The organism is Saccharopolyspora erythraea NRRL 2338 (genome assembly GCF_000062885.1).
GTDB lineage: Bacteria > Actinomycetota > Actinomycetes > Mycobacteriales > Pseudonocardiaceae > Saccharopolyspora_D > Saccharopolyspora_D erythraea.
Genome location: NC_009142.1, coordinates 3496405 through 3554075, shown reverse-complemented (window position 1 = coordinate 3554075; position 57671 = coordinate 3496405). Strand labels below are relative to the sequence as shown.

Annotated in this window: 49 protein-coding genes and 2 pseudogenes (2 of these 51 only partly in view); 29 read left to right on the top strand and 22 right to left on the bottom strand. The window is 71.2% G+C overall.

What is annotated here, in order from left to right:
* The 4 genes in view from SACE_RS15575 to SACE_RS15560 are tightly spaced (each overlapping or abutting the next) and all read right to left on the bottom strand, a layout consistent with a single transcriptional unit that may run on beyond the window.
* Window positions 1–1113: the 5' portion of a protoporphyrinogen/coproporphyrinogen oxidase gene (locus SACE_RS15575; RefSeq protein ID WP_009945604.1), read on the bottom strand. Its footprint begins 237 nt before the window's first position; only the first 1113 of its 1350 coding nucleotides appear in the window; its start codon is at window positions 1111–1113; its stop codon lies off the left edge, out of view.
* Window positions 1110–2084, bottom strand: coding sequence for a UbiA family prenyltransferase (locus SACE_RS15570; protein WP_009945605.1), 975 nt, complete (start codon window positions 2082–2084; stop codon window positions 1110–1112). Before SACE_RS15570 ends, SACE_RS15575 begins: the two co-directional genes overlap by 4 nt.
* Window positions 2081–3430, bottom strand: coding sequence for a DegT/DnrJ/EryC1/StrS family aminotransferase (locus tag SACE_RS15565; RefSeq protein ID WP_009945606.1), 1350 nt, complete (start codon window positions 3428–3430; stop codon window positions 2081–2083). Before SACE_RS15565 ends, SACE_RS15570 begins: the two co-directional genes overlap by 4 nt.
* Window positions 3427–4593, bottom strand: a complete 1167-nt coding sequence (locus tag SACE_RS15560) for a DegT/DnrJ/EryC1/StrS family aminotransferase (RefSeq protein ID WP_011873961.1) — start codon at window positions 4591–4593, stop codon at window positions 3427–3429. The genes SACE_RS15565 and SACE_RS15560 overlap by 4 nt, the downstream gene beginning before the upstream one ends.
* A 373-nt stretch (window positions 4594–4966) precedes the next feature.
* Between SACE_RS15560 and SACE_RS15555 the strand changes: the two genes are divergently transcribed.
* The 7 genes from SACE_RS15555 to SACE_RS15525 all read left to right on the top strand — a co-directional run bounded on the left by SACE_RS15555 (window position 4967) and on the right by SACE_RS15525 (window position 12069).
* Window positions 4967–5974 (top strand): Gfo/Idh/MocA family oxidoreductase, encoded by a 1008-nt coding sequence (locus SACE_RS15555; protein ID WP_009945609.1) that lies wholly within the window; start codon window positions 4967–4969, stop codon window positions 5972–5974.
* Entirely contained in the window at window positions 5971–6858 is an 888-nt protein-coding gene (locus SACE_RS15550) for a sugar phosphate isomerase/epimerase family protein (RefSeq protein WP_009945610.1), read from the top strand. Before SACE_RS15555 ends, SACE_RS15550 begins: the two co-directional genes overlap by 4 nt.
* The gene (locus SACE_RS15545; RefSeq protein WP_009945612.1) at window positions 6858–8156 is read left to right on the top strand and encodes a M20/M25/M40 family metallo-hydrolase; all 1299 of its coding nucleotides are present in this window, start codon (window positions 6858–6860) and stop codon (window positions 8154–8156) included. Before SACE_RS15550 ends, SACE_RS15545 begins: the two co-directional genes overlap by 1 nt.
* Complete coding sequence (locus SACE_RS15540; protein WP_009945613.1) at window positions 8153–9280, top strand: Ldh family oxidoreductase; 1128 nt, start codon at window positions 8153–8155, stop codon at window positions 9278–9280. Before SACE_RS15545 ends, SACE_RS15540 begins: the two co-directional genes overlap by 4 nt.
* Entirely contained in the window at window positions 9277–10215 is a 939-nt protein-coding gene (locus SACE_RS15535) for a Gfo/Idh/MocA family protein (RefSeq protein WP_009945615.1), read from the top strand. Before SACE_RS15540 ends, SACE_RS15535 begins: the two co-directional genes overlap by 4 nt.
* Window positions 10212–10631: a DUF6917 domain-containing protein gene (locus SACE_RS15530; protein ID WP_009945616.1), complete on the top strand. Its 420-nt coding sequence runs from the start codon at window positions 10212–10214 to the stop codon at window positions 10629–10631. The genes SACE_RS15535 and SACE_RS15530 overlap by 4 nt, the downstream gene beginning before the upstream one ends.
* 172 nt (window positions 10632–10803) lie before the next feature.
* The gene (locus tag SACE_RS15525) at window positions 10804–12069 is read left to right on the top strand and encodes an MFS transporter (RefSeq protein ID WP_009945617.1); all 1266 of its coding nucleotides are present in this window, start codon (window positions 10804–10806) and stop codon (window positions 12067–12069) included.
* Window positions 12070–12501: 432 nt separating this feature from the next.
* On the opposite strand, the gene SACE_RS15520 is transcribed toward SACE_RS15525, so the two are convergent.
* The 4 genes from SACE_RS15520 to SACE_RS15505 all read right to left on the bottom strand — a co-directional run bounded on the left by SACE_RS15520 (window position 12502) and on the right by SACE_RS15505 (window position 16667).
* Window positions 12502–13035, bottom strand: coding sequence for an EF-hand domain-containing protein (locus SACE_RS15520; RefSeq protein ID WP_009945618.1), 534 nt, complete (start codon window positions 13033–13035; stop codon window positions 12502–12504).
* Window positions 13036–13255: 220 nt separating this feature from the next.
* Window positions 13256–14518, bottom strand: coding sequence for a nucleotide sugar dehydrogenase (locus tag SACE_RS15515; RefSeq protein WP_009945619.1), 1263 nt, complete (start codon window positions 14516–14518; stop codon window positions 13256–13258).
* A gap of 104 nt (window positions 14519–14622) precedes the next feature.
* Window positions 14623–14928: a hypothetical protein gene (locus tag SACE_RS15510; protein WP_011873960.1), complete on the bottom strand. Its 306-nt coding sequence runs from the start codon at window positions 14926–14928 to the stop codon at window positions 14623–14625.
* Window positions 14929–15020: 92 nt separating this feature from the next.
* Window positions 15021–16667 carry a COG1361 family protein gene (locus SACE_RS15505; RefSeq protein WP_009945621.1) on the bottom strand — a complete coding sequence of 549 codons (1647 nt, stop codon included), beginning with the start codon at window positions 16665–16667 and terminating at the stop codon, window positions 15021–15023.
* 363 nt (window positions 16668–17030) lie between these two features.
* Here SACE_RS15505 and SACE_RS15500 point away from each other — a divergent pair, with 363 nt between their 5' ends.
* The 3 genes from SACE_RS15500 (at window position 17031) to hutC (ending at window position 19437) form a co-directional block, all read left to right on the top strand.
* Window positions 17031–17801: a bestrophin-like domain gene (locus SACE_RS15500; RefSeq protein WP_009945622.1), complete on the top strand. Its 771-nt coding sequence runs from the start codon at window positions 17031–17033 to the stop codon at window positions 17799–17801.
* Between the two features lie 279 nt (window positions 17802–18080).
* Entirely contained in the window at window positions 18081–18425 is a 345-nt protein-coding gene (locus SACE_RS15495) for an NUDIX domain-containing protein (protein WP_009945623.1), read from the top strand.
* Window positions 18426–18681: 256 nt separating this feature from the next.
* Window positions 18682–19437 carry a histidine utilization repressor gene (gene hutC, locus SACE_RS15490; RefSeq protein ID WP_231850014.1) on the top strand — a complete coding sequence of 252 codons (756 nt, stop codon included), beginning with the start codon at window positions 18682–18684 and terminating at the stop codon, window positions 19435–19437.
* Between the two features lie 111 nt (window positions 19438–19548).
* Here the strand turns inward: hutC and SACE_RS40155 are convergent.
* Window positions 19549–19648 (bottom strand): annotated as a pseudogene (locus tag SACE_RS40155) (IS5/IS1182 family transposase); the annotation flags it as partial.
* 280 nt (window positions 19649–19928) lie between these two features.
* Between SACE_RS40155 and SACE_RS15485 the strand changes: the two are divergent.
* From SACE_RS15485 to SACE_RS15465, 5 genes are all read left to right on the top strand, one after another.
* Complete coding sequence (locus SACE_RS15485) at window positions 19929–21314, top strand: amino acid permease (RefSeq protein ID WP_009945626.1); 1386 nt, start codon at window positions 19929–19931, stop codon at window positions 21312–21314.
* Between the two features lie 58 nt (window positions 21315–21372).
* Window positions 21373–22596 carry an isocitrate/isopropylmalate family dehydrogenase gene (locus tag SACE_RS15480; protein WP_009945628.1) on the top strand — a complete coding sequence of 408 codons (1224 nt, stop codon included), beginning with the start codon at window positions 21373–21375 and terminating at the stop codon, window positions 22594–22596.
* Window positions 22551–23363, top strand: a complete 813-nt coding sequence (locus SACE_RS15475) for an SAM-dependent methyltransferase (protein ID WP_009945629.1) — start codon at window positions 22551–22553, stop codon at window positions 23361–23363. Before SACE_RS15480 ends, SACE_RS15475 begins: the two co-directional genes overlap by 46 nt.
* Window positions 23364–23658: 295 nt before the next feature.
* Window positions 23659–24417: an ABC transporter ATP-binding protein gene (locus SACE_RS15470; protein ID WP_173401349.1), complete on the top strand. Its 759-nt coding sequence runs from the start codon at window positions 23659–23661 to the stop codon at window positions 24415–24417.
* Between the two features lie 6 nt (window positions 24418–24423).
* On the top strand, window positions 24424–26901 hold the full coding sequence (locus SACE_RS15465; RefSeq protein ID WP_009945631.1) for an ABC transporter permease: 2478 nt from the start codon (window positions 24424–24426) through the stop codon (window positions 26899–26901).
* Window positions 26902–26938: 37 nt separating this feature from the next.
* Here the strand turns inward: SACE_RS15465 and SACE_RS15460 are convergent, their stop codons facing one another.
* Complete coding sequence (locus SACE_RS15460; protein WP_011873957.1) at window positions 26939–28360, bottom strand: serine/threonine-protein kinase; 1422 nt, start codon at window positions 28358–28360, stop codon at window positions 26939–26941.
* A 653-nt stretch (window positions 28361–29013) separates the two neighbouring features.
* Between SACE_RS15460 and SACE_RS15455 the strand changes: the two genes are divergently transcribed.
* The 3 genes from SACE_RS15455 to SACE_RS15445 all read left to right on the top strand — a co-directional run bounded on the left by SACE_RS15455 (window position 29014) and on the right by SACE_RS15445 (window position 34005).
* Window positions 29014–29370, top strand: a complete 357-nt coding sequence (locus SACE_RS15455; protein WP_009945634.1) for a hypothetical protein — start codon at window positions 29014–29016, stop codon at window positions 29368–29370.
* Between the two features lie 146 nt (window positions 29371–29516).
* The gene (locus SACE_RS15450; RefSeq protein ID WP_009945635.1) at window positions 29517–30710 is read left to right on the top strand and encodes a cytochrome P450; all 1194 of its coding nucleotides are present in this window, start codon (window positions 29517–29519) and stop codon (window positions 30708–30710) included.
* 1018 nt (window positions 30711–31728) lie between these two features.
* Window positions 31729–34005, top strand: coding sequence for a family 2 encapsulin nanocompartment cargo protein terpene cyclase (locus SACE_RS15445; RefSeq protein WP_009945636.1), 2277 nt, complete (start codon window positions 31729–31731; stop codon window positions 34003–34005).
* A gap of 9 nt (window positions 34006–34014) precedes the next feature.
* Here SACE_RS15445 and SACE_RS15440 read toward each other — a convergent pair whose 3' ends face one another.
* Together SACE_RS15440 and SACE_RS15435 are read right to left on the bottom strand one after the other, a co-directional pair.
* Window positions 34015–35193, bottom strand: a complete 1179-nt coding sequence (locus SACE_RS15440) for an MATE family efflux transporter (protein WP_009945638.1) — start codon at window positions 35191–35193, stop codon at window positions 34015–34017.
* Window positions 35194–35252: 59 nt separating this feature from the next.
* A complete protein-coding gene (locus tag SACE_RS15435) occupies window positions 35253–36746 on the bottom strand; it encodes a tyrosine-protein kinase domain-containing protein (protein ID WP_009945639.1) in 1494 nt (497 codons plus the stop codon).
* Between the two features lie 38 nt (window positions 36747–36784).
* Between SACE_RS15435 and SACE_RS37660 the strand changes: the two genes are divergently transcribed.
* From SACE_RS37660 to SACE_RS40150, 6 genes and pseudogenes are all read left to right on the top strand, one after another.
* Window positions 36785–37045, top strand: coding sequence for a hypothetical protein (locus SACE_RS37660; RefSeq protein WP_143538152.1), 261 nt, complete (start codon window positions 36785–36787; stop codon window positions 37043–37045).
* The gene (locus SACE_RS15430) at window positions 37042–37809 is read left to right on the top strand and encodes a CDP-alcohol phosphatidyltransferase family protein (RefSeq protein WP_009945640.1); all 768 of its coding nucleotides are present in this window, start codon (window positions 37042–37044) and stop codon (window positions 37807–37809) included. Before SACE_RS37660 ends, SACE_RS15430 begins: the two co-directional genes overlap by 4 nt.
* A complete protein-coding gene (locus tag SACE_RS15425; RefSeq protein WP_009945641.1) occupies window positions 37806–38264 on the top strand; it encodes an FAD synthase family protein in 459 nt (152 codons plus the stop codon). The genes SACE_RS15430 and SACE_RS15425 overlap by 4 nt, the downstream gene beginning before the upstream one ends.
* Window positions 38261–39994, top strand: coding sequence for a right-handed parallel beta-helix repeat-containing protein (locus SACE_RS15420; protein WP_231850013.1), 1734 nt, complete (start codon window positions 38261–38263; stop codon window positions 39992–39994). Before SACE_RS15425 ends, SACE_RS15420 begins: the two co-directional genes overlap by 4 nt.
* 248 nt (window positions 39995–40242) lie before the next feature.
* A pseudogene (locus SACE_RS38325) lies at window positions 40243–40420 on the top strand (transposase); the annotation flags it as partial.
* A gap of 56 nt (window positions 40421–40476) precedes the next feature.
* Window positions 40477–40884 carry a helix-turn-helix domain-containing protein gene (locus SACE_RS40150; RefSeq protein ID WP_098505311.1) on the top strand — a complete coding sequence of 136 codons (408 nt, stop codon included), beginning with the start codon at window positions 40477–40479 and terminating at the stop codon, window positions 40882–40884.
* Between the two features lie 37 nt (window positions 40885–40921).
* On the opposite strand, the gene SACE_RS15415 is transcribed toward SACE_RS40150, so the two are convergent.
* Both SACE_RS15415 and SACE_RS15410 read right to left on the bottom strand, forming a co-directional pair.
* Window positions 40922–42586: a PQQ-binding-like beta-propeller repeat protein gene (locus SACE_RS15415; protein WP_009949057.1), complete on the bottom strand. Its 1665-nt coding sequence runs from the start codon at window positions 42584–42586 to the stop codon at window positions 40922–40924.
* Window positions 42583–43773, bottom strand: a complete 1191-nt coding sequence (locus SACE_RS15410) for a DUF1972 domain-containing protein (RefSeq protein ID WP_009949058.1) — start codon at window positions 43771–43773, stop codon at window positions 42583–42585. The genes SACE_RS15415 and SACE_RS15410 overlap by 4 nt, the downstream gene beginning before the upstream one ends.
* 214 nt (window positions 43774–43987) lie before the next feature.
* Between SACE_RS15410 and SACE_RS15405 the strand changes: the two genes are divergently transcribed.
* Together SACE_RS15405 and SACE_RS15400 are read left to right on the top strand one after the other, a co-directional pair.
* Entirely contained in the window at window positions 43988–45298 is a 1311-nt protein-coding gene (locus tag SACE_RS15405) for an O-antigen ligase family protein (RefSeq protein ID WP_009949060.1), read from the top strand.
* Complete coding sequence (locus SACE_RS15400) at window positions 45295–46425, top strand: glycosyltransferase family 4 protein (RefSeq protein ID WP_009949061.1); 1131 nt, start codon at window positions 45295–45297, stop codon at window positions 46423–46425. The genes SACE_RS15405 and SACE_RS15400 overlap by 4 nt, the downstream gene beginning before the upstream one ends.
* Window positions 46426–46554: 129 nt before the next feature.
* On the opposite strand, the gene SACE_RS15395 is transcribed toward SACE_RS15400, so the two are convergent.
* Both SACE_RS15395 and SACE_RS15390 read right to left on the bottom strand, forming a co-directional pair.
* The gene (locus tag SACE_RS15395) at window positions 46555–48069 is read right to left on the bottom strand and encodes a sugar transferase (RefSeq protein ID WP_009949062.1); all 1515 of its coding nucleotides are present in this window, start codon (window positions 48067–48069) and stop codon (window positions 46555–46557) included.
* A 242-nt stretch (window positions 48070–48311) separates the two neighbouring features.
* Window positions 48312–48602: a YrhK family protein gene (locus SACE_RS15390; RefSeq protein WP_173401311.1), complete on the bottom strand. Its 291-nt coding sequence runs from the start codon at window positions 48600–48602 to the stop codon at window positions 48312–48314.
* 179 nt (window positions 48603–48781) lie between these two features.
* On the opposite strand from SACE_RS15390, the gene SACE_RS15385 reads away from it, so the two are divergent.
* Both SACE_RS15385 and SACE_RS15380 read left to right on the top strand, forming a co-directional pair.
* Window positions 48782–49606, top strand: coding sequence for an SDR family NAD(P)-dependent oxidoreductase (locus SACE_RS15385; protein ID WP_009949064.1), 825 nt, complete (start codon window positions 48782–48784; stop codon window positions 49604–49606).
* 321 nt (window positions 49607–49927) lie between these two features.
* The gene (locus tag SACE_RS15380) at window positions 49928–52594 is read left to right on the top strand and encodes a glycosyl hydrolase family 65 domain-containing protein (protein ID WP_009949065.1); all 2667 of its coding nucleotides are present in this window, start codon (window positions 49928–49930) and stop codon (window positions 52592–52594) included.
* An 82-nt stretch (window positions 52595–52676) separates the two neighbouring features.
* Here the strand turns inward: SACE_RS15380 and SACE_RS15375 are convergent, their stop codons facing one another.
* The 5 genes from SACE_RS15375 to SACE_RS15355 form a co-directional block, all read right to left on the bottom strand.
* Window positions 52677–53462 carry a class I SAM-dependent methyltransferase gene (locus SACE_RS15375; RefSeq protein ID WP_009949066.1) on the bottom strand — a complete coding sequence of 262 codons (786 nt, stop codon included), beginning with the start codon at window positions 53460–53462 and terminating at the stop codon, window positions 52677–52679.
* Entirely contained in the window at window positions 53459–54655 is a 1197-nt protein-coding gene (locus tag SACE_RS15370) for an MAB_1171c family putative transporter (RefSeq protein WP_009949067.1), read from the bottom strand. Before SACE_RS15370 ends, SACE_RS15375 begins: the two co-directional genes overlap by 4 nt.
* Window positions 54652–55146 (bottom strand): hypothetical protein, encoded by a 495-nt coding sequence (locus SACE_RS15365; protein WP_009949068.1) that lies wholly within the window; start codon window positions 55144–55146, stop codon window positions 54652–54654. Before SACE_RS15365 ends, SACE_RS15370 begins: the two co-directional genes overlap by 4 nt.
* A gap of 77 nt (window positions 55147–55223) precedes the next feature.
* Window positions 55224–55694 carry a hypothetical protein gene (locus tag SACE_RS15360; RefSeq protein ID WP_009949070.1) on the bottom strand — a complete coding sequence of 157 codons (471 nt, stop codon included), beginning with the start codon at window positions 55692–55694 and terminating at the stop codon, window positions 55224–55226.
* A 480-nt stretch (window positions 55695–56174) separates the two neighbouring features.
* Complete coding sequence (locus SACE_RS15355; protein WP_011873948.1) at window positions 56175–56645, bottom strand: VOC family protein; 471 nt, start codon at window positions 56643–56645, stop codon at window positions 56175–56177.
* Window positions 56646–56840: 195 nt separating this feature from the next.
* Between SACE_RS15355 and SACE_RS38320 the strand changes: the two genes are divergently transcribed.
* Complete coding sequence (locus SACE_RS38320) at window positions 56841–57005, top strand: hypothetical protein (protein ID WP_009949072.1); 165 nt, start codon at window positions 56841–56843, stop codon at window positions 57003–57005.
* 100 nt (window positions 57006–57105) lie between these two features.
* Here SACE_RS38320 and SACE_RS15350 read toward each other — a convergent pair whose 3' ends face one another.
* Window positions 57106–57671, bottom strand: partial view of a LysE family translocator gene (locus SACE_RS15350; RefSeq protein WP_029621910.1) — the 3' portion only. 46 nt of this gene lie beyond the right edge of the window; the window shows 566 of its 612 coding nt (coding positions 47–612); its start codon lies beyond the right edge, outside the window — the gene reads right to left on this strand; its stop codon occupies window positions 57106–57108.

Below are 57671 nucleotides of genomic sequence, written 5' to 3'. Positions count from 1 at the left end.
CGACCCGAACCCGGGCAGGTAGCGCGGAACGGCGGCGGTGAGCCGCGCGACGACCTCCTGCTCCGGTGCCTCCAGCAGCGACGGGATGGTCCTGGCATTGGCCATCAGGCTGAGCAGTCCCCGGCCCGCCGGCGCCCGGCCGGGGTGCTTGGCGTGGTCGACGATGATGCCGGAGAGCACGTCGTCCTCGGCCTCCGGTGTCAGCAGCACGTACAGCGGCCTGCTCGACTCCGGTGTGAGCGGGCGGTCGAGCAGGCAGCTCACCTTCAGCGCCGGGGTGAACGTGCAGGCCCGCAGGAACGCCAGCTCGGCGGCAGGCGGGTTGGCGTGCAGCCGCGCCGCGATCGGCGCGGGTACGCACAGCAGCACCGTGCGCGCCGTCACCACCTCGCCGCCGACCGACAGGCGGGCGGAGTCGCGGTCGGCGACCACCTCGCCGACCATGCGCCCGACCACCACGTCGAGCTCGCGGGCCAGCCGCAGCGCGAGGGTGTCCATGCCGTCCCGGTAGGTGCGCCAGGACGCGGCGTCGCCGACCGCGACCAGCAGGCTCAGCATCGACGCCGCGGCCGAACGCGTGGTGTCCCAGCCGAAGAAGCTGCCCGCCACCGGCTGGAACAGGTAGTCGTGCAGGTCGGGGTGGTAGCGCCGGGCGAACGCGGCGACCGTGGCCTCGCCCGCGGGTGTGGCCTCGGGGTGGTCCGGGTCGAACTCGCGCCTGCGCCGCGACGCCCAGGCCAGGAACCGCGCCAGGTCCAGCCGGGCCCGCGGGGACAGCCCGGCACCGGTCAGCAGCGCGCGGCGTTCGGCGACACCGGGATGCGCGCGCCCGTCGCGCCACATGCCGATGGACTTGCCGATCAACGGGATGTCGTCGAGCGGCACACCCAGCCTGCGCAGCAGCTCCCACGTCGCGCGGTAGCCGTGCGGGGAGATCTGCTCGGCGCCCTGGTCGATCGTGTAGCCCTCGTAGCGGAAGCTCGCCATCCTGCCGCCGACGTGCGGCTCGGCCTCGTAGACCCGGACGGCGAGCCCGGCCCGCTGCAGTTCGTGCGCTGCGGTCAGCCCGGCGATGCCGGCACCGACCACGGCCACGTCCAGATCCGGCGTCATACCGCGATTCCCAGCCCGGCCAGCAGGTTGGCCACCACCAGCAGCACGACGGTCACGCGGTGCACGGCGAAGCCGAGCTTGCGAGCGCGCATGATGTCGCCCTTGCCGAAGCCGAGTTGGAACTGCCGGGCGCGCAGCGCGGCCGCGGGCAGCATCAGCACCGCGAACCACCACGGCGCGATCCCCGTCGCCGACGCCACCAGCGCGATCAGGTACTCGGCCGCCGACAGCGCACCGATGAAGACCGCGTTTCCCCTGGGTGAGACCAGCGACGCGACGGTGGGCCGTCCGACGCTGCGGTCGCCCTCGACGTCGTTGGTGTTGGAGTACACCCCGAACATCAGCGGCCCGAGCCCGAACAGCACCGACTGCACGAGCAGGAAACCGGAGAACGCACCGGTGGCGAGCCCGAGTGGCGACACCACGAGCGAGGCGCCCAGTGCGACCAGGAAGACCTCCTGGAACCCGTGGTAGCTCAGCTTGACGCCGTAGGAGTACTGCAGGGAGATGACGAACGTGGCCGCGATGGTGATGATCGTCCACATCGGACGATGGGGCGCCAGCGCGACCGCCGCCACCCACAGCACCCCGCCGACGGCGGCGGTGGTCCAGCCGAACCACAGTGCTTCACGCGGGGTCAGAGTGCCCGCGACCAACGGCTTGCGCAGCTTCTTGCGGGTCGGCGCGTCCGGCCCGTAGTTCCTGATGTCGCTGCCGTCCCGGTAACCGGTCAGATCGTCGAACGCCACCATCGCCACGATCGTGAAGACCGCGCCCAGCAGGTACACCAGCAGCATCACCGCGGTGCCCGCACCGAGCGCGCCGACCGGCAGGACCAGCGCCGAGAGCACCACCAGGAAGCTCAGGTAGTAGTCGTACACGTCGAGCTTGCCCAGCCGGGCGTAACTCCGGACCTTGCTCTCCGGTCGCACCGCCGTGTCCGGCCGTGCGACGTGGGTACCGCTCGTCATTTGCTGCTCGGTTCCTTCTGGTCTGCTCGTGTCCGGTCACCACCGGAGTCCTCGGCGACCGCCGGGTCGGTGGTGAAGTCCTGTTCTTGATGCGGTTCGGCGCCGTTGCCGTCCTCGTCGTCCCACGCGCTTCCGGCGCGGTGGCCGGGTTCGCGGTCGGAGACCAGCTCACCGGCCGGCGCGGGCCCGGAGGCGGTGAACCACGCGTGCGCCTCCGACCGCTCGCCCGCGAACTCGCACACCGCGTCGGCGATGCGCTCCACCTGCGCGTCGGTCAGGTGCGGGTAGACCGGTAGCGCCAGGATTCGGCGACTCGCCCGTTCCGCGTTCGGCCACCGCTGTCCCTCCGCGGTGTACCGGCTGAACGCGGGCTGCATCGGCAGCGGCGCCGGGTAGTACACGTGGGAGGCGATGCCCAGCGACGCGAGGTGTTCGCGCAGCTCGTCGCGGCGCTCGGCCTGCACCGAGTACACGTAGTAGCAACGCCCCTCGCGGCCGGGCGGAGGAGGCACCACGCCCGAGTCGGCCAGCGGGGCGAACCGTTCGGTGTAGTACTCGGCGATGCGGGCGCGGCGCTCCAACCGGGCGGCGAAGCCCGCGAGCCGGTAGGACTGGAAGGCGGCCTGGATCTCGTCGAACCTGCTGTTGTAGCCGACGAGGTGGTGCACGAAGCGCTGCCTGCCGTCCTGACCGTGGTTGCGCAGCATCCGCACCACGCGGGCGATCTCGTCGTCGCGGGTGACGACCGCGCCGCCCTCCCCCGGCATGCCGAAGGACTTGACCTGCACGAAGGAGAACACGCCCGCCTCGCCCCACAGCCCCGCAGGGACTCCGCGCAGCACGGCGCCCTGCGCGACGGCCGAGTCCTCGACCAGCCGCAGGCCGGCGCGGTCGGCCAGCTCGGCGAACCGCGGCATGTCGGCCATCACCGAGAACATGTGCGCGGGCATCACCGCCCTGGTGCGCGGTGAGATCCCCTCCTCCGCGCGGTCGGGGTCCAGCACCATCGTGTCGGGGTCGATGTCGGCGAAAACCGGCTCGGCGCCCACGCTCACCACCGACGACGCCAGCGGCGCGCAGCCGAACGCCGGGACGACCACCTCGTCGCCCGCACCGATGCCCATCGCCCGCAGCACGAGCGTGAGGGCCGTGGTGCCGCTGCCGCACGCGACGACGTCGGCAGCACCGAGCTGCGCGCGGAGCTGCTCCTCGAACGCCCTGGTCCGGTCGCCGAGGATGAAGCGCTGGTCGCGGGAGGTGCCGATCTCGCGGACCAGGTTGAGCAGCACCTTGCGGTCGCCCTCGAACAGGTCGGGCGGGAAGAACGGAATCTCGTCGGAATTCACGCGTTCCTCCCGGTGCAGAACTCGCCGATCGCTTCACACACCCGGTCGACCTGGTCCACGCCGAGGTCCGGGTAGAGCGGCAGCGCCACCGCGCGCGAACAGGCGGCCTCCGCGTGCGGGAAATCGCCCTCGGCATGGCCGAGCTCGGCGAAACAGGGTTGCAGGTGCAGCGGGACCGGGTAGTAGGTCTCGGTCCCTATTCCGCGCCACGTCAGGTGCTCGACCAGCTCGTCACGCCGTTCCACCTCGATCAGGTAGACGTAGAAAACGGTGTTCGAGCCCGGTCCGCGTTCGGCCGATTCGGGGATGCGCACAATTCCCGGCATGTCGCGCAACCGCTGCCGATATGCCTCGGCCAGCATCGCCCGGCGCGCGATGTCGCGGTCGAGGAATGTCATCTTGGCCAGCAGGACCGCGGCCTGGATGTCGTCCATCTTGCTGTTCATCCCCGGCAGCGCGGTCTCGGTGGAAATCCCGGGGAAATTGTCCAGCGTCCGGCCGAGCCGCCCGTGGTGGCGGAGTCCGGAGACCAGTTCGGCGACCTCGGGGTCGTCGGTGAGCACCGCGCCGGCGTCGCCGATCGCGCCGAGCGTCTTGCTCGGGAAGAACGACAGCACGCCGCCCGCGCCGTGCAGGCCCGCGTGCACCCCGCCCTGGCGCATGCCGATGCCCTCGGCGCTGTCCTCGACGACGGTCAGGTCGTGCGCGGCGGCGGCTTCGGCCAGTCCCGTCATGTCCGCCATCTGCCAGAACAGGTGCGAAGGCAGCACGAAACGGCTGTCCGGGCCTGCCCTCCTGTCGACCTCGGCGGGGTCCAGGGCGTAGGTGGCCGGATCGATGTCGGCGAACCGCGGTCTGCCTCCGGCGAGCACGACCGACGACGCGGTCGCCACGAACGAGAAGGCGGGCACCACCACCTCGTCGCCGGGCCGCAGCCCGCAGGCGCGCAGCAGGAGCACCAGCGCGTCGGTACCGCTGTTGACCCCGATGGCGTATCGAGCGCCGGTATATGCAGCCAGCGCTTCCTCGAATTCCGCGACCTGCGCGCCGTGCGAGAATTTCCCGTTGTCGAAAACCGCGCCGATCCGCTCCCGGATCAGCGCCCACGCGCTCTCGAACGACGCGGCCTGCGAGAAGAAGGGAACCGGTTCCAGTGCCCGCACAGCGGTGGCCGCCGATCCCGGGTCATCGACCTCCGCGTCCTCGGTGTCCGACCCAGCAGGGTCCTGCCCGCGAAACCAGCGGGACAATTCGACCACTCTCCACACCCAGTAGCTGATCTTCGCCGACGAAGCTAGCGGACGCGCGGTTCGGCTGAAAAGCAAAGTTCCCTCACAACGGAGTTTTTCACCCGTTGCGGTGAGGATCGGCCGTTGGTTCCGGAGTCGGTTGCGGCGCCTCGGAAAACACTCGCTATGGTGTCCGGCCGGACCGCCTCGCCGCGTCCGCGAACCGCGTTCCCGGCTTCCGCCACGACACGGCCGGGCGCACCTTTTCTCCTTCCACCCGAATCGACGCCGACGTCTACGGAGAACGATGCTGCAACCACTCGTGGTCGGACTCGGCCGCGCCGGGGTCGGCCTGCACCTGCGCGTGCTCGCCCGCGCCCGGTCGTGCGAGCAGGGGCTCATCGCCCCGGGCCCGGTACCCGCCTGGGATCCGCGCCAGGAAGCCGGGCAGCGCGTGCCGGGCCTGAGCGTGCGGGACTCCCTCGCCGCGGCGGTGGCCACCACCGATCCGGAGTCCACTGTGGCCCACGTCTGCACGCCTCCCGTCGCGCGGCTGGAGGTCATCAGGCAGCTGGGCGCGCTCGGGGTCCGCAAGCTCGTGGTGGAGAAACCGCTGGCGACCGGCCTGGACGAACTGCTGCGCATCGACCGGTTGCGGCGCGAGCTGGGGCTGGAAGTGGTGGTGGTCGCGCACTGGCTGGCCTCCGAGCTGACCCGCCGGCTGGCCGAGCTGGTGCGGGAGCAGCCGTTCGGAGCGCTGCGCGCGATCACCTTCACCCAGCACAAGCCCCGCTTCTCCCGTTCGTTGAGCACCAACGGGCACCCCACCGCCTTCGACGTGGAGGTGCCGCACTCGCTCGGCGTCGTGCTCTGCCTCGCCGGACCGGCCCGGCTGCTCTCGGCCGAGCGGACCGACATGCGGGTCGGCGACGACGTCGTGCTGCCCGGGATGGGCAGCGCACGTCTCGCCCTCGGGCACGAGTCCGGGGTCCTCAGCGAGATCTTCTCCGACCTCACCTCGCCGGTGCAGCAGCGCAGGGTGCGGCTGGAGTTCGAGCGCGGTTCGGCCACCGGGCACTACCCGCTGAGCGAGAACGACGACCACGCGCAGCTGACCGTCGACGGTCCGCGGCGCGCGCACCACGTGTTCCGGGACGACGCGCTGACCGCGTTCGTCGTCGCGACGTACCGGGCCTTCCAGTCCGGCGAACCCTCGGCCGAGGCCGGTTTCCAGCTCCACAGCGAGGCGATCCGGCTGATGTGCGAAGCCAAGGAGACCGCTCGCGGCTCGACCTCGGAGGAGATCTCGACGTGAAACCCCATCCGCACAACGCGTTCGCGCTCACCGGAATCGGCGACGAGGCCGACGTCGGTCTCGCGGGGCAGATATCGGCGCTGCGGCGCCTCGACTGGCGTGCGATCGAACTGCGCACAGTGGACGGTGTCGCGATGGCCGACCTGGACCCGCGCGGGTTCGAGGCGGTGCGCGACGCCGTGCGCGAGGCCGGGCTCGAAGTGGTGTGCCTGGCTTCGCGGATCGGCAACTGGGCCCGCCCGATCACGGGTTCCTTCCATCACGACCTGGCCGAGCTCGACGTGCTCACCGCGCAGTGCGCGGCGCTGGGAACCCGGTTCATCCGCATCATGTCCTACCCCGGCGGCGAACTCGACGAGCAGGACTGGGCGTACCGGGTCATCACCCGGATCCGGCGTCTGGCCGAACGCGCGGAACAGGCCGGTCTGGTGCTGCTGCACGAGAACTGCTCAGGCTGGGCCGGTACCGACGCCGACCGGATGTTGCGGTTGCTCGACGAGGTCGGCAGCCCGGCGCTGCGGCTGCTCTTCGACACGGGCAACGGAGTCGCCCACGGCTACGACGCCGTCACGATGCTCGGCCGCGTCCTGCCGCACGTCGCGCACGTCCACGTCAAGGACGCCGTGGCGACGCCGAACGGGGTCGGGTACACGCTGCCCGGCGAGGGCCACGCGGGCGTCGCCGAATGCCTGCGGATGCTCGGCGACGCAGGCTACACCGGGTGGCTCTCGCTGGAACCGCATCTGGCCACGAGGCCCCACGAAGGGCTGCGGGCCCACGGCGACTCCGCGGAGCTGTTCGTGCGTGCCGGGCAGCGGCTCCGGCAGCTCGTCCAGCAGACGACGACTTCCGCGGCGCAGTCGCGCGGTCCGGGGGTGGCGTAGTGGCGGGCCTGCTGGCCGAGTCCGACCGCAAGCTGCTGCTGAACCTGCTCTCGACGTGCACGGTCGGTCCGCTGGAGGCCGCCTCCGTCGCCGAGCAGACCCGGATGTGGCTGGCGCAGGACGAGTACGCCCGTGCGGCCGAGGCCATCGGCCTGCGCCGGGTGCGCCACGCGAGCCCTCCGCTCGCGGCGGTGACGCGTCCCGACGTGCCGCTGACCGTCCGCGACGCCGCGCGCGACCCGTCTTTCCTGTCCCAGCAGCCGAGCCTGGTGATGCGGCTCGGCGCGGCGCTGCCGGTGGAGCGAACGGTGATGTTCAACGTGCACCTGGACACCGTCTCCGGGATGGAACCCGTGTCGTTCAACGGTTCCCGCTTCACCGGGCGCGGCGCCATCGACGCGAAGGGGCCCGCCGTGGCTCTGCTCTCGGGCATCAGGGCCGCGATGGCGCGGGAAGTCGCTGTGGGCCGCGACATCGCGGTGCTGGTGCAGGTCGTGTCGGGAGAAGAGGGCGGCGCGATGGGCACCTTCGGCACCCGCCCGCTGGTCGAGTCCGGATTCGTGGGCCGGCTCAACGTCTTCTGCGAGCCGACCGGGCTGCGCTACCTGACCCGGTCCACGGCCGCGATGACCGCCTGCGTGCGCGTCGACGGGGAGGGCGCCATCGACGACCGGCCCGACACCGGGCACAACGCGACCGTCCTCCTCGGGTTCCTGGCACAGCACCTCGCCGCCGAGCTCGACTCCGGCACGCGGCCGGGACGGGTGTGCGTCGCCGGGCTGCACACCGGCGACATGCACAACCGCGTCTACGGCTCGGGACGGTTGCTGCTCAACCTGTCGTACGCGACGTCGTCCGAAGGCGCCGAGCTGGAACAGGCGGTCGCCGAGGCACTGCGGAGCGGCCTGCACTCCTTCGCGACGCGCTTCGCCGGCAGCAGGGAGTTCGGTCGCACCGCGGCCGACTGCGCGGCCATCACCACTCTGGAATGGCACAAGCGCGGCCTCCCGTGCCTGCGCGGCACCGAGCCGTGGGCCGCCGAGCTCCTCGAACGGTCCGGGCTGCGCCGATGGCCCGACGACGAACCCGCTTTCACCTGCGACGCCATCTGGATGGACGGCGTGCCCGGCACCGCCACCGCGGTGCTGGGGCCGGGATCCCTCGACCGCAACAACGCCCACGCCGAAGGCGAGTTCGCCGAGCTGGCCGAACTGGAGGAGTTCGCGTCGGCCGTCGCCGACGTGCTCATCGACTTCGTGAAGGACTGCAAGGACCAACCGAACGGAAACCGCCCATGACGCTGCACGAAGTGCCCGCGGCACGCCGGAACGGCGTGGTGCGGGTGGACTACGCCGACCTGCTCTCGTTCACCACCCGGCTGTTCGCCGAGAGGGGCGTCCCGGCCGACCGGGCGCACACGGCGGCGAGCGCGCTCTGCTACGGCGACCTCACCGGCCTGGAGGCGCACGGCCTGTTCAACCTGACCCGCCTGTACCTGCCGCTGTTCGACAGCGGCAGGGTGGACCCCGCCGCGCAACCGCGCGTGCTGACCGACCTCGGCGCGTGCGCGGTGGTCGACTCGCGCCGCGCGCTCGGGCTCTGGTCGGCGGCCGAAGCGATGGACTCGGCGGCCGACCGGGCCGCCCAGCACGGGATCGGGCTGGTCACGGTGCGCGACGCCACGCACTTCGGTTGCGCCGGTTTCCACACCGCGCGGGCGGCCGAACGCGGCGTGATCGGTGTGCTGGCGGGCAACTGCGGCGGTCAGCGCATCGCCCGGCCGCCGGGCGGGACGCCGGCCATGCTCGGCACCAACCCGCTCAGCGTCGCCGCCCCGGCGCTGCCCGGGCATCCGTTCGTGCTCGACATGAGCACGACGGTGGTGCCCACCGGGCGGGTCCGCACCGCCGCGGCACGTGGCGAGCCGGTCCCGCCGGGCTGGCTGGTGGACTCCTCCGGCGCGGCGGTGACCGATCCGGCCGCCTTCGACCGCGGCGAGGCGTACCTCAACTGGCTCGGCGGCGACCAGGACACCGGCGCGTACAAGGGTTTCGGCTTGGGTCTGGTGGTCGAGCTGCTCGGCGCGCTGCTGCCCGGCGCCGGACTCGGCCCGGCACCCGAGGCGCTCGACGGCGACGGGCGTCCGCACGGTCGCGACGACGACATCGGCTTCTCCGCCATCGCCATCGCACCGCGGCTGCTGCGCCCGGACCGCGACTTCGCCGGCGCCGCCAGGGCGCTGTTCGAGACGATCAACGCCTGCCCACCCGCACCCGGACACGCCGACGTGCGGTATCCGGGCTGGTGGGAGGCCGAGCGCGCGCAGAGCCGCCTGCGCGAGGGCGTGCCGGTTCCGGCCGGTCTGCACGCCGATCTCGTCCGGCTCGGGCTCGGTGCCGAACCGGCCGGTGAGCACCGATGACCGCCAGGCGCATCGCGGTCGTCGGCCTGGGCGTGATCTCCAGGTTCTACCTGGCCGCCATCGAGTCGTCCCGCGCGTGGGAGCTCGCGGCGGTGTGCGATGTCCGGGACGCCGCGCTCGATCCGCACCGCGGGACCGTCGCGTGCTACGCGGACCACCGCACGATGATGGCGCAGGCCCAGCTCGACGCGGTGGTGGTCACCGTGCCCAACGACGCGCACGGTGCGATCTGCCGGGACGCGCTGCTGGCCGGACTCGCGGTGTGCGTGGAGAAGCCGCTGACGCTCTCCGCCGCCGAAGGACGGGAGCTGGACGCGCTCGCGCGCATGCGCGAGGTCGCGCTCCTCACCGCCTTCCACCGCCGCTACAACCGCAACGTGCGGGCCCTGCTCGCCCGCCAACGCGCCACGGGGACGCCGATCCGGTCGATGACGGTGCGCTACCTCGAACTCATCGAGGAGCACATCGGGCAGGACACCTGGTACCTCGACGCCGCGCGCTGCGGCGGCGGCTGCGTTGCCGACAACGGTCCCAACGCGTTCGACCTCGTCCGCCTGTTCCTCGGCGACGCCGAGGTGGTCGAATCGGAGATCACCCGCGACGGGACCGGTACCGACCGGCAGGCGCGCATCGCGCTGCGCTCCGGCACCGGCGTCGATGCGGTGGTCGAACTCGACTGGTCGCACCCGGGGGAGACCAAGGACGTCGAACTCGTCCTGGACGACGGTTCGACGCTGCGCGCCGACATGCTGGAAGGCCACCCCGAGTTCAAGTCCTCGCTCTGGCACGAGTACGCGGGCATCCTCGACGACTTCACCGACGCCCTCGCGGCACCCCGCACCGGCGACGGCGGCCTCGCGGCACTGGAGCTGGTCGAAGCCGCATACCGCGCCGAACGGCCGAGCACCGCACTGACGGACCTGGAGGGATCATGAACCACGACGAGGACGGCGCGAAGCGCGCGGTACGCGGAACGCTCGTCAAGGTGCTGCTGCACCGGCGCGACGACCGCGGGATGTCGCTCGAACCGCACGCCAGCCGGTGCATGCGTCGCGGCGAGGTGCACGAGTTGGTCACGACCGACCACCGCGAGACCGCGCCCGGCGCCCGCATCGACCGGGTCGGCTTCCTCGGGTTCGCCGAGATCGCCTGCGCCGGGGTGATCGACCGCGGCGACCAGTTCTGGGTGGGCGACACCGTCGTCGGCACCGTGCTCGGCTTCGACGCGTGCCACTTCCCCAACCACTACAACATCCTGATCAGCACCACGTCACCGGTCACCGGGGCCGACCTGGACCTGCGCCCGGAACTCCCGATCGGCTTCGCCCCGGCACTGGTCCCCGCCGGCTGAAGCGAAGGGCGGACGCACCCGTGAGTCTTCTGTGGTTGCCATAGCGGCCCAAAAGACTCACGGGTTGTGCTTTGCTTTGGCTCGCGGGCCGGGGTGACTCCACCCTCCTCGCCGCTCGCTTCGGTGTCGCTGGTCGAATGCCACGTACGCGAGTCGGCGAGGGGGCGCGGGGATGGTGGGCAGGCGGTCGCTGGGGCGGCGGTTCGGGTGGCTCTGGGCGGCCTACGCGGTCAGCACGTTCGGCACGCGGTTCGCGTTCGACGCATTCCCCCTGATCGCGGTCCTGGTGCTGCACGCCGGGCCGGCGGAGGTGTCGGCGCTGGCGGCGGCGGGGATGGCGGTCGGCGCGGTGGTGGCGGTGCCGCTCGGCCCGTGGGTGGAGTTCCGCCGCAAGCGCCCGGTGATGATCGCGGCGGACCTGATCCGGTTCGCGGCGGTGATGAGCGTGCCCGCGGCCTTCGCGCTGGGCCTGCTCAGCTTCGCGCAGCTCCTGGTGGTGTCGGTCGCCGTCGCCGCGGCCGACATCGCTTTCCGGGCGGCGAGCGGAGCGTGCCTGAAAGCGCTCGTGCGGCGGGAGGACCTGCTCGTCGCGAACGGGAGGTTCGAGTCCACCGCCTGGACCGCGACCGCGCTCGGCCCACCGCTGGGCGGGGCCGCGATCGGGTTGTTCGGCCCGGTGACGACCGTGGTGGCCGATGCGGTCAGCTACCTGCTTTCGGCATCGGCAATCCGCGCGATCGGTGGCGGGGAGCCGCACCCCGCGCGAACCGGGACATCACGGCTGCGTCCCCGCGACGTTCTCGAAGGATGGCGCTACATCCTGGCCCACCCGGCGCTGCGCCCGCTGTTCTTCAACACGATCTTGGTCAATGGCCTGATCATGGCGACCGCGCCGCTGCTCGCCGTTCTCATGCTGGGCCGGCTCGGTTTCACGCCCCTGCAGTACGGCCTGGCGTTCGGCGTGCCCTGCATCGGTGGTCTCATCGGTGCACGCCTCGCCCACCCTCTCGTCGCGCGGTTCGGGCGGCACCGGACGATGCTCACCACTGGAGCGCTGCGGGCGTGCTGGCTGGTCGGGTTGGCCTTCGTCCACCCCGGCACCACCGGGCTCGTCCTGGTGATCGCTGTCGAACTCGCGCTGATCACGTGTGTGGGCGTGTTCAACCCGATCTTCGCCACCTACCGCCTCGAGCAGATCGCGCCGGACCGGCTCGCCCGCACCCTGTCCGCCTGGTCGGTCACCGGCAACCTCACCATCGCGGTCATGACCGCCCTGTGGGGCGTGCTGGCGAGCACCACCAGCCCTCGCACCGCGATCGCGGTCGCCGGGCTGCTCATCCTGGCGACACCGCTCCTGCTCCCCCGCCAGGACCACGCGTCACAGCGGCAAGAGACCGCAGCCACACCTGACGCACCGGCCTCTCCGGGCGACGGTTGAGGCGCCGACTGACGTGCCGGTCTGATCGTGCCCATGCCCCGCTACCAAGCCGAGTTCCGCTCCCTCGCGCCTTCACAGCGGGCGGTTTCGCTGCTCTGGCGGAATTCCCAAGCTTGGTGAAGGTGTGCCCCGAGTCGAGCTGTGCCGCAGTTCTCCGGACTACGACCGAACATGGCAGCGGCTGCCCCTCGAACGCCCCGGCCTCATCGAAGTGCGCCGGCAACCCGACACCCCCTCGCCGAAGGGCCGACAGCCCGAGGCTCCCCCCGGCCCGAACACCTGGTCCCGCACGTCACTCACGCCCAATAGCCGCGAGCCTGAGGTTTTCCGTCCCCAACCCCGCTGAACGCGGCAGCGGCCGGTGCACCGGATCGAATCCGGTGCACCGGCCGCTGTTCGTTCAGGAGTCTTCCCGCGCAGCCGTCGGCAGGATCAGCCGAGCAGCTCGACGTCCAGGCGTCCGAAGTGGAAGTCACGCACGGCGGTGAGCAGCTCGTCGAGCGACAGCTCGCCGTTGCCGTTGGTGTCCACCTGGTTGAAGGCCTCCGCGGCCTCCGCCTTGCTCATGCCCAGTGCGGTCAGCCACGCCGCGAACTCGTCGGCGTTGATCTGGCCGTCGGCGTTCTTGTCGCACATCCCCACGATGCCCTTGACCACCGGGCCGAGGACGCGGTTGAAGCTGGCCTCGCCCTGCTCGAAGATGAGGTTCTCGGTGACGCGGATGAACTGCTCCTCGGTGAGGGAGCCGTCCGAGCCGACACCGGCTTCCTTGGCCAGGTAGTCGAAGAGCCCGCCGAAGGCGTTCTTGAGCGTCTGGACCTCAGCGGCACCGGCGTCCTTGCCGAAGGCCTCCGCGATGTGCTGGGCCTCCTTCTCGAAGTCCGCCCGCTCCAGAGCACCGTTGCCGTCGAAGTCCCACCTGTCGAAGCGCTTCTTCAGACGGTCGCTGGCGATGGCCGTAGTCATAAGACCAGAACTTCCTTTCCCATCGGATAGTGCTGCGAAAAAACGACGTCCACGCTCAGATCCACACCACTGCGATCAGCCGGATCGACGAGTACGCCGCCTCGCGTTGAACTTCCCCACGAAGCCCAGCGCAAGCCTATATTCCTTGATCAGATCCCGTCATTCACACGTTATGGTGATCCAGAGGAACGTCCACCTCGGACAGAACGATGTACTGGGGTCACAGCAAAGTGACTCGTTCACCCGCGACCTGGCCGCGGGTGTCGAGAAGCACGCATTCCGCGGCGGCGAGCACCGCGTGGTCATAACTCGAATGGTCCTGGAGAAGGATCGCCAGATCGCAATTCCTCAGAGCGGCCGACAATTCCTCAGCTCTCGGCAGTTCCACGTCGTCGACCGCGAAGCCGGTGACGTGCGGATCGTGATAGGTCACAGACGCCGCGCGGGCCAGCAGCTCGCGCGCCACCGGCAGCGCGGGAGTCTCGCGGGTATCGGAGATGTCGGGTTTGTAGGCGACACCGAGCAGCAGCACCTCGGCTCCCCGCACGGACTTGCCCATCCCCGCGAGCATGCTGACGGCCCGGTCCACGACGTGCCCGGGCATCCGCCCGTTGATCCAGCGCGCCGCGGCCAGCATGTCGAAGGTGAAGCCCTCCGCCTCGGCCTTGCTCGACAGGTACAGCGGGTCGACCGGGATGCAGTGCCCGCCTACGCCCGGCCCTGGTGCGAAGGGAGCGAACCCGAACGGCTTCGTCGCGGCGCAGTGCATCACGTCCCAGACGTCGATGCCGACCTTGTCGCAGAACAGCGCCACCTCGTTCACCAGCGCGATGTTGACGTAGCGGTAGGTGTTCTCCAGCAGCTTGGCCATCTCCGCCTCGCGCGTGCCGCGCGAGACCACCAGGGTGTCGACGAACCTGCCGTAGAAGGCGACGGCCGACTTCGCGCACAGCGGGGTGCAGCCGCTGACGACCTTCGGCGTGTTGCGCAGCCCGAAGCGCTTGTTGCCCGGGTCGATGCGCTCCGGCGAGTAGGCCAGGTGGAAGTCCTCGCCGACGCGCAGTCCGCTGCCGGCTTCGAGGATCGGCCGCACCACCTCCTCGGTGGTGCCCGGGTAGCTCGTCGACTCCAGCACCACCAGCATCCCGGGGCGCAGGTGCGGCGCCGCCGCTCGTGCGGCCGCTCGGACCGAACCGAGATCCGGTTCCCCGTCGGCGGTGAGCCCGGTGGGCACGCACAGCACCACCGCCTCCGCGCGCGAGATCACCGCTGTGTCGGTGGTCGCCGCGAAGCCCGCGGCCCGCATCCCCGCGACCGCCGAGTCCGGGACGTCGTCGACGTGCGACCGCCCGTCGTTCAGCCCCTCGGCGACCTCGGCGCGCACGTCGAGTCCACGCACCGAGAGCCCTTCCTCGCAGGCCCGCCTGGCCAGCGGCAGCCCCACGTAACCCAAACCGACCACGACCAGATCGACGTCTGCCACAGTTCCCCCTCGATCGAGTGCGCGCGCTCGCGCGCTGGACTTCGGTACCGGTGGAGCGCCGCACGCCGCCGGGCGCCGCTCCACCGCTGGACGCGGATCGCGGATCAGACCGAGAAGCTGCCGCTGCCCGGCGCGACGTGCGAACCGAAGCCGGGCTGCACCGTCACGCTCGGGCCGGCGCAGAACGGGTCGCCGTAGATCCGGACCGGCCTGTCCGTGTGGTTGTTGAGCACGTGCGCGGCCAACGGGAGCTTGTGGCACCCCGAGGGATCCGCGTACGTGGTGAGCCGCGTGGTCTCCGTCTCGAAGACCGTCACCTCACCCGTGGCGGCCGAAGCGGCCGTGGCGGCGAACCCGGTGATCAGGACGGCACCCGCGAGCCCCGCGACCACGGAAACCTTGCGCTGCAATGCATCCACCTCCTTGGACGGGCTGCCGGACACGGCAGCCGACAACAAAAACCTTTTGAGAACACGGAGAAGAAGGAAACGCCGGGGGCCGGTCACCGCTTCGCGCGGCTCGCCGTCGAGAGCGCTCCGACGCTCACCATCATCACCAGCGCGCCGAGGATGCCGATGAAACCCGCCGTCCGCTCGGGTGATTCGAGCGGCCCGCCGCCACCCACGCGCTCGCGCTCCTGCGGCACGACCGCCGCCGCGGGGCGGCCCGCACGGCCCGGGTTCACGGCGTAAGTCACCTGCAGGACCGCCGTGGTCCGGACGGTGTGGCTCACATCGGCCACCACGCCGTCGATCACCGGCCGACCCGACACCGACAGCGCGACGGCGGTGCCCCGCGCCACCCGGCATCGGTACTCGGAGCTCTCACCGGCGTCGAGCCACCCGATGTCCTCGCGGCAGTCCGCCGGTTCACCTCCGACGACGACGCGGTCCAGCGGGATGGGCGAGGTGTTGCGCACCCGCACGTCGACCTCCGCCCGGCCGTCGCGGTCGGTCCCGGTGCCGGCTTCGGAGACCTCCAGGGCGATGCTCGGGCGCACGCCCTTCGTCGTGACCGATGACGAATCCGCCGCCACCGCGCCGAGTGCGTCGCGTCCGGACGCGGTCAGGTTGCTCACGGCTTCACCCGAACCCGCCCGGACAGAGCAGCGGATCTGCCGTCGCTCGCCCGGCCCCAGGGTCACCGGCGGTGGACCGCACCGCGCGCCGTCTCCGGTCAGCGACAGCCCGGAAAGTTCGGTGTTGCCGCTGTTGCGGAGCGTCAGCTCGTGCACCGCGTCGTCGCCCTCCAGCACCATGCCGTGCTGCCGCGCGACCGCCAGCTCCAGGGCCGGGCGCAGCACGCGGACGACGTCCGCGGTCCGGGCGGTCACCGTCCTGCCGTCGGCGCTGGTTCCCCGGACCCGGGCCGCCACCGGCGCGTCGCGCTCGCCGACCGCGCCGGCGCATGAGACCGGAACCGTCGCTCCTGGCGCGAGGACCCCGAGGGGCTTGCGGCATCCGGCGCCGATGTCGAACTCCGCCAGCACGTCGTGCAGTTCCGTTCCACCGGTGTTGGTGACCACCACGTCGTGGCTCACCACGTCCCCGGGGTGCGCCGACCCGCGGTCGATCCGGCCGGCGGCCGAGATCGCCGGGTCGGGGACCTCGATCGTCCAGACGACGTGCAGGGACCACCCCTCCACGCACGAAGGTCCACCGACGACCACCGTCACTCCGCGGTCGCCGACGAGGCGGGCGAGCTCGTCGAACACGTCGGCGCGGGCCGACGACGGCCGCCCACCGGCCCCCGCGGTGACGCTCTGCGGGCTGACCCGCGTCGAACCGAGGACCAGCGAAGGGGCCTGCAGGCCCGTGGAGAGCAGCCATCCGGCTCCGGCCCCGCAGTGGGCGTCGGTGCCGGTCCAGGTGAGGTCGGCCTCGACGATCCTCGCGCCGGCCGGGAGGTCCAGCCGCGCCGACGAGGAGCCACGGCCACCGAGCCGGTCTCCCACCGTCACCGAGCCCGTCCGGGCCTGGTGGCCCTCGTCGAGCCTGCGCACCGGCACGTCCCGCGACGCGGTCACCGGCACCACCATGAACGCGCTCGCCAGCAGCACCAGCGACAGCCGGATGCCGCTGGCGGCCAGCGCACGTGTTCTCCTCGAACGGATCACCGGAAACGAGCCCCTGATTCGGAACGCGACCACGCCGGGTGCACCTGCCGGTGCCCGGCGACGGGTCTGCTGGGAAGTCGACGCGGTCGACGTTATCCGCCGGAAATCCCTTTGCACGCAGCCGGGTTTGACCGCAGCACCGAAGGCGTATGTCCAGCTCCCGGGCTGTTTTCTCGGGTTCGGTGGGCCGGTCGGAATGGCGTCGCGCGGCCGAGGCCGCAATCCAAGATCACTCGAACTGATGAAGTTGGCGGATCCGGTTCCGCACAAGGCTTTTCCGGCTCCCGGCCGGGGCTACCATCGCGGTGTCGCGCGCTGCGCGACCGCACGGCGCATCGACTCGTCCGCCGTGATTCCCCGTCTGCACGAGAAATCCGGGATCTCAAGTTGTTCCTCATGCTGCTCGTCGTCGTCCTGCCCGCCCTCCTCGTCGCGGGACTGCTGGTCCTGGGCAAGCGCCGGAAAAGAGCCGGCCCGACCCGTCCTGACTCCGACTCCGACTCGCTGTCGTTCGTCGGCGGCGTGCTCAACGCGCTGTTCACCGTCGTGCTCGCGTTCTACATCGTGTTCGCCTGGCAGGACGGCGACGACATCGAGAAGGCGTCGACCACCGAGGCCAACGCGCTCACCGACACGTACTGGCAGGTGAGCTCGGCACCCGAGCCCGCGGCGTCGACGATCCGGTCGCTGGCGGCGCGCTACGCGACCCGCGTCGCCGAGCACGAGTGGGCGGCGCTGGACCAGGGCCGCACCGACCCGGAGGTGGACGCGGTCCTGGCGTCCATGCGCGCGGAGGTGACCGACCTGCCCGCCGACACCGAGCAGCAGAAGTCCGCGCGGGAGCAGGCCCTGCAGAACATCCGCGTGATCGACGAGAACCACCGGGAGCGGGTCGAGCAGGCCACCGACGACCAGGTCTTCAACACGGTGCTGCTGGTGGCCAGCATCATCGGCGCGCTGCTCATGGTGACCTTCCCGCTGCTGATCGGTATCAGCCCGACCGCGGCCAACATCGCGACCATGGTGCTGCTGACGCTCACCCTCGGCTTCACGATCTTCGTCTCGCTGCAGCTGATGCATCCGCTGCACGGCCCCTTCGGGGTCGAGCCCGGGCCTTTCCGCACCGCGCTGGAGAGCTTCGAGGGCACCCTGCTGACCGGGGCGTGAACCCGCACGTGGTCGCCGCCCTGCTTCGCGGTGCTTTCCCTTCCACTAGTGGGAAAGCACCGTGAAGCACCGCATCCGAGGGGTTGCGGGGGCCGAGATTTCGGCGTTGCCCCCCAAGGATGTTCGACACCCGGCTGTTCATCAGCGATGAGCCGGACGGCTGTTTCTCCGATCTCGCGTCGCCCTTGTCGACGACATGTCATCCCGCGGGGTCACTCCCCATGATTCACCCGCTTCGCCCCGTCCGACGACGACCCGACCGCGTCTAGGCTCGTCCTCATGCGCAAGCGCTTCCAGGTCGTGCCGTCGGTGTACGTGCTGTTCCGCAGCGGGGAGCACCCGGGTCAGGTGCTGCTGCAACTGCGGCGCAACACCGGCTACATGGACGGCCACTGGGCGTGGGGCGCGGCCGGGCACGTGGAGAAGGGCGAGCCGGTCACCGAGGCGGCGCGCCGGGAGGTCGCCGAGGAGCTCGGCATCGCGGTGGCACCCGATGACCTCGTCCCGCTCACGGTCATGCACCGCACCAAGCGCGGCCGGCCGATCGACGAACGCGTCGACTTCTTCTTCGAATACCGGCGGTGGGACGCAGCCGCGCCGGCTCGAGCCGGACAAGGCGGCTGAGCTGCGGTGGTTCCCGCTGGACTCGCTGCCCGACTCCACCGTTCCGCACGAGCGGCTGGTGCTCGACCGCCTCCGCGACCACGACCTGCCGCTCGTCCTGCAGTACGGCTTCTGACACGACGATTCCGTCCACTGTGGCGCCGCACCAGGCCGAACCGCCGCGTCGAGCCGAACCGCCTCGTCAGCCCTACCGTGCCGCCCGGCCGGATAGACTCGCCCGGACGGACGTGACCGAGCAGCCGGGCGGTGATCCAGTGTGGCCATTGACGCGATGGACGTCGCCGCGCTGTTCAGGGCGAGCTCACCCGGAGCCGCCCCGGCCTACCAGCGGCTCAAGGACCTGATCGTCGAGCAGGTGAGCAGCGGCCGGTGGCCGGAGGGCGAGTTGCTGCCGTCGGAGAGCATGCTGGTGCAGTCGCTGGGGCTCTCGCGGATGACGATCAACCGCGCACTTCGGGAGCTGAGCGCCGAGGGCGTGGTCGTGCGCCACGCGGGCGTCGGGTCGTTCGTCGCCGAGCGCAAGGGCAGCTCGGCGCTGGTGGAGGTCCGCAACATCGCCGACGAGGTGAGCCGCAGGGGGCACCGGCACCGGACCGACGTCCTGCTCGTGCGGGAGGAGCCCGCCGACGCGAGGGTGCACGGGCTGTTCGGCATCGCGGAGGGCGGCCCGGTCTTCCACTCGCGGATAGTGCACTTCGAGGAGGACGTGGCGATCCAGCTGGAGGACCGGCACGTCAACCCGGCGCTGGCCCCCGACTACCTGGCCCAGGACTTCACCGAGCGCACGCCGAACGACTACCTCTCGAGGATCGCGCCCCTGGGCCGGGGTGAGCACGTGGTGGAGGCGGTGCTGGGCACCGCGGAGGACTGCGCCGCGCTGGGCATCGACGCTTCCGAGCCCTGCCTGCTGATCCACCGCCGCACGTGGTCGGAAGGCGTGCTGGTCAGCGCGGCGAGGCTGCTGCACCCGGGTTCGCGGTACCGGCTGGAGGGCGCCTTCGACCCGCAGTGACCGGCGGGGCTGCCTCGCGGCTCACCACTCCGGGTTCATTTCAGAAAGCGTGGGCGGGGAGTTCTGCTGCGAGGATCATGCAGTCGGCATTGGAGGAAGCCGTCGTGCAGGTCGTCGCAGGCTTGCCTGCACCCCGGCCTGTTGCCACTCGGCCAACCGCCGCCAGCAGGTCGAGCCGAATCCGTATCCCCAGCTCCTGCGGCAGAAACTCCCGTCAACCACGTCCGCCACCACTCCGAACCAAGATCTACAACCCACGGAGTTCGGCCGGCGCTCGCTGCCACCGCCCCTTGACGCAGATGTATATACAGGACTATACAGTTGCTCACTCGTCCGGCTGTGCCGTGGCGCACACTCCAGGCGTGCGCCGGCCCGGTCCCGGACGTTCGGTCGCCACACTCCAGGGGTCGCCCGGTCACCGCCCGAGCACCGGTCAGGACCGCGGAGTCGCAACACGACGGGGAACACCGCCGTTCCCGGAGGAGGACACGTTGAAGGCAGCCACGGCGGCGCTGAGCAGGGGGCTCAACGCGCGGCACATCCGGTTCATCGCGCTGGGCTCGGCGATCGGCACCGGCCTCTTCTACGGCTCGTCGGAGGCCATCGCGCAGGCGGGCCCGTCCGCGCTGCTGGCATACCTGATCGGCGGCGCCGCGGTCTACCTCGTGCTGCGGGCGCTCGGCGAGATGGCCGTCAGCGACCCGGTGCCCGGGTCGTTCGGCGAGTACGCCAGCAGGCACCTCGGAAGGCTGCCCGGCTTCGTGACCGGCTGGACCTACACCTTCGAGATGGTCATCGTCTGCGTGGCAGACGTGACCGCCCTGGGCGTCTACATGGGCTTCTGGTTCCCCGACGTGCCGCGCTGGATCTGGGTGCTCGGGGCGCTGCTGGTGATCGGCCTGGTCAACCTGCTCAGCGTCCGGGTCTTCGGCGAGGTCGAGTTCTGGTTCTCGCTGGTCAAGATCGCCGCGATCATCGCGATGATCGCCGGCGGCATCGCGCTGATCGCCCTCGGCAGCGCGCACGGCGGCGCGGTCGGGGTGAGCAACCTGTGGTCGCACGGCGGCTTCTTCCCCAACGGCGCCGAGGGCTTCGTGCTGTGCTTCGCGGTGGTGATGTTCGCCTTCGGCGGCACCGAGATCATCGGCATCACCGCGGGCGAGGCCGAGCAGCCGGAGCGGACGATCCCGCACGCGGTCAACACCGTCCCGGTCCGGGTCCTGCTGTTCTACGTGCTGACGCTCGGGGTGATCATGTCGATCACGCCGTGGCAGTCGATCAGCTCCTCGGGCAGCCCCTTCGTGCAGATCTTCGAGGGCCTGGGCATGACCTCGGCGGCCGCGGTGCTCAACGTCGTCGTCATCACCGCCGCGCTGTCGGCGATCAACAGCGACATCTTCGGCGCGGGCCGGATGATGTACGGCATGGCGCAGCGCGGGCAGGCTCCCGCGATCGTGGCCAGGGTGTCCCGCAACGGGGTGCCGTGGATGACGGTGGTGATCATGGTGGTGGCGCTGCTGGGCGGCGTGCTGCTGAACTACCTGATCCCCGAGCGGGTGTTCGTGATCATCGCCTCGATCGCCACCTTCGCCACCGTCTGGGTGTGGCTGATGATCCTGCTCTCCCACGTCCGGTCGCGGCGCCGGATGAGCGCGGAGCAGACCGCGGCGCTGAAGTTCCCGGTGCCGTTCTGGCCCTACGGGCAGTACCTCACGATCGCGTTCATGCTGGGTGTGTTCGTGCTGCTCGCCTTCGGCGAGGACACCCGCGTGGCGCTCGTCGTGGGTGTCGTCTGGCTGCTCCTGCTCGCCGTCGTGCACTGGATCTGGGTGCGGCCTCGCAACGCCGACGAGGTGCCCGCCGCGGTGGAGAGCTGACCGCCGCGGGCAACGCCGCCGCGGCGGTCAACAGGGTGGCTGTCGAGAGGAGACCGAGTTGAACGCACCGCACGCGCTGGACATCGCGGTGATCCCCGGCGACGGCATCGGCCCGGAGCTGGTCCGCTCCGCCGTCGAGGTCCTGCGGGCCGCCGCCGGGCGGGACGTGGAGCTGCGGTTCACCAGCGAGGACGCCGGTGCGGACGCCTTCCGCCGCACCGGGTCCGCGATGAGCGCCGCGACGCTGGAGCGCATCCGCACGCGCTACCACGGCGTGCTCAAGGGGCCGGTGGGGCTGCCCGGCGTGCGCCACCCCGACGGCACCGAGGCCGGGCTGCTCGGCGGCGTCCTGCGCGGCGGGCTCGACACCTACGCCAACGTGCGCCCGATCGCGCTCCTGCCCGGCGTCGACGCTCCGCTGCGCGGCACCGCCGTCGACTACGTCATCGTGCGGGAGAACACCGAGGGCCTGTACCTGTCGCGCGGGCGCGGTGTCGGCAACGACCGCGCCTGCGCCGACCAGCTCCTGATGACCCGGCACGGCGTCGAGCGCGTGGTCGTCCACGCCTTCGAGCTGGCCACCCGGCGCACGGGTGCCCCGGCCGACGGCGTCCGCCGCGTCACGTGCGTGGACAAGAGCAACGTGTTGCGCAGCTTCGCCTTCTTCCGCGAGGTCTTCGACGAGGTCGCCACGAGGTACCCGCAGGTCGAGGCCGACCACCGCTACGCCGACGCGGCCGGGCACGACCTGGTCGCCGACCCGGGCCGCTTCGACGTGCTGGTGATGGAGAACTTCCTCGGCGACATCCTCAGCGACCGTCGGCGGTCTGGGCATGTGCCCGTCGGGCAACATCGGCGCGGACGCGGCGTACTTCGAGCCGATCCACGGCAGTGCGCCCGGCATCGCGGGCCAGGACAGGGCGAACCCGACCTCGCAGATCCTCGCGGGCGCGATGCTGCTGGAGCACCTCGGCCACCACCGTCCGGCCCGGCGCGTCCGCACCGCCGTGGCGGCGGCGTACCGCACCGGGGCGATCCGGCTGGCCGGAGGATCACCGGTGCACGGCACCGAGGCCGCGACCCGCGCCATCGTCGAGGCGGTTCACGGCGCCTGACCCGCCCGCGGTACGGCTTCCGGCGGCACAGCGTTCCTCCACACAGCCCAGGACCTGGGGTTTTCCGCCGTGCCGAAGTCCGCGGCGATATGATCTCCACCGGTCGAGGAGGGTGGTACCGGTGCCGAACGAGGCTTCCCAGGCGTTTCCGAGCGAGCAGCCGCTGAGCGGCACCGACAGCAGCGTCCCCCACTCGGCGCGGATCACCAACTACTGGCTCGGGGGCAAGGACCACTACGCCGTCGACCGCGAAGCGGGCGAGCGCTATCGGCGGACGTTCCCCGAGATCGTCGACATGTCGCTGGCGGGCCGCAAGTTCCTCGCGCGCGCCGTGGGTTTCCTCGTCGACAGCGGCATCCGGCAGTTCCTCGACATCGGCACCGGGCTGCCGACGGCCGACAACACCCACGAGCTCGCCCAGCGGCGCGCGCCCGAGAGCCGCATCGTCTACGTGGACAACGACCCGATGGTCCTCGCGCACGCCCGCGTGCTGCTCACCAGCACGCCGGAGGGGGCCGCCGACTACCTGGAAGCCGACCTGCGCGAACCGAAGGCCATCCTCGACGGCGCGGCGCGGCTGCTGGACTACCGCGAGCCGGTGGCCGTGATGCTGATGGGCGTGGTCGGCCACATCGCCGACGACGACGAGCTCCGCGGCATCATCGGGGAGCTGCTGGACGCGGTCGTGCCCGGCAGCTACCTGCTCGTCGGCGACGGCACGAACCTCGCGCCCGAGCAGGTCAGCGCCCAGGACACCTACAACGAGAGCGGCACCGAGCCCTACCGCCTGCGCAGCCCGGAGCAGCTCGCGTCGCTGTTCGACGGCCTGGAGCTGGTTGAGCCCGGCCTGGTACCCGCGGCGCGGTGGCGGCCGGAGGACGACGGCTCGCCGAGCGAGGTGGTCTCGCGCTGCGGTCTCGCCCGCAAGCCCTGACCAGCGACATCGCCGCGGCGTCGGCTGCTCCGTCCACTCCGGACCACTCCCGCTCGCCTTCCCGCGCATGAGCGGCTTCACATCCCGGCCGAAGTGATTCGCACACACCGGACACTTCGATCAACTAGCTTGTGAGCTGCTTTCCGCACGTCGAACTTCCTGGGGGACTCACATGACCGTGCCACCGGTCAACCAGGGCGCACCACAGGCGCCCGCCGCGCCCGTGCCGGGCGCACCGCACGCGGGCGCTCCGGCCGGGCAGATGCCTCAGCCCGGCGCCCCGGCCGGCAGGCCGATGTCCCCGCCGGGACGGCCCGTGCCGGGCCCGCCGCAGTACGCGACGGCTGCCACCGGTCTGGTCAAGGTGTACGGGTCCGGCCCGGCGGCGGTCCACGCGCTGGGCGGTGTCAACGTCGGTTTCCCGCGCGGGCAGTTCAGCGCGATCATGGGCCCGTCGGGATCCGGCAAGTCGACCCTGATGCACTGCCTGGCCGGGCTGGACGTGGCCACCCAGGGGCAGGTGACGCTGGGCGGGATCGCACTGACCGGGATGCCGGACAAGCAGCTCACCCAGGTGCGCCGCGACCGCGTCGGGTTCATCTTCCAGTCGTTCAACCTGCTGCCCACGCTCACCGCGGAGAAGAACATCCTGCTTCCGCTGGAACTGGCGGGCCGCAAGGCCGACCCGCAGTGGTTCCAGACCATCACCCAGGCGCTCGGGATCGCCGAACGGCTGCGGCACCGGCCCAGCGAGCTCTCCGGCGGTCAGCAGCAGCGCGTAGCCGTGGCCCGCGCGCTGGTCACCCGGCCCGAGGTGGTCTTCGCCGACGAGCCGACCGGTGCGCTGGACTCCAAGTCCGGCACGAACCTGCTCAACTTCCTGCGCACGTCGGTCAACCAGTTCGGCCAGACCGTGGTGATGGTGACCCACGACCCGGTGGCGGCCTCCTACGCCGACAGCGTCACCCTGCTCGCCGACGGCCACATCGCGGGCCGGATCGAGCGGCCCACCCCGGAAGCGGTGCTGGACGCGCTGCGCAGGCTGGGCGGCTGATACCCGATGCTGCAGAACACGCTCAACCAGCTGCGCGCCAACGTCGGCCGGGTCTCGGCCGCGGCGCTGGCGATCGTGCTCGGGGTGGCCTTCGTGGCGGCCACGCTGGTGTTCACCGGCACCCTCGAAAGCTCCACCTCGCGCGCGGTGGCCGCACCGGAGCTCGCCGCCGACCTGGTGGTGGGCACCGAGTCGGAGAGCTTCCGCAGAGGCGACGCCCAGAAGGTGGGCGCGGTGCCCGGCGTGGCCGTCTCGCAGTTCCGCTACAACGACAACGCCGAGACCTTCTGGAACGGCGGCAGCGGGTACTCGTCGGTGTTCGTGGTACCGCCCGACCCGCGGTTGCAGTGGTTCTCCCTCGCCGAGGGCAGGTTGCCCGGTGCGGGCAACGAGGTGGCGCTGGACAGCGTCGCCGCGCGCAGCGCGGGACTCGGCGTCGGCGGCACCATCACGGCCAAGACGCTGAGCTACGACACCGGAGAAGTCCAGACCGAGTTCCGGATCACCGGCCTGGTCGACACCGGCCGCACGCTGGTCACCGGTGGTTCGACGCCGTCGCTGTTCGCCGCCCCCGCCAAGCTGGAGGAACTCGGGCTGGTCAGCGTCGGCGGCATCGACGTGCTGGTCGACGAGGGAGCCGACGCCGAGACCGTGCGCTCGGCGATCGGCGAGGCGATGGGGCCGGGCTTCTCGGTCAAGACCGGTGAGCAGCGCGCGAAGGAGGCGGCCGATCAGCTCGGCCCGATGTCGGCGGTCATCAACGCGATGCTGCTGCCGTTCTCGGCCATCGCGCTGTTCGTGGCAGGGTTCGTCATCGTCAACACGTTCTCCGTGCTGTTCGCCCAGCGCAGCCGCCAGTACGCGCTGCTGCGCTGCGTCGGGGCGAGCCGGTCGCAGATCCGCGGTTCGGCGCTGCTGGAAGCGCTGATCATCGGCGCGGTCGCCTCGGTCGCGGGCACCGCGTTCGGGGTGTTCGTCGCGGCGCTGGTCGGCTGGCCGCTGGGGTTGACGAAGTCGGCGGTGGACTTCGGCTCGCTGGGCATCACCGCGCTCTCGCTGCTGGTGCCGCCGGTCGTCGGAGTGCTGGTGACGCTGCTGGCGGCGCTGGCCCCGGCGGGGCGCGCGACGCGCGTCAGCCCGCTGGCGGCGCTGCGGCCGGTGGTCGAGGCGTCGGTGGCCAGACGGATGGGCCGGGTGCGCCTGGTGTTCGCGCTCGTGCTCTCGGTCATCGGGCTGGCGCTGCTGGTGGCCGGGGCCTTCGGCGGTTCGCTGGCGATGGCCGTGCCGGGCGCGCTGCTGGCCGCGATCGGTGTGCTGCTGTGGACACCCTCGCTGATCCCGGCCGTCGCGACGCTCTTCGGCGGGCTCTTCCGGTTCGCCGGTCCGACCGGCGTGCTGGCCACCGGCAACGCGGTGCGCAACCCCTACCGCGCGGCGTCCACGAGCACGGCCCTGATGATCGGCGTCGGTCTCATCGTCACGCTGCTGACCGGGACGGCGACGGCCCAGGAGACGGCCACCGCGCGCGTCGACGAGCGGTTCCCGGTCGACGCGATGGTGACCAGCGAAACCGGCGCCCTGCCGCCCGAGGTCGTGCAGAAGGCGCGCAACCTCGACGGTGTGGCGGCCGCGATGGAGCTGCGCGCCGCGGACGTGGAGATCGACTACTCCAGCCACCGCGTGCTCGGGGCCGACCCGGCGAAGTTCCGCGACATCGCCCGGCACGGCGGCGGCGTGCTGAAGCCGGGCACGGCGCTGATGAACCCCACCGACCTCGAGTACAGCGACGTCAAGGCCGGTGAGCAGCTTCGGATCCCGGCCCGCGACGGCGGCACCGTGCCGGTCCGGCTGGTGGCCAGCGACCTGGCGCAGGACGACCAGATCGTGCTGGCCGAGTCGGACCTGGCGAAGATCGCACCGGACGCGCAGGTGAGCGCGGTGTGGCTGCGCGCGGACGACTCGGTCGACACCAAGGTGTTCGTGGACGACCTGAGCGGCTTCTACACCGGCTCCGGCGGCGGATCGGTGCAGTTGTCGGGCGCCGCGCCGATGCGCGCGCAGATCGGCACCGTGCTCGACATCATGCTGTCGGTGGTCACCGGGCTGCTCGGCGTCGCGGTGATCATCGCGGTGGTCGGCATCGCCAACACCCTGGGCCTGTCGGTGCTGGAACGGGGTCGCGAGTCGGCGCTGCTGCGGGCGCTCGGGCTCACCCGCGGCCAGCTCCGCGGCACCCTGGCCTTCGAGGCGGTGCTGCTGGCGCTGGTCGGCGCACTGCTCGGAGCGGTGCTGGGAGTGCTGTTCGCGTGGGCGGGCGCCACGGCGCTGTTCGGGCAGCTCGGCTTCGAGTCGAGCTTCCACGTCCCGTTCGGCAGGCTGCTGCTGGTGCTCGGCTGCGCCGTGCTCGCGGGGGTGCTGGCCTCGGTGCTGCCCGCGCGCCGCGCGGCCAGGGCCGCCCCCGCCGAGGCGCTCTCCGACGAGTGAACCCGGTGGTCGGGTGCCTCGCGCACCCGACCACCGCTCACTGGGCGATCGGGAAGTAGTCGGTCCAGGGCGTTTCGGCGACGCGCTTCTTGGCGTCCCACAGCTCGACCTGGAACCGCCCCTTGCCCTGCTCGCTCAGGTCGAACTTGCAGTCGATCGGCCCACCCTCGCTCTTGAGGTCCTTGCACTCCTCGGTGCGGCCGTAGTCCGTGGCGAGGTAGGTGCGGATCCACATGCCGTCACGCGCGGTGTCGTGGGCGTAGAGGTGGTCGCCGTTCGGGTCGAAGCAGCCGACTCCCCGCTCCTTGCCCTCGAACACGATCGTCCGGCACTGCTTGGTGCCACCCGGCGGCTTGGGGGACTGCGACGACGGTGGCGGAGCGGGCGGCGGCAGCTGCGGCGCGGAGGGCAGAGCAGTCGGAGACGGTGCGGGCACCGACGTCGTCGACGACGTCACGGGCTGCGGCGGAGCCGGCGCGGACGTCCGCGGCGCGGTCGGTTCGGCCGGGACCGGGCTGCCCGCCTCGGTTCGCATCGCGGTCAGCGCCAGCGCCGTCCCGGCACCCAGCACGACGACCGCGCCGGCACCGGCGACGACGAAGCCCCACCGCCTCGACCGGCGCGCGGGCTCCGGCGCGGACACCGGGAACATCGTGGTGAGCGCCTGCCGCGCGGCCCTGGCCAGCTCACCGGCGCTGGAGAAGCGCTCGGCGGGGTTCTTCGCCATCCCCCGCGCCACGATCCGGTCGAACTCGCGCGGGACGTCGGAGCGTGCGGAGCTGGGCAGCGGCGGCTGGTGGTTGAGGTGGGCGTTGATCAACGAGGCCGCGGTGTCGCCGGAGAACGGCTTGGCGCCGGTCAGGCACTGGTACAGCACGCACGCGAGGGAGTACACGTCGGCGCGGTGGTCGACCGGCGCGTCGTCGAAGCGCTCGGGCGCCATGTAGTCCAGCGTGCCGACCGTGAAGCCGGTGGAGGTCAGGGTGCCCGCCTGCACCGAGTGCGCGATGCCGAAGTCCACCAGGTAGGCGAAGCCGCCATCGCCGAGCAGGATGTTGGACGGCTTGACGTCGCGGTGCACCAGCCCCTCGGCGTGGGCGGCGTCCAGCGCCCGTGCGACCTGCTCGATCACGCCGACCGCTTCGGCGGGCCGCATCGGCCCCCGCGACGCGAGCAGGGAACCCACGTCCCCGCCTTCCACCAGGCGCATGTCCAGGTAGAGCCGGCCGTCGATCTCACCGTAGGCGTGGATGGGGATCACGTGCGGTTCGCGCAGCCGCGCGGCCGCATGGGCCTCGCGCTTGAACCGCTCGCGGAACTCGTCGTCGGCGGCGAGGTTCTCCGCGAGGAGCTTCAGCGCCACCACGCGGTCGTGCCTGGTGTCGTACGCGCGGAGGATCTCACCCATACCCCCGCGCGCGATCAACCCCTCAACCCGATAGGGCCCGAACTGCCACATACGGTTGCGCTACCCCTCCGTGCCGACCTCGTCCGGGCATCCTATGCGGCCACCCCCACTCCCCCGCACATAGCCGTTGACCAGCGCCGACGCGATAACACCCGGTGCCGCGCACTCGATCTGGAGCCCTGGCGGTTCACGGCCGTACCGGGGACGTACATGGCGGGAACGAGGGCTTTCGGACCGCGTCAACCGGCAGAATCGCCGCCGTGGGAGAGGACGCGAAACCGGGGAGAGCCCGCACACCCGGCAACAGCGAGAGCGGAATCGGCCACGCAAATGGCTCCAACGACTCGCTGTGGCCGCCGCACTCGGCGTGGCACTGTGGTTCGGCCTCTGGAACACCCTGGAGAACCGGATCCACCGGCAGGATGAGTTGTGGGGGCGATCCTGTGGTGGGACCGGGCCGGAAAGGGTCTCCAGTTCGTCGCCGGCCTCGTCGTGCTCATCGACATCTACGGCCCCAAGCGACTGGAAGCCCTGCGGGATCGATCCGCTGACCGCGCCGAAAGGAGCATGCACATAACGACAAGCCGATCCTGTGCCCTCAATGCCGGTATCTGCCACTCGACGCGGAAAACCCTCCGGCCCCCGTCCTGCTCTGGGAGTGCGAACACGGCGGGCCGTCCTTCGACAGCCACATCGACGAGTTCATGCGCCGGCGTGCAAGCCGCGAGGAACGCGTAGCGCGCCGGATCTTCGCCGACCACTACAACTCCCTCAGCATTTCCTCGTTCGTCGCGTCGGTGCCGGCCGTGCCGGCGCCATTCGGACTGGGGCACCTACTGGGCTTGCCCGACCTCGTCGTGTACATCATCGCCATCGCAATAGCCTTCGCGCTGGTCGCCACCCCGGCGCGCTACGCCCTGCCGTTGTGGCTCACCGCGAAGTGGTGGAGAACGGCTTCGGCCATCCTCGCGCATGGGAAAATGGCGAACGAACACGTGCTGCGCAAGTCGGCTCCGTGGGTGTTCATCGTCGGCTTCTTCTTCGACGCTCTGGCGAGCTGACCAGCAGCAGTGCCTGCTCCCGCAGCCGGTCCACACCCCGTCTTGCGCCCGGACCGATACCGCGATGCAACCCAAGTGGATCTTGCTCTCTGACACAGTCTAGGAATCTCGGTACCAACACCGGCCGTGGAAAGGACCAGACCCGGATGCCGACCGACAGCACGGACGCACGCAAGATCGACCGCGGCGAGACCGAGGGAGGCTGTCCGGTGCACCGGCGGCCCGACGGTGTGTGGGAGGTCCGCGGCTACGCCTCCGCGCGGGCCGTCCTGCGCAGCACCGACACCGTCCAGGCCGGGCTCGGCGTCGAGACGGTCGAGAAGATGCCTTCCCGCATCCGCCGCCCCGTCCTCTACCGGGACGGCACCGAGCACCGCGAGCACCGCAGGCAGACCGCCAGGTACTTCACGCCGCGCAGGGTCGACGAGCACTACCGCGACATCATGGAGCGGGTCACCGACGAGCAGCTCGCCAAGCTGCGGGCCGACGGCCGGGCACAGCTTTCCGAGCTGAGCTTCCACCTGGCGATCGACGTGGCGTCCTCGGTGATCGGGCTGACCGAGAGCAAGCCCGGCATCCAGGCGCGGCTGGAGCGCTTCTTCCCGGAGGAGTTCGGGGAGCCCGGCTTCACCAGCATCAACGGGATCTACTGGATCTTCCGGCAGTTGCGCAACTGGCTGGGCATCTACCTCGGCGACGTGCGGCCCGCCGTCCGCGCCCGCAAGCGGCGGCGGCAGGACGACCTGATCTCGCACCTGCTGGACGAGGGCTGCTCGTCGGCCGAGATCCTCGGCGAGTGCATCACCTTCGCCGCCGCCGGGATGGTGACCACGCGGGAGTTCGTCAACCTCGCCGCCTGGCACCTGTTCACCGACGAGGCGCTGCGGGAACGCTACCGGTCCGCCGAAGAGGCGGAGCGGCTGGAGGTCCTGCACGAGCTCCTGCGCCTGGAGCCGGTCGTCGGGCACCTCCGGCGACGCACCAACGCCGAGCTCCGCGTCCCCGACGGCGACTCCGAGGTCACAGTCCCGGCCGGTGAGGTGGTCGACATCGTCGTCAGCGCGACCAACCTCGACGAGCGCGTGATGGGTGAGCAGCCGGCGAGCCTGTGCCCCGGCCGCGAACTGTCCGACGGTGCTTACGCGCACGGCATGTCGTTCGGCGACGGCGCGCACAAGTGCCCCGGCGCGCACATCGCCATCCTGGAGACCGACACCTTCCTCCGGAAGCTGTTCGCGTTGCCGGGCGTGACGATGGAGACGCCGCCGCGCGTGACGTTCAACGACGCCATCGGCGGCTACGAGCTGCGCGACCTCGTGGTGTCGGTGTCCGCGAACTGACCGCAGGCAAGCCCCGCCACGACAGAATTTCCCGGTGGTCGGCACCCACAACGACTTCGGCGCGACGGTGCACGACGGTCACGTGGCGCAGGCGGGCCGCATCGACCAGGTGGTGCTCGCCGCTCAGCCCCGGCAGGCGCTGAGCGGCCTTCCCGCGACTCCGGCCGAGTTCGCGGGGCGAGCCGCCGAGCTCGACGCACTGCTCGCGCTGCTCGCCGGGCCATCCGCAACGCCGGCTTCCCCTTCCCCCGGCCCACGACTGCCCCCGGGCACGTCCTCATCACGGCGGTCGCCGGGCTCGCCGGTGTCGGCAAGACGACGCTGGCGCTGCGCGCGGCGCACCAGGCGTGCGACAACGGGTGGTTTCCCGGCGGTGTTCTGTTCCGCGGCCTCCGGGGGCACGACACCGCGGGGATGGTCGACGGCGGGGCGGCGCTGGCTGCACCCGGGGAACCGGGCGCTGGTCACCAGCCGCAACATGCTCGCCGACCTCGCCGGGGCCCGGCACTTCCGGCTGGCCGTGCTCACTCCTCGGGATGTGCTGGGCCTTCCTCGTCGAGTGCCTGTGCCAGGCGCTCGAGTTGCACCGCGAGTCCGGTGACCGGTACAGCGGGGGCATAGGCTGTTCAACCTCGGACTGGCGCACCTGGCGGCCGGTAGCGCCATTCCCTGGTCGCCGAATGCTGGACCCACGCCCGCGATGCGTTCTCCGACTGCGGGGACGACCGGGAGTCCGCGCGGGTTCGACCGCAACTGTCAGCGCTTCTGCCGAACCTCGAAGCTTCAGCCGACATACCACCAACGGCGCGATAGACACCCGTTCGCCCACGGCACGAAGCATCGATCACATCCGCACAACCCCGGAGCCCGTGCACCGCGGGTTCATGCCCGCTGGGCCGGTTCAGCGATGCTGTTCTCACGATCGTGTGGAACCGCGTTCGGAGCATTGGCCCACCCCCCGAACGGCTGGTTTCGTCCCCTGCGTCGGTGACGCCAGCAGAAGGGGCAGGTGCGTGCGATGCAGCCTTTCCAGCAACCGGAGTTCTACATGCCGTACCCGGCACGTCTGAACCCGAACCTGGAACGGGCCCGGGAGCACAGCAAGGCGTGGGCCTGCGCGATGGACATGATCGACGTCCCGCAGGAGGGGACGCTCATCTGGGACGAGAACGACTTCGACTCGCACGACTACGCGTTGCTGTGCGCCTACACCCACCCCGACGCCGACGGACCGATGCTCGACCTCATCACCGACTGGTACGTCTGGGTGTTCTACTTCGACGACCACTTCGTCGAGCTGTACAAGCGCAACCCCGACCTCGCCGGCGCCAAGGAGTACCTCGACCGCCTGCCCGCGTTCATGCCGGTCGAGGGGCCGATCACCGCCGAGCCCACCAATCCCGTCGAGCGCGGGCTCGCCGACCTCTGGCAGCGCACGGTGCCCGCCAGGACCGCCGACTGGCGTCGCCGCTACGCCGAGAACACCAAGCACCTGCTGGACGAGTCCCTGTGGGAGCTGTCCAACATCAGCCGCAACCGGCTTTCCAACCCCATCGAATACATCGAGATGCGGCGCAAGGTCGGAGGCGCCCCGTGGTCGGCGAACCTCGTCGAGCACGCCGTCGACTCCGAGGTGCCCGCCGCGATCGCGTCCGCGCGGCCGATGCAGGTGTTGCGCGACACGTTCTCCGACGCCGTGCACCTGCGCAACGACCTGTTCTCCTACCAGCGCGAGGTGCAGGACGAGGGCGAGCTGAGCAACAGCGTGCTGGTCTTCGAGAAGTTCCTCGACTGCTCCACGCAGGATGCCGCCGACACCGTCAACGACCTGCTCACCTCCCGGCTGCACCAGTTCGAGCACACCGCGCTGACCGAGGTTCCCGCGCTGCTGGACGAGAACGGGGTCGACCCGCAGGGCAGGCTGGCCGTTCTCGGTTACGTCAAGGGCCTGCAGGACTGGCAGTCCGGCGGGCACGAGTGGCACATCCGCTCGAGCCGGTACATGAACGAGGGCCTGGTCGAGCAGTCCGCGCTCGCCGGCCAGTCGGCTCCCGGCCAACCAGCACTCCCGCAGTCGGCACCCGACGGCACCGGTCCGGCAACACAGCCCGTGCTCGGCGGGCCGACCGGGCTGGGCACCTCCGCGGCACGCATCGTGCAGTCGTTGCTTTCCACCGCGCCGCAACGCATCCGCAGCTTCACCCACACGCCCTACGAGCCCGCGGGCCCGATCCGGATGCCCGAGATCTACATGCCCTTCGACCTCTCGCTCAGCCCGCACCTGGACGTCTGCCGCGAGAACACCGCCGCGTGGGCGCGGGCGATGGGCATCTTCGACGACGTCCCGCGGGTCTGGGACGAGAACCAGATGCGGGGCTACGACCTCCCGCTGTGCTCGGCCGGGCTCGACCCGGACGCCACCCCCGAGGAGCTCGACCTCTCGGCGGCCTGGCTGACCTGGGGCACCTACGGGGACGACTACTACCCCCGGGTCTTCGGCCGCACCCTCGACATGGCCGGCGCCAGGGCGTGCAACGCCCGCCTGAAGGAGCTGATGCCGGTCGAGTCGGCTCCGGCCACCGCACCGGTCACTCCGCTGGAACGGGGATTGGCCGACCTGTGGGCGCGCACCGCCGGACCGATGCCCGTCGAAACGCGCCGCAGGTTCCGCGCGGCGGTCGACACGATGATCGACAGCTGGCTGTGGGAGCTGCACAACCAGCACCTCAACCGCATCCCCGATCCCGTCGACTACTTCGAGATGCGCCGCCGGACCTTCGGGTCGGACCTCACCATCAGCCTCGCGAAGTTTTCCCACGGCGAGGCCGTGCCCCCGGAGATCTACCGGACGCGCACGATCCGCAACATGGAGAACTCCGCGATCGACTACGCGACCATGCTCAACGACGTCTTCTCCTACCGCAAGGAGATCGAGTACGAGGGCGAGGTCCACAACGCCGTGCTCGTGGTGCGCAACTTCCTGGACTGCGACCAGGACCGCGCCTTCGAGATCGTCGGTGACCTGATGACCGCGCGCATGAAGCAGTTCCAGTACACAGTGGACGACGAGCTGCCGGTGCTGTGCGAGGACTTCGGGCTGTCGTCGGAGTCGCGTGCGGTGCTCACCCGGTACGCCGACGAACTGCGCGACTGGATGTCCGGAATCCTGAACTGGCACCGGGAATGCGTCCGGTACAAGGACGAGGACCTGCGCCACGACGCGGTGTCGCAGGGGCTGGCCGCGTTGCTGCGCGGACCCAGCGGCCTGGGCACCTCCGCGGTCGAGCTGCGGTGACGGTCGTCGTCAGCGGTTGCGGCGGTCCGGCCCGCCACGCGCGGCAGACCGCCGCAACCGCCACGCCGAGAGCACGCCGCCGCAGGCCATGGCCCACGGGACCGCGGCGATCCCGCCGCCCAGCACCAGCACGGCCGCGGCCGTGGCGAGACCTGCCGCGGAATCGGCCAGGCGGATGGTGAAGACCCGCCTGGACATCCGCCGCGCCACGGCCTCGGTGACGTAGGGCAGACCGGCCGCCCAGACCGTCAGGTACGCGACCCAGCCCAGCACCAGCAGTGGTTCCACCGGCTGCCCGATCAGCAGCTCGCCCAGCGGGCGGGCGAAGACCGCGGGCAGCGTCCCGCCGACCGCGGTGGCGGCCGCCAGCAGCAGGGCGGCGCGGTCGGCCGACAGCCGGGTGCCGCCTCCTCCGCGCTCCCTGGCGGCGAAACCGGCGAGCAGGAAGCTGCCCGCACCGTTGATGACGACCTGCAGCGGGGCGACGACGAGCCGTCCCGCCTCCAGCAGGCCGACCGCGGCCAGCGACACCACTCCGGAAACCAGCACCCGCGAGCCGAGCATCGCGGCCGGGCGCAGCGTCGCCTGCAGGGACCGCCACACCGCGAAAGACGCCACCGCGCGCATGCCCGCGAGTCCGGGACGCAACTGGCGCAGTTCCTCCCGCGGCAACTGCCCGACCCCGGCGACGACCGCCACGCACGCTCCGGCGCACATGGCGCCGAACAGCGACGCGAGGGTGATCTCACCCATCGCGGCGACCAGCGCCAGCACCGCCACCGTTCCCGCGAGGTAGCACGCGTCGTTGACGACGAGGTGCCAGAACCGCAGCCTCGCCATCAGCAGTCGCCGGATCGTCTCCTCGGCGAGCCAGCAGACCAGCATCGCCGCGTACGCAAGGGCGGTGACCGTACCGCCGTCTCCGACCACCAGACCCGCGCCGCACCCGGCGGCGAACAACAGCGCCCAGCCGCCGACCGCGCTGGACACCAGCGCGGCCCTGGTGTCCGGGTCGTGCCGGTCGAGGACCGCCAGGCTGTCGCCGACCCAGCCCGTGTACAGCGCGCTCGCACTGACCAGCAGCGCCAGGAACACCGCGAAGGCACCGAACTCCGCCAGCCCGAGCACGCGGGCCGCCACCATTTGCAGCAGCAGGCTGGTGCCGGCGGTGATGCCCTGCGAGAGCACCGGGGCCGCCCCTTTGCCCGCGCCCCTACGGATTCGGCGCAGCGTAACCGCGAGCGCGGTCACCGAACCGGTTGCGGCACGGCGGGTTCCGCCGCGCGGCGCGTCGGGTCCGCCCCGGTGAAGGTGAGCACGTAGCCGGTGATCGTGCCGCCGAACAGGTGGATCTGCCCGCGCAGCTTGCGCAGCGAACGCAGGTCGCCCTCGCGGCGCACGGTCACCAGCACGCCGTCGGAGACCCCGATCAGCGAGGTGGTCTCCGGTTGCGAGGACAGCGGCGGCAGGTCGACCAGCACCAGGTCGTAGCGCGCGCGCATGTCCGCGATGACCCTGCGCAGGGAGGAGGAGCGCAGCTGGTCGCGGGAGTAGCGGTGGGCGTGCCCGGCGGGCACCACGCTGAAGCCGACGCCGTCGCCGATGTGCACCGAGTGGGTCGCCTGCTCCAGCGACGCCGCGCCGGTGGCGATGGAGGTCAGGCCGAGCCAGTCGGCGAGCCCGAGGAGCCGGGACAGGTCGCGGGAACGCACCGCCGCGTCCACCACCAGCACCCGCAGGCCGTCGCGCGCGGCGGCACCGGCGATCTGCAGCGTCGTCGTGGTGGCGCCCTCCCCCGCCGACGCGCCGGTCACCATGACCACGCCGGTGCCGACCATCGTCCGCAGCCCGGACGCCACCAGCTGGTAGGACCGCAGCGGCGGCACCCCGGGCGTGCTCAGCGACGGCACGGCCTGGGCGGGCAGCGTCTCGATCTCGCCGAGCAGCGGCTCGGACACCACACCCGCCAGGTCACCGGCGTGGCGCACCCGCCGGTCGCGGTCGGCGCGGAACCAGGCGGTCGCGGCCGCGACGACGAGTCCCGCGGCGAGCCCGATGGCGACATCGCGCAGGACACCGCGCCAGGGGCCGACCGCACCGGCCGTCGCGTGGTCCACGAAGGCCACCCCGTCGTCGAACTGGCTGGCCACCACCCGGATGCTGCTCATCTGCTTGTCGATCTCGCTGAGCGTCTGGCCCGCCGCGGCGGCGATCGCGCCGCCCTCCGGGATCTCGGCGACCACCGCGGCGCGCTGGGTGTTGAGGGTGGCCAGCGCGTTCTCGGTCGCCGCGGTCACCTCCGCGCGCGACTCGTCCTGGTATGCCGCGATCACCGCGTTGGCGACCAGCACCGAGCGCTCCAGTCCGGCGCCGTCGACGGTGATCTCGATCGACTCGCCACTGGACGAGGCCTCCGCGGCGATGGCCGAGCGCATCTGCTCCAGCGTCTCGGGCCCGCCGAGCCGGGTGCGGGCCGCGCTGAGCACGCGGTCGGAGGTGACGAACAGCGCGCGCTGCTTGACGTAGCGCACGAAGCTCGCCTCACTGGTCAGCTCGATGCCCAGCGCGCCGGTCTGGTCGGGCGCGCGCAGCACGATGCGCGCCCGGGCCGTGCGGCCGTCACCCGCGGCCAGCGCGACCACGAAGCTGACCAGAACGGCCACCGCCACGATCGCCAGCGAACTGCGGCGGTACCGCCACAACGCCCCGAAGATCGTCGGTCCCGGGCCAGTGTCGTCCATCGGTGTCAATTCCGCTCTGTGTCACGAGGAAGCCCCCGGTGAGTCCGCGCTCCGGTGGTAACGCACCGGGCTCCTGCGGCGACTACGGCTTGAGCGCAACGACCGGCACCGGGTTGGTGCCGGTGGCTGAGCCGATGCACGCGGGCGGAGTCTTCGCGCGCGAAAACCAGGAGGAAGACAAACTGATTCTCCAGTATTCAGATCGCGCGGATCGCCTGTCAAGTTACCGAGAGCGGCGAAACCGTGCCGCCACAACGGATCCGGCCACGCCGGAACGCATCGACGAGAGGACCAGATGAGCAGCTCCGACGCCGCGGAAAGCGGCTTCACCGCAACCCTCCGGCGGCTGCCCTCAGCGCAGAAGTCGGCCAAGGGAGCTCCGGCGTACTCGAGATTCGTCAACCGCCGGGCGGGTGGATATCTCGCCGTTCTGGCCTACCGGGTCGGTGCCACGCCGAACCAGGTCACGGCCGTCAGCGCGCTGTGCACCTTCGCCGGGATCACCGGGCTGCTGCTCCTGCCGCCGTCGTGGCCGCTGGGGGTCGCGGTCTCGCTGGCGCTGGTCCTCGGCTACGCGCTGGACTCCGCCGACGGCCAGCTCGCCCGGCTGCGCGGCACGAGCAGCGTTTCCGGCGAGTGGCTCGACCACGTCATCGACAGCGCCAAGATCGCGACGCTGCACGTGGCGGTGCTGGTCTCGGCCTTCCGGTTCTCCGAGCTGCCGACCGCGTGGCTGCTGGTTCCGATCGCCTACGGAGCGGTCGAGAGCGTCATGTTCTTCGCGATGATCCTCAACGACCAGCTCCGCCGCGTGCACCGGGCGACCACCGGGACGCCGGCGCCGGAGCCGGGACGCCCCTCCACGCTGCGCTCGCTGCTCGTCGTGCCGACCGACTACGGGCTGCTGTGCCTGGTGTTCCTGCTGCTTGGCTCGCCCGTCGCGTTCGCCGCAGGCTACGGGGTGCTCTTCGCGTGCAACGCCCTGTTCCTGGCGGCGGCGCTGCCGAAGTGGTTCACCGACATGAGGTCGCTGGACCCCGCCGCGCCCGGCAGGGGGCGGTGACCGTGGCGATCATCGGATATGCGCCCGGCGCCTACGACATGTTCCACATAGGACACCTGAACATCCTGCGCCAGGCCAGCCAGGAGTGCGACCACCTGGTGGCCGGGGTGGTCACCGACTCCGTCGTGCTGCGCGCCAAGGGCAAGAAGCCGGTCATCCCCTTCGAGGAGCGGCTGGAGATCGTGCGCAACATCCGCTGCGTGGCCGAGGCGGTCCCGGACCGCTACCTCGACAAGTTCCGGATGTGGAAGCAGCTGCGCTACGACGTGCTGTTCAAGGGCGACGACTGGCGCGGCACCTCCCGCGCCCAGGAGCTGGAGTCGAAGTTGTCCGCGGTGGGTGCGCGGGTCCGCTACTTCCCCTACACCATGCACACCTCGAGCACCCTGCTGCGGCGACGGCTTTCGCTGGCCGCCGCACCGGTGCTCGGCGAAGTGGAACCGGGGCCGGCATGAGACACACGTTGCGACCGCTGCCGTGCCTCGCGCTGGCCGGCCTGCTGCTGATGTCCTGCGCGCCCGCGAAGCAGGCCGGTCCCGCCGGCGGGACGCCGCCCGCCCGGCTCGCCGTGACCGAGTACCAGGCGCCGCCCGGTTCCCTCTTCGTGGCCACCAACGGCGACGACTCCGCCCAGGGCGGCGAGACCACGCCGCTGCGCACCCTCGGAGAGGCCGTCCGGCGGGCACCCCAGGGAACCACGATCGTTTTGCGGGAAGGCACCTACCGCGAGACCGTGGGCCTGGTGGGCAAGAAGCTCACCATCCAGCCCTATCCTCGCGAACGCGTCTGGCTCAAGGGCAGCCGGGTGATCTCGCGGTGGTCGGCCTCCGGCAACGCCTGGCGGCACACCGACTGGGACCCGCCGCTGTGCCGGACCTGCTACCTGCCCGAGATCATCGACCCCGCCCACCCGCTGGCGGGCCTGCCGGACATGGTGTTCGTCGACGGCAGGCCGCTGCGGCAGGTGGGCGAGCGGAGTGCTGTCACCGCGGGCACGTTCCACGTCGACGTCAAGCGCAAGGAGCTGCTGATCGGGGACAACCCGCGCGGCAGGCTCGTGGAGGCCGCGGAGTTCCCGTGGCTGTTGCAGTTCGACGGGCCCGAAGCCGCGCACAGCGCGATCCGCGGGATCGGCATCGCCCACTACGGCTCGAACCAGGAGTACGGGCAGCGCGGTGCGATGGTGGTGGTGAACGCGCCGTCGGTCACCCTGGAGAACAACACCTTCGCCGCCTCGGCGTCCACCGGCGCGGCGGTGTTCCAGCCCGACGGCACGGTCAAGGGCAACCACTTCGTGGACAACGGCCTGGTCGGGCTCATGGCCAACCGCGCCGACCGGCTCCGGCTGACCGGCAACACCTTCGCCCGCAACAACAACGAGCACTTCGCGCTCTCCGGCGAGGCGATCGGCGCGGCCGGGGCGAAGATCACCCGCAGCAAGCACCCCTACGTCGCCGACAACGCCTTCGTCGACAACTTCGCGACCGGGTGGTGGTGCGACCTCGGCTGCACCGACGCGGTGGTGATCCGCAACCTGGCCAGGGGCAACGCGGTGAACGGGATCTACTACGAGGTCTCGGCGCGCGCGATCATCGCGTCCAACACCGTCGTCGGCAACCGGGCGCGCGGGATCAAGATCTCCAGCTCCGACCGGGTCCGCCTGCACCACAACACAATGGTGGGCAACGCGGTCGCCCTGGGCATCTACAACGACCCGCGCTCGCCCAGCTCCGACCCCTACAGCGAGCAGCTCGGGCTGTCGTGGATCACCTCGCGAACCGAACTGGTCAGCAACTTCTTCATCGGCCCCAACCCGTTCGTGGAATCCGCCGACCACAAGCCCCGGCCCAAGCCGCCTGCGCCGTTCGTCTCGGTCAGCGACGGAAACGCCTACCTGTGGCAGGAGGGCAAGGGGCCGCTGGCCACCTGGTCGCTGGGCAGGGGCGAGATCGTCACCATCAACTCGCTGGCGCACCTGCAGACCACCGGTCACGACCGGCACAGCCTGCAGGCGCCGCCCGCGCCCGACCCGTTCCGGGACCCGGGCAAGGGCGACTACCGGCTCCGGGAGAAGGCCCCGGGGTACCGGGCCGGGCGGCCGCTGGCCCGTGACATCGCGGAGGTGCTGGGCCTGGCCCCGAACGAGCACCCCGACGTCGGCATGCTCACCGGCCCGCGGAGTTGAGGACGGGACCTGCCAGGGCACAGCGCGGGTTTGTGCACTTCAGTGCGTGTCTTTGCTTGTTGAAGCGGCGCAGCCGCTTGGCCCACCCCGCAGCCAGCACCGCCGCGGTTCTCAGGCGTCCTCTGGCGAGGACCGCGTTCTCGCGGCGTATGGCTGATACGCGAGAAAAGATCCCGGAGCCAGAGGACGCCTGAGTGCCTGTCTTTGATCCCCGGTGGGGAATAGGAACAGCAAAGGCCCGACCCGCTTTGTACACCACCCCGCGCCCCGGCTTCACGACCCGGCCCCGCCGCTACCCGACCGACACCACCGACGCCGAGTGGGCCCCTGATCGAGCCCCTACTGCCGATCCCGGCCTGCCAGACCCTCTACGGCGGTCATCCGGAAAAACACTCCCGCCGCGACATCGTCGACGCCATTGGCTACAGAGGTTGAACTGTCAGGGTTTGATCACGGCGTGTCGGGCTGACGGCGGCTGATGGATGCGGTATCTGGTTCGGGTGCGGTATCCCGATGGTGGTGGGCTCACAGCTGAGGGTCGTGCCCGGCGTGAGGCGGTTCGGTTGCAAGCGGCGAAGTTGTTCGCCCAGGACGTACCGGTTCCGGAGATCGCCAAGCGATTGCGGGTGTCGCACAACGCTGTGCATGTGTGGCGGCGGCGGTGGCTCTCAGGCGGGGAAGCGGGCTGGTGTCCAAGGGGCCCTCGGGGACCGAATGTCGGCTTTCGCCCAAGCAGCAGGACCGGCTGGCCGCCGCGCTGCGAGAAGGCCCCGCTGCACACGGCTACACCGAAGATCAGCGCCAACTCACCACTTGAACAAGATCAAAGACAGGCACTGAGATTCCGCCACCCACACCGCCACGCAAGGCGGGTCGAAGACAGGCTCTGACGAACAGGGCCCTGTTCTGCGTTCTGCCGCTGCGCGGCTATCCGATGGTGCTGTGCGGGCTGCTCAGCACGGCGCCGTCGGCGTCGACGGCCCGGACCCAGTACTCCACCCGGCCCTGGGGCGGGCGCTGGTCGGTGAAGCGCATCTCCGAGATCGTCCACGGCCAGGCCGGCGCGGTCGTGACGTGGAGCGGCTCGGGCGTGCCTGCGCGCATCACCTCGTAGCGGACCTCGCGGTTCTGCGCGTCCCAGGTGCCGTTCCAGGTGATGTTGTAGCCGCCGAAGAGCCTGCGGCTCAGCCGCGGGGCCGGGAACGGGACCTGCGGCCCGTTGTTCACCACGCCCGGCACGCCGCGCGCCGCGAACCTCGTCAGCGACTGCTGCGGCACGCCGTTGACGACCGTGAACTCACCGCCGACGACCACGTACCCGCTCCTGGCGTCGACGGTCCACGGCCCGTTGAGCCACGGGCTGGTGGACGGCCCGCCGTTGGTGTTGGGCAGCCACGGCAGCAGTTCCGGGATCGGGTCGCCCCGGCGCACGTGGTTGATGTCGCGCTGCGCGGCGCCGGTCGCGGCGGTGGTCTCGGCGAGCAGGCGGTGGTAGTCGATCGGCCCGTTCTCGGGCACCGCGTTGATGGCCCAGCAGTCGTGGGTGTGGGAGGCGCTGTAGAGCACGCCGTCGGCGACCGCGACGCCCTGGGTGTCGCCGTAGCAGCCGTCCATCCACAGCGGGCGTCCGGTGGCGATCTCCACCGCTCCCCGGCCCTCCAGGCGCGGGTTGCCGCCGCGCCAGTTGTAGGAGCCCAGGTACACCGTGCCGGTCCCGTCGGTAACCAGGTCGGTGATGGTGTCGGAATCCGACGGCGTGACCCACTGCCACGGCACGCGGGCCCCGCCCGCGGTGTCGACGGCGGTGAGCCCGTGCTGGTAGACGCCGTTGACGTGGTCGAAGGCACCGCCGACCACGACGCGTCCGAGCTCCGGGGCCGCCAGCACGGCGAAGACCTCGCGGTCGGCGGCGGGCGCCCACGGCAGCAGCGCGCCGTCGCTCGCCGAGACCGCCGCGAGCCGGGTGCGCGGCACTCCGCCGACGGCGTTGAAGCCGCCGCCGAGGTAGACGCTGTCGGCGGTGACCGACAGGCCCCGCACGCGGCCGGCCACCTGCGGCCGGAACGCCGGGTCCAGCGCACCCGTGACCGCGTCGAACGCCGCGACCCTGGAACGCCACTGCCCGTCGATCTTGTCGAAGTCGCCGCCGACGTAGACCTTGCGCCCGTCCGGCGACGGCTTGATCCGGAACACCGCGTCGCAGACCCACCGGCCGCCGTCGGCGGGTTCGCAGAACGGCCCCGGGTCCGGCCCGGCGAAGGTGCTGCCGCTGACCACCGGTGCCCACGGCAGCAGCTCACCGGTGTGCAGGTCGAACGCGAGCAGGTTGTCGCGCCGGACTTCGCCCGGACCGCCCGGTGCCACACCCGCCGGCCGCGCCTTGGTGAACCTGCCTCCGGCCACCACGGTGTTGCCGACGATCGCCACCGAGAACACGATGCCGTCGGTCTGCGGCGTGGGCAGCGCGCCCGCGGTCGCCGGGACCGGCAGCGGTGGCGGCTGGGCGGCTCCGGTGACCGGTAACGCCACCAGCGAACCGCTGGCCGCGACCAGCGCGACCGCGGCGCACAGCGCCTTGCTTCCCCGTCTCATCGCACTTCCTCGCTTTCGGGTGGGGTGGCCGCCACGGCCGCGCCCACGCTCCTGGCCTTCCACGGCTTCCACCCGGATCCGCCGGCACGCCGCCGGGCCGCCGCGCGCTCGCGGCCACCCGCACGCACGACCCGCAGGGCCAGCCGCTCGTAGTCGTCGGTCACGCCGTCCCACGTGTAGCGGTTGAGCGACGCGACCTGATCCCGCCCGCGACGCACGGTCGCCGCGGGGTCGGCCTCGGCGTCGTCGCACAGCGCGGCCAGGTCGCCGGCGGTGGTGAAGAACCGGCCGAACGAACCCAGGACCTCGCGGTTGAAACGCACGTCGAAGGCCGACGTCGCGGCTGCCGCACCCATGGCGCGCAGCAACGACGGGTTGGTACCGCCGACCGAATGCCCGTGGATGTAGGTCAGGGCGTTGGCGTAGAGCTGGTCGAGCTGCGCCTGGTCCCACACCCCTCCCAGCAGCCGCACGTTCGGATTCCTCGCGGCCAGCCTGGTGATGCGGGAGGTGTACTCGTCGGCGTAGGGCGCCGAGCCGACGACGACCAGCGGGTGCCGCGCCGAGCTGCGCAGGTAGCCCTCGACCGCCAGGTGCACGTGGTTCTCCGGTTCGAAGCGCGCGACGACCAGGTGGTACCGGTGCGGGAGCAGGTCGAGCTCGGCGAGCCGGTCGGCTCCGACCTCACCGAGAACCGGGGCACCGTAGGGGATGTAGTCGGTGTCGGTGCGGAACCGGTCTGAGTAGTAGTCCTGGATCCCGACCGCGTCGGCGATCAACGCGTCGGACCACCGCACGGCGAGCGCTTCGGCGGTGCGGTAGTAGCGGGAGCCGACCCTGCCCCACTTGGCCCGCTTCCACTCCAGCCCGTCGACGTGGGTGATCGTCGGCGTGCGCCGCATCCGCAGCAACGGCAGCAGCGGCGCGTTGGCCGAGTTGAACACGATCGCGACGTCGGCGGGATCGATCAGCGCGTGCAGCGCCGACAGCGCCGTGTGGCTCAGGGTTTCCAGGGTCTTGCGCCGAAGGGCGGGCAGGTGCACCAGCCGCATCCCGAGGTGGCTGCCCGCCGCGAGCGGCTCCGCCCCTGCCTTGCGGCAGTACACGGTGACGTCGTGGCCTCGCTCCACCAGACGCCGCCCGACCTCCTCGACGCAGGTCTCGAAGCCCCCGTAGCGTGCGGGCACGCCACGGGTACCTATCATTGAAATCCGCATTCCTACGGCTCCACCGTTCTTCCACGGGCCCGTTCTCGCACGGGCGCAGCGCCGCGACGCGCGGATTCGTCCGGCTCACGCACATCTGCGCTCAGCTAGTAATATGTCGAAGGCGCGCTGCCGTTACACCGCGCCGACGTCCGCGCCTTCCGCGCACACCAACCCATTCGACCGAGGACCGGCCGTGAGCTGGAGCACCGCACGCCGACGCGCGCGCACACCGCGCCGCGACGGCACTTCCGCCGCACACCGCTGGCCCGCGGCCTGCGTGCTGGCGCTCATCGTCGCCAGCGAGTACAAGTTCCGGCTGCGCGCCAACGACGAGTCGGTCTCGGGCTCGCCGGACGTCTTCATCGTCCTGGAGATCGCTGCCTACTCGGCGGTCGCTGCCTACCTGTTCTTCCGGTTCCGCCCGACGTCGCGGATCCGGCGCGCGGACTGGCTGACCTGTTCGGCCTACGCCTACGCCGCCGTGCTGGTGCTCTCGGCGCTCTACTCGCCGTACCGGGAACTGGCCCTGGTGCGGGCGTGCCAGGTGGTCGTGGTGCTGGCGCTGACCCGCTCGATCGCCCGGCATTCCTCGCGCGAGGCCCTGCACCGCGTCGCGCACTGGTTCGCGGTGCTGGTGGCGGGATCGGTGGTCTTCGGCGTCGTGGTGCCGTTCCCGCGACTCCCCACCCAGCCCGACAGGTTCACCTGGTTGCACCTGCACCCGGTGGACGCCGGCCAGTTCCTGGCGATCGCGGTCGTGCTGCTGACCGCCTACGTCCTCGGCCACGAGCTGCCGCGGCCGGGTCCGCGCTGGCCGATGCCGGTCTACCTGCTGCTTCTCGGCATCTGCGCCGCCGGCCTGGTGGGCAGCAACACGCGCGGTGCGGCGCTGGGTGCGATCGTCGGCGTTCTGGCGATCGCCTGGACGCGGTGGCGGGGCCGCAGGCGGATCGAGGTGGCCGCGGCGCTGTCGGTCGGGATCGTGCTGGCGTGGCTGGCGCTGGGGCAGCAGATCGAGTCCTTCTTCGCCCGCGGGGAGTCCGCGGAGCGGCTGGCCTCGCTCAACTCCCGCACCGACCTGTGGGCCTACGCCTTCGACGCGTTCACCGAGCGCCCCCTCTACGGCTACGGCCTGACCGCGTCGCAGGGGATGTTCCTGGAGGAGATCGGGCTCGGCGGCGGGCACAACGGCCTGGTGAACCTGCTGGTGGACACCGGACTCCTCGGTGCGGCGGTGTGGCTGTTCCTGCTCGGCGGCATCATCGTCAGCGCGGTGCGGCTGCGCGACATCCGTCCCGAGCCGCGGATGGACCGCATGATCGTGCTCGCGCTCATCGGCGGCCTGATCGCCAACTCGATGTTCACCGAGGGACTGGGGGCTCCCTCCAACGTCGCGTGCGTCTGGCTCTACCTCCTCGCCGCGTGGGCGAGCATGGCGGGCCGGGCGCAGGACGAAGCACCCGCCGACAACGCGACGACGACCGACCGAACGGAGACGCGGTGACCCTGCGAACCGCTCTGATGGCCCATCCCTCGGCCGAACTCTACGGCTCCGACCGGGTTTTCCTGGAGTCGGTGATCGCGCTGGCCGAGTCCGGCTGGCGCGTCGTGGTGGCGCTGCCCGGCGACGGTCCGCTCGCCGAGGCGATTCGGGAGCAGGGCGCGGAAGTCGTGTACTGCCCGACGCCCGTGCTGCGCAAATCAGCCTTGCGGCCCAGCGGATTCATCCGGCTGCTCGGGGATTTCGCGCGTTCGGTGGTACCCACCGTGCGCCTGTTGCGATCCACCCGCGCCGACGTCGTCTACGTGAACACGGTGACCGTGCCGACGTGGCTGCTGCTGGCGCGGCTGACCCGGCACGCGGTCATCGCGCACGTCCACGAAGCGGAAGAAGCCGCGGCACCCGCGGTCCGCGCCGCGCTCTGCGCGCCGCTGCTCGCGGCCACGACCGTCGTGGTCAACAGCGAGGCCACCGCGGCCGCGACCACGCGGCCCCTCCCCCGCCTGCGACGGCGGATCCGCTTGGTCTACAACGGAGTTCCGGGACCCGAGGGCGAGCAGGGTGCTCCGCGCGCCCCGCACGATCCGGTGCGACTGGTGCTCGTCGGCCGGCTGTCTCCCCGCAAGGGCACCGATGTCGCGGTCCGCGCCGTGGCTCGGCTGCGCGCGCGGGGACGGGCCGTCGCCCTCGACCTCGTCGGTTCGGTGTTCACCGGTTACGAGTGGTACCAGCGGGAGCTCCAGGACCTGGTCCGCGAACACGACCTCGGCGACGTCGTCGGCTTCCACGGCTTCCAGACCGACGTGTGGGACGCCTTGCGGGAGGCCGACATCGCGCTCGTGCCCTCGCGCTTCGAGCCGTTCGGCAACACTTCCGTGGAGGCGCAGCTCGCGGGAACGCCGGTGATCGTGACCGACGCGCAGGGTCTTCCCGAAACCGTGGCGCACGGCGAGTTCGGCGCGGTAGTGCCCGCCGGCGACCCCGACGCGCTCGCTGCCGCCATCAGCGGCGCGCTCGACGACTGGGAGAAAACCGTCCGCACCGCCGAGCAGGCGCGCGAGCACGCGCGGGAACGCTTCGCCCCGCAACGCTACCGCCGGGAGATCGCCGAGATCGCGGCGCGGCCCTGACGGCGCCGGGCGCGACCACGAGGATTCCCTACGTCAGCAAGCATTCCGCCCGGCGTATGGGCATTGCTCCATCAGAGGCAACCTGGTGCGCCCGCAGACGTCTTCTCCGTCCGGCAGGCGCCTGCTTCGTCAGTAGGCGCCCTGCTTCTTCAGCACCGCGCGCACCGTCTTCCAGAGGATGACGGCGTCGAGCGCGAGCGACCAGTTCTCCACGTAGCGCAGGTCGAGCCGGACGCTCTCGGCCCACGAGAGGTCGCTGCGCCCGCTCACCTGCCACAGCCCGGTGAGGCCGGGCTTGACGAGCAGCCGCCTGCGCACCTCGGAGTCGTAGGCGTCGGACTCCTCCGGCAGCGGCGGTCGCGGTCCGACCAGCGACATCCGGCCGGTCAGCACGTTCAACAGCTGCGGCAGCTCGTCGAGCGAGTAACGGCGCAGCACCGCACCGATCCTGGTCACCCGCGGATCGCGGCGCAGCTTGAAAAGCGGTCCGTCCGCCTCGTTGGCCGCCCGCAGCCGGGACAGCTGCGCGTCGGCGTCCACCACCATGGAGCGGAACTTCAGCATGGTGAACGTCGTGCCGTTGCGGCCGATCCGGCGCTGGCGGTAGATCACCGGCCCGCCGTCGGTCACCTTGACCGCGGCGGCGATGACCAGCAGCGCGGGCGCGAGCAGCACCAGCAGCAGGAACGCGCTCACCCAGTCGGCGAGCGACTTGATGATCCGGCGGGCACCGTTGAACACGGGAGCGCTGACCCTCAGCAGCGGCATCCCCAGCACCGACGAAACGTGCAGCCGAGGACCGGCTACCTCCATCAGCACCGGTGCGACGACCATCTCCGCCGGCGTGTCCTCCAGCTCCCACGCCAGCCGCTGCAACCGGCGCGGCGTCCAGTGCTGGTCGGCGGTGACCGCCACGACCCGGTACCCGCCGCGCCGTACGTGGCCGGCAAGCCCTTCGAGGTCGCCGACCACCGGGATGCCCTCGATCTCGCTGACCTGCCCCACCGCCGCCGGAACGCACAGCGCCTCGATGCGCCAGCCGACGTGCGGTTGCAGCCGGGTCCGCTCGACCAGGTCGCGCAGGGTCCGCGGGTCTCCCGCGGCGATCACCGGCAGCAGGCACCGGCCGGTGCCGCGCGCGCTGTGCAGGTAGCGGCGCAGGAGGTAGCGCAGGAGCACGGCGAGCACCGCCAGCAGCGGCAGCACACCGAAGACCCACAACCGCACGTCCCAGGACGGGAAGGCCAGTCCGGGCACGGCGAGCACGACTCCCGCGGCGAAGACACCGCGTCCGACCCGCCGGTACTCCTCCGGCCCCTCGCCGAGGATTCGCGGGCTCCAGGAACCGGACAGGCTGCACAGCACGACCGAACACGCCAGCACCGCGAGGATCGCGGTCCGCGTTCCCGCCGACAGCCCGAGCGCGACGGCGAGCACGGTTCCGAAGCCGCACGCGAGCAGGGTGGCCAGCACGTCGCTGACGACCACCGCGACGCGGTACCACCGCTCCCACACCGTCGAGTGGGCCGACGCGGGGGCCGGCTGCGGAGGCTGCGGTGGTGCGGCGAGCACCGGCGTTCGAACGGCCCCCCGGGCACCGATCCCGCCGGGCAGCACCAGCGGCGTCCGCATCGGCTCCTGCATCCAACCCCCACTCGGTGAAAGAGAAGTCCGATGCCGGAAGCACCCGAGCTCGGACGTGGGGGCTATCGGGGACATCGCGAATCCGTTACACGTTCTGTGGTCGGCGCTCCGGACCGCGGCCGGTATTCCGGCGGTTCGGCCGACGGCAGGTGGTCCCGCCAGCGGGACACCGGATCAACCCGGAAGACCTGCCACGCGGGGAGCCCCGGCGACGGTCACCGTTCGGTCCACAGTAGACCTGATCAGAAATCCTGGTCGGACTCGTGCTCGATGCTTTTCTGCACCTTCCTCAGGTGCAGGTGGCGGACCAGGCGGATGGACGGCCGGATCGCCAGCTCGATGCTGCCCAGCAGGAACATCCACACCCCGGCGGTCGTGGTGAGCGGACTGAAGAACAGCAGGCTCCCCACGATGAACCAGAACGCGATGAGGATGTCGTTGACGATGCTGGCCATCTCGTAGCGATGGCGCAGCAGCAACTCGCCGTGCCCGATGCGCCGCACCCACGGAGTGGAGGCTGCTGGGTCCGTCATGTCCAGAGTGTCACGCCACCGGCCCCAGCTCGCAGCACTGCACGCACGAGAAGCACTGATTGAACCGTCGGGTTCAAGTTACTGTCCTGATTAGTTGCCTAGCACGATCAGTGTCGCTACGGTGAACCAACGAGTTCAAAATCATGTCCTGATCGAGCAACCACCTCGGACGGAGAAGCGTGAAGACCATCGTGATCACCGGCGGAACGGACGGCATGGGCCGCGCGCTGGCGCAGATCTTCCTGGAGCGCGGCGACCAGGTCGTCATCGTCGGCCGCGACGAGCGCAAGGGCCGGGATTTCCTCGACGCCGCAACCGGGATCGGCGTCCGGGAGCGGGCCACCTTCATCGCCGCCGACCTCAGCCTCGTCGGCGAGAACCAGCGGCTCGTCGAGCGGATCGCGACGGACTTCCCCGCGGTCGACGCACTCGTGCTGTGCGCACGGCACTACCGGGCGACGAGACTGGAGACCGGCGAGGGGCGCGAGCACGGTTTCGCGCTGTTCTACCTGAGCCGGTTCGTGCTCAGCCACGGTCTGCTCGGGAACCTGGAGAAGGCCGAGTCGCCGGTCGTGGTCAACTTCTGCGGGCCGGGTGCCGACTTCGGCGAGATCCGCTGGGACGACCTCGAACTGGCCCGCGACTACCACGGCAACACCGCGATGGTCCAGGGCGGCAAGCTCAACGACCTGCTCGGCGTGGCCTTCGCGGCGCACCACCCCGGCGCCCGGACCCGCTACGTGCTGTACGGGCCGGGCATGGTGTCGACCAGCTTCTCCGGCGAGTACGACGCGGAGTCGGCCGCGCACGTCGCGTACGCCAAGGCCAACGGCAGGTCCGTCGCCGACGGCATCGCTCCCGCGGTCGCCCTGGTCGACTCGCCGCCCGCGGAGCCGCTGAGCGCGTTCAACGCCGACACACCGGTCAGCTTGGCGGGCCGGTCGTTCGACCGGTCCGACGCGATGCGCCTGCACGCGCTGACCTCGGAACTGCTGCGCCGGTGACACCTCGGCACCGCCTGTCCGCCCGGTGACCACGCTCCGGTGTCGCACGACGACACCGGGCCACCGCGCGCACATTTCGCCCGATACGAATTTTCTCGCCGCCCACGTCGATCACACGACATGCCCACCTGGGCGAAACGATTTGCCGTATACACCAGCGGAAAGCCGTGACCAGCCGTTTCCTCGATCGCGGCGCCCGAACAGGGCCTCGCGTCGACGGCTGGAGCCCCGGCTGCGAGTGACGAACCCGTTCTTGACTCCTCGTCTCCGGCGAGGTTAGGTCACCGACTACTTCGTTCTGAACCGAACAAGAGGTGACCGATGCGAACGACCCGTGCCGTCAGCGTCGTCGGCGGGGCTTTACTCGTGGCGGCGAGCGCCGTGGTGCCCGTCGCGCTGACCGCGGCCCCCGCGGCGGAGACGTCCGGGCTCTGCGCGAGCGACCGGGGCTGGGAACTGTCCACCGACCGAATCGATTCCGACTACACCCGGCATGCGTTCGTCGGGAACGGTTACCTGTCGCAGCGAGTGCCGCCGACCGGCAGCGGATACGCCGCGACCGGCGAGAAGACGGGTTTCCCGCTGGAGACCCCGCGCTTCGACGGCGCTTTCGTCGCCGGCCTCTACGGCGAGGGGCCGAGCTCGCAGAGCAAGCAGCCGCGGCACGCCATCGCGGCGATCCCCACGTGGTCGACGCTGAACGTCCGGGTCGGCGACCAGACGTTCGGTCCGAACACACCGCCGGAGCAGATCTCGGGCTTCCGCCAGGCGGTCAACCTCCAGTGCGGCGTGGTGCGCACCTCGCTGACCTGGACCACGCCCGACGGCCACGCCACCGACCTGACCTACGAGGTCGTCGCCGACCGCGCGCACCCCAACGTCGGCGCGGTGCGGATGCGGATGACTCCGCGCTGGGACGGTCCGGCCGAGGTCAGCGGCGCCATCGACGGTGCGGGCGCGCGCAGGCTGCACCCGACCGGCGGAAAGGCCGAGGGCGGCACGGTGCGCGTCGGGTTCGAGACCGACGGTGTCCGCGCGACCGGCACCGTCGCCTCGACACTGCGGGCCGACTCCGCCGTCGACGCCGAGCCGGTGCAGCAGCGGGTCGACGGCCTCAACGCCGAGCAGCGGCTCGGCTTCGCCGCCCAGCGCGGTGAGACCTACGAGTTCAGCAAGTTCGTCGGGGTCGACACGTCGGTGACGACGCCGGACCACGCGGCCTCGGCGGTGCGGGCGTCCCGCGAGGCCGCCGACCGGGGCTGGGACGAGCTGTTCGGGGAGCACGCCGAGCGGTGGAAGCGGTTGTGGGAGAGCGACATCCGCGTTCCCGGCAGGCCCGACCTGCAGAACTCCCTGCGTTCGAGCAAGTACGCGATCCTGTCCAGCATCCGCCAGGACCACGGCTTCAGCGTCCCGCCCGCGGGCCTGAGCAGCGACAACTACGCCGGACTGATCTTCTGGGACACCGAGCTGTGGATGTATCCCAGCCTGCTGCTCCAGCACCCGGACATCGCGCGCTCGGTCGTGGACTACCGGGAGAAGATGCTCGGGGCCGCGCGGGCCAACGCCGCCTCCATCGGCCAGAAGGGCGCGTTCTACCCGTGGACCAGTGCCGACAGCGGTGAGCTTGCCAAGGACTGCCACAGCTGGGATCCGCCGCACTGCCTGACCCAGAACCACCTGCAGAGCGATGTCGCGCTGGCCGCCTGGCAGTACTTCCTTGCCACCGGCGACCAACGCTGGCTGCGCGAGCACGGCTGGCCGGTGCTGCGCGGCGTCGCCGAGTACTGGGCCGGTCGCGTCACCGCCAACCCCGACGGCAGCTACTCGATCAACAACGTCGCGGGTCCGGACGAGTACAGCAACGGCGTCAACGACGGTGTGTTCACCAACGCCGGGGCGGCCGTGACCCTGCGCAACGCGACCGAGGCCGCGAAGCTGCTCGGCGAGCAGGCCCCGCCGGAGTGGACGGGCATCGCCGACCGGTTGCGCATCCCCTACGACCCGCAGCAGCAGGTCTTCCAGCAGTACGACGGCTACGGCGGGCAGAAGATCAAGCAGGCCGACGCCGTCCTCCTGCAGTACCCGCTGGAATGGCCGATGCCGCCGGAGGCGGCGGCCAGGACGCTGGACTACTACGCGCCGCGCACCGACCCCGACGGACCGGCGATGACCGACTCGGCGCACGCGATCGACGCCGCCGCGACGGGCGAGCCCGGGTGCACCACCAACACCTACCTGAACCGCTCGATCCGGCCCTTCGAGAAGGACCCGTTCGCGCAGTTCTCCGAGGCGCGCGGCGAGCGGGCCGGTGAGGGCGCCGGCGCGCCGACGTTCAACTTCCTGACCGGTGCCGGCGGCTACACCCAGGTGTTCACCCACGGCCTGACCGGGCTGCGGTGGCGCGGCGACAGGGCGGTGCTCGACCCGATGCTCCCGCCGCAGTTGCCCGGCGGGGTCGAGCTGACCGGGCTGCACTGGCAGGGCCGCACCTTCGACGTCCGCGTGGGCGAGCACGAGACGCAGGTGCGCCTGCGCGAGGGCGAGCCGTTCACCGTGGAGGCGCCGGACGGGCGGCACGTGGTCAGCCGGGACGCGGCGCTGACGCTCAAGACGCGCAGGCCGGACCTGGTGCCGACCGACAACCTGGCGCGCTGCAAGACCGCGAGCGCGACCAGCGAGGAGGCCGGCAAGTACGCCGAGGCCGCCGTCGACGGCAACACCGCCACCACCTGGGCGCTGAACGGCGCGCAGGGTTCGGCGACGGTGGATCTCGGTGCGCCGCGGCGGATCTCCGGCATCACGCCGCGGTGGCCGGAGACCGCACCCACCGGTTTCCGGCTGCTCACCTCCGTCGACGGCAGGGAGTTCACCGAGGCGGCAGAGCAGATCCCCGGCGGCAGGCTCGCCCGCTACGTCCGCGTCGAGCTGACCGGACCGGCCGGGCCCGAGCACACCGGGCTCAGCGAGCTGGAAGTGCGCGGCTGATGCGGTGGTCTCCGGGCGGCGGCCACCGCCGCCCGGAGACCACCCGCACCCGAGGTCCGGTCAGGCCGGGGCACCGAGCCCGTCAGGGCGCTCCCGGTGCCCGGCCCCAGGCCGCGAGGGTGAACTGCGGGATGTCGACGAAACCGGGCTCGGCCAGCAGCCGCTCGAACTCCTCGAGGTCGGACCGGTCGATCCCGCCGTCGGCGACCAGGGCGGATGCCACCTTCGCGATCAGCGGCCGCCAGCGGTCCTGCTCCAGGTTTCCCATGCAGGCGGGCTTGCCGGTGAACCCGATGGAACCCAGCCCGTTGGAGCCGAGCAGTGCGGGCAGGCCGCGCGCCCACGTCAGGTCCGCGCCGTGGCGCTCGAAGTTGCGCTTGTAGGCGGCCATGATCCGCTCGACCACCGGGAACGGCGAGGTGTCGGCGGGTAGCTGGTAGGGATCGGTGATCACCAGCCAGCCGCCGGGCCTGAGCCAGCGCACCGCCCGCGCGAGCAGTTCGTCCCGCTCCGGCAGGTGGCAGAACAGGAACCGAGCGTGCACGAGGTCGAAGCGCCCCGGTTCGAAGCCTTCCGCGGTGACGTCGGCCTCGGTGACGGTGAGGTTGGCCGCGTCCCCGGCGTCGAGGTAGCGGACGTCGTTGTCGACCGCCTCGACGTGGCCCTCGGGGCAGTGCCGCGCCAGCCAGCGCGCGATCGAGCCCGCGCCCGCTCCCAGCTCCAGGCAGCGCCAGTCCGGCGCGAGCCCGAGGCCGCGGATCACCGCGGTGCTGAATTCGTCCACACTGGACTGGATGGAGCCCAGGCGCTCCCGCTCCCCCGGCAGGTCCTTGCTCAGCGCGCTCGCGCCGTATCCGGACGTGCTCACCACGTCTCCTGCCGCGGCAGCGCCGACTCGCCGCTCCTGCGGTGGCGCTCCGCGAAGCGCCGGACCGACTCCGAGCGCTGCGCACGGGCGACCGCCTCCAGGAAGCGGATCTCCGAGGCCAGCTCGTCGCCGGACGGGTCGTGCTCGGGTTCGGGCACCGACGCAGAGGCGGCTGGCTCGTCACCGGAGGCCTTGGCCGCGATCGCGACCTCCAGCCAGCACGCGGTCACCGCGGCCTCGGTGTCGCCGACCGGTACCGGGTCGGTCCCGACGTGGGCGCGGGCGGCCTCCAGCACGTCGTCACCGACGTAGTCGCGCAGGATCAGGATCGCGTCCCTGATCTCGATCACCCGCCGGTACAGGCGCAGGTCGACCGACCACCTGGGCAGCCCGCCGACGGTGTGCTGCGGCAGCGCGATGCTGGGTGCGGCGTCGACCAGCCGCTCCCACAGCGGTTTCAGCCTGCGCAGCGAGCGCCGACCGGTCCGCACCGCGAGGGCCCGCAGGATCACCGGTAACGCCACGCCCGCGGTGATCAGCCACGTCGTCACCGCGATGTTGAGCGAGAACAGCGCACCCAGCCACGGCGGGCGGAACAGCAGGAACCCGATGATGACCGGACCCCAGAAGAACGTCGAGGACGCGAACCCGGCGGCCAGCAGCCGCAGGCCGAGGCGCAGCGGACCCGAGGAGGCGGCGCGCCGGGCGTAGCGGGCGCACAGCACCGTGCACGGGGCGACCGCCGCCACGTGCGCGGCGCTGAGGATCCACCAGAACGGGCTGTACCAGGGCACCGACACCGAGGTGACGCAGCCCGACTGCGGCGCCGAGACCGAGTCGAGCACCACCAGCGCGACGCTGACCAGCACCGCGTTGCCGTAGACCAGCCACAGCCTGCGCCTGGCCACCGCGGCGAGCACGAAGTCCAGGATGAACGCCGAGCTCAGCACGCCCCACAGGTTCATGAAGATGCCGCAGCTGTCGGCGAAGACGTAGGTCTTGCGCAACAGCGCGGTGACCGGGTCGAGGTAGACGGTGACCGACCCGGCGATGCCGATCGCGGCGATCAGCAGGCGGCGCGACTGCGGGGAGCGGATCGCCGAGGGAAGCCGGACCAGGATCGCGATCCACAGCGCGACGGCGCCGACCAGCAGCGCGTCGGCCCCGAACTGCTTGAGGGCGGCCAGCGTCATACCGTCCCGCCCGGGACGCCGAGCGCCGCTTCCAGCTCGCCCAGCACTCCCGTCGCGCTCGGTGTGCGCGCGGCCGTCCTGATCAGGCTCGCCACCAGTTCCGCCTCCTTCTCCTCCGCCGTTGAATAGCCGGTGCGGGTCAGCAGCCGCTCGACGAGCTGCGGGGAGAGGTCGGGCAGCAGTCGGCTCAGCATCTCGCCCCCGGTCATCGAACCATCACCGTGCTCGCAGACGATGTGGCCGATCTCATGCAGCAGGATGTGGTCGCGGTGCAGCCGGGTGGTGCGCGCCTCGATGAAGATCACGTCGCTGTCGGCAAGGCGCACCCACGCGCCGCAGGCGTTGACCGTGAAGCGACCGGGCAGCGTGCGCACGTGGATGGGCCGCCCCCGCTGCTCGGCCAGCGTCTCCACCAGCCCCATCGCCGAGAACGGCCGGGGCAGGGTGAGCCCGCCGACCAGTTCCTGGCACCGCCTGTAGCTGCCGTCCATCGCCATCGTCTCGCTGTCGTTCCCGATCGGGCATCTGCGGAACACATCGTGCCGCCGACACCGGGCGTTGTACATGGCTAGCCGCCTTCCGGAGCCTGCCCCGCCTCCTCGTCCAGCGGCTCCAGGCGCTCGATCTTGCGCGCCTCGGAGAGCATCGCCAGCACGGCGCTGAGGGTGTCGTCGGAGAGCCCGTCGGCCCGCAGCGCGATCGAGCGCACCTTCTGGTTGCGCAGCGCGATGGCCAGGTCGAGCTGGGCGTTGACCTTGGACTCCACCTCGTCGTCGAGGAAGTACTCACCGGGTACGCCGAAGAACTTGGCCAGTGTGCTCAGCGTGCCCTGGGTGAGGTTGCTCTTGCGTCCTGTCGCCAGCTCCCACAGGTAGGTGCTCGACATCGGCTCGCCGGTCTGCCTGCGGATCTCGGCAGCCAGCTTGGCGAAGCCCGGCCGGGACTGCCGGTCCGGGTACAGCGTGGTGATCAGGTGGTCGAGCTTCGCATCCAGTCGCGACCCGGCCGGTCTGCGCTCACCGCCGCGTTCCGGGGTCATCCTCGGTTCCTCACGCTCAACGGTCATTCCCCCGTGGCCCAGCCCCCACCCCGGCGTCCGCCCTGGCGGATACTCGGCTCGGACCACATCGTCAAGTGGCCACCATACTCCCGCCAAGTCGCCGGCCGGGAGCACTTGCGCGAATCACCCCTGCGTCCGCTAGAGTGGACAAGGTCTGAGAGGGCCTGGGGGCCTCTCAGACCCCGGAACGTTCCGGACCGCGGCCGCGCGGGGGCATCGCGCGGATTCGCACCGAACGTGGGTCTCCACGTGGGCAGCGGGTTGGGATACGATGCGTTAGGCGTCGTCCTCCCGGTGACCCCCAGGCCGGTTGAGGACGACGCCCTTTTTCTTCCGATCACCTCGCCGTGCCAGGTGCCGGCACCCATAGTCTTCCGGGCCGCCATGGCAATCAAAAAGACTCACGGGACCCGACCTCGGCGCGGGAACGATTCCCCTGCCGTCGCCCAGGAACCGCTCCTACTGCTCGTAGGCGTCGACGAGGCGCTGGATGTCGAGCTTGCCCATCCCGAGCATCGCCTTCATCACCCGCGCGGACCTGGCCGGATCCGGATCTTTCAGCATGTCCATGAGCACCGTCGGAACGATCTGCCAGGACAGCCCGTACCGGTCGTTGAGCCACCCGCACCGGCTCTCCTCACCGCCGTCGGTGAGCTTCGCCCACAGCTCGTCGACCTCCTTTTGCGACTCGCAGTCGACGAACAGCGAGATCGCCTCGGTGAACCTGAACCGCGGACCGCCGTTGAGGGCGATGAACTCCTGTCCCGCCAGCTCGAAGTTCACCGTCATGACCGAGCCCTCGGGCCCCGGCCCCGCTTCGCCGTAGCGCTGCACGTGCGCGATGCGCGAGTCCGGGAAGATCGAGGTGTAGAACTCGGCGGCCTCCTCGGCCTGCCCGTCGAACCACAGGAACGTGGTGATCTTCTGCATCGTCGGTCTCCCGCCGCCGGTGGTGGATGCCACGAGTAGAGCACCGGGCACCGACATCCGCCGCGTCTCCGCGACGCCGGCGCGGCCCCTCCCCTGTGGACCGCGCCGGACGCGCCACATGCATCCTGATGCAGCAAGGAGATGGCACTGGGGGGTTCCTCCGGGAACACCAGCCGACCCCGAGGGAGAAACACCATGAGCACCGATCCGGACCGCACTCAGAGCGAACAGACCGACCACGACGACAGCGGCGCCCCGGCGCACGCCGCACCCGAAGGCGCCGAGCGGCACCCGCTGATCGACCTCTCCCGCGACCCGCACCCGGGCGTCGCCGACCACGCCAAGCCGGACGAGGACTGACCGGCGCGGGTCCGCGGCGACCGCACGCGGGTGACCTGGAGAAGGCGGGGCGGGGACGCCGTGGCGCCCCCGCCCCTCTTCCGCGCTCGGGAAGGAAGCGTCACGCGTCGGCGAACGCCAGCCGGACGCCGAGAGCGCCGAAGGCCCCCGCGAACACGCGGCGCATCCAGGTCAGCACGCGGGGACGGGAGATGACGTGGTCGCGCAGCGCCGCGGCGAACACGCCGTAGCCGACGAACACCACGAACGTCAGCAGCATGAAAGCCGCGCTCAGCTCGACCATGCGCAGCAGGCCGCCTGCCTCGCCCGCGGGGACGAACTGCGGCAGGAAGGCGAAGAAGAAGATGGTCAGCTTGGGGTTGAGGATGTTGACCAGCACTCCCGAGAGGACCACCTTCCCGGTCGAGCGCTCGGCGGTCTCCCGCTCCACCGCGAGCGCTCCCCTGTCGCGCAGCGTGCTCCACGCCATGTAGAGCAGGTAGGCCACGCCCAGGTACTTGAGCACCTGGAACGCCGTCGCGCTGGTGTGCAGCAGCGCCGCGAGCCCGGTGACGGCGGCCAGCACGTGCGGCACGATCCCGAGCGTGCACCCTACGGCCGCGACCGCACTCGCCCGCACGCCGCGCGAGAGCCCGGCCGCCATGGTGTAGAGGACGCCGGTCCCCG

Coding starts and splice junctions, on each gene's coding strand:
- SACE_RS15435 (WP_009945639.1), bottom strand. CDS start 36,746: ATGGACGACACTGGCCCGGGACCGACGATCTTCGGGGCGTTGTGGCGG.
- SACE_RS15530 (WP_009945616.1), top strand. CDS start 10,212: ATGAACCACGACGAGGACGGCGCGAAGCGCGCGGTACGCGGAACGCTC.
- SACE_RS15380 (WP_009949065.1), top strand. CDS start 49,928: ATGCGAACGACCCGTGCCGTCAGCGTCGTCGGCGGGGCTTTACTCGTG.
- SACE_RS15420 (WP_231850013.1), top strand. CDS start 38,261: ATGAGACACACGTTGCGACCGCTGCCGTGCCTCGCGCTGGCCGGCCTG.
- SACE_RS15395 (WP_009949062.1), bottom strand. CDS start 48,069: ATGCAGGAGCCGATGCGGACGCCGCTGGTGCTGCCCGGCGGGATCGGT.
- SACE_RS15495 (WP_009945623.1), top strand. CDS start 18,081: ATGCGCAAGCGCTTCCAGGTCGTGCCGTCGGTGTACGTGCTGTTCCGC.
- SACE_RS15525 (WP_009945617.1), top strand. CDS start 10,804: ATGGTGGGCAGGCGGTCGCTGGGGCGGCGGTTCGGGTGGCTCTGGGCG.
- SACE_RS15465 (WP_009945631.1), top strand. CDS start 24,424: ATGCTGCAGAACACGCTCAACCAGCTGCGCGCCAACGTCGGCCGGGTC.
- SACE_RS15445 (WP_009945636.1), top strand. CDS start 31,729: ATGCAGCCTTTCCAGCAACCGGAGTTCTACATGCCGTACCCGGCACGT.
- SACE_RS15555 (WP_009945609.1), top strand. CDS start 4,967: ATGCTGCAACCACTCGTGGTCGGACTCGGCCGCGCCGGGGTCGGCCTG.
- SACE_RS15390 (WP_173401311.1), bottom strand. CDS start 48,602: ATGACGGACCCAGCAGCCTCCACTCCGTGGGTGCGGCGCATCGGGCAC.
- SACE_RS15540 (WP_009945613.1), top strand. CDS start 8,153: ATGACGCTGCACGAAGTGCCCGCGGCACGCCGGAACGGCGTGGTGCGG.
- SACE_RS15430 (WP_009945640.1), top strand. CDS start 37,042: ATGAGCAGCTCCGACGCCGCGGAAAGCGGCTTCACCGCAACCCTCCGG.
- SACE_RS15470 (WP_173401349.1), top strand. CDS start 23,659: ATGTCCCCGCCGGGACGGCCCGTGCCGGGCCCGCCGCAGTACGCGACG.
- SACE_RS40150 (WP_098505311.1), top strand. CDS start 40,477: ATGCGGTATCTGGTTCGGGTGCGGTATCCCGATGGTGGTGGGCTCACA.
- SACE_RS15455 (WP_009945634.1), top strand. CDS start 29,014: ATGCGCCGGCGTGCAAGCCGCGAGGAACGCGTAGCGCGCCGGATCTTC.
- SACE_RS15500 (WP_009945622.1), top strand. CDS start 17,031: ATGCTGCTCGTCGTCGTCCTGCCCGCCCTCCTCGTCGCGGGACTGCTG.
- SACE_RS15460 (WP_011873957.1), bottom strand. CDS start 28,360: ATGTGGCAGTTCGGGCCCTATCGGGTTGAGGGGTTGATCGCGCGCGGG.
- SACE_RS15450 (WP_009945635.1), top strand. CDS start 29,517: ATGCCGACCGACAGCACGGACGCACGCAAGATCGACCGCGGCGAGACC.
- SACE_RS15570 (WP_009945605.1), bottom strand. CDS start 2,084: ATGACGAGCGGTACCCACGTCGCACGGCCGGACACGGCGGTGCGACCG.
- SACE_RS15365 (WP_009949068.1), bottom strand. CDS start 55,146: ATGGACGGCAGCTACAGGCGGTGCCAGGAACTGGTCGGCGGGCTCACC.
- SACE_RS15370 (WP_009949067.1), bottom strand. CDS start 54,655: ATGACGCTGGCCGCCCTCAAGCAGTTCGGGGCCGACGCGCTGCTGGTC.
- SACE_RS15360 (WP_009949070.1), bottom strand. CDS start 55,694: ATGACCCCGGAACGCGGCGGTGAGCGCAGACCGGCCGGGTCGCGACTG.
- SACE_RS15535 (WP_009945615.1), top strand. CDS start 9,277: ATGACCGCCAGGCGCATCGCGGTCGTCGGCCTGGGCGTGATCTCCAGG.
- SACE_RS38320 (WP_009949072.1), top strand. CDS start 56,841: ATGAGCACCGATCCGGACCGCACTCAGAGCGAACAGACCGACCACGAC.
- SACE_RS15520 (WP_009945618.1), bottom strand. CDS start 13,035: ATGACTACGGCCATCGCCAGCGACCGTCTGAAGAAGCGCTTCGACAGG.
- SACE_RS15415 (WP_009949057.1), bottom strand. CDS start 42,586: ATGAGACGGGGAAGCAAGGCGCTGTGCGCCGCGGTCGCGCTGGTCGCG.
- SACE_RS15355 (WP_011873948.1), bottom strand. CDS start 56,645: ATGCAGAAGATCACCACGTTCCTGTGGTTCGACGGGCAGGCCGAGGAG.